Genomic DNA, 57,671 nt, shown 5'->3' on the forward strand with positions numbered 1-57,671 from the left:
GTGCTGGCGGGGCTGAGTGGAGATGTTAAGGGCAGTCAGAAACGCAGAAGTGGTGGGAGTGTTTTCCGGTAGGTCTGCGGTGGTAAGCGGGCCATCGAGCACCGTCTGCCCGGATTGGCCCTGCGACCATCGCAAGTGAGCCAGAGAGAGCGTCAAACCAGCGGCCTGAGAAACAATGAGAAAGAGTGGGTACGGGATGGAGCGATGGATCAATTCGGAAAGTCGGGCAGCTTTGGCCCCCTCGCGAAGGGTAAGCGAGAGCACGGCGATCTCCAGATATTCGCGGGTATCATCACGGTAGGTGGGCACGCCGATGGTGGCTGGCTTGAGTGCGGCGATCCAGAGCAGCTCTTCAATGCCTTCATTGATCTGGCGCTTGTCCGCAGCCGTGGGCGCTCCGTTTTCCACGAGATGCTTTTTGGGCACACGCTGATGCACGAGGGCATCGGCGGGAAGCTGCAGGGCGGCTATGACGGTGTCTTGGGGCATGGATTACGAATTTCCCTCAATCGCCTGAACGCAGGCTTCACGAAAACCGCAATCGCGGCAGCGTCTCGTCCGTCGGTCAAGCATCTCCCGGTTTCCGAAGCAGCCAGGACGGGGCAGGTCCTGTCCGGATTGTGGCGTGAGTCGACACGCTGACCATTTGAGCCACCCTCCTGCGGTTTGCATAAGTCTCGCCAAATGTTGAGTGGCCGTGCCGGCTGATTCGATACCCAACCCCAAGACATGCAATGCGGGGCCTAACGCTCCCAGGAATCCGACTGCGCCAACAACAAAAACCGCAAATTCAGCCCAGAAGCACCCATCACCATCACCCGAGTGAACTACGTCGATCTGTACTCCGTCAGGTTTCTTGACGGACCCCAGGATTTGACTGAGAGCATTGATTGTTTCCTGAATCGCATCTTGTTTATCCTTTTGTGAAAATGAGGCCTTGTCCGGCTTCTCAAACTTGAATGTGAAATTCGCCAGTTCCAGACGGGTGTTGTTGTGAGCGGAGCCAGATGTTGCGGGAAGGATCACGAGGGAGGCGACGACTTCGAAGTCGTTGATGCCGGCGAACTCTCCTTTGATGGCATGGGTGCCGCCAGGTGTGAAAAGGCTGGCGATGGCGCGTTCCTCCTTTTTCCCGATGACAGAAGTGACTGCCGCAGAGAGGAGCTTGCGGGCCTGGGACATATCCGCGCCGTGCCGGGTGGCTTTATCAAAGCGGGCATTGGCTTCTGCGTCTGGCAGATCGCGCCCGACTGATATTCGTTTAAGCCGATCAAGCACCGTTTTGGCCTGGGTGAAGGGCAGCAGCACTGTGCCATCATCTCCCACGTGGACGAGGTAATGAGGGGCGAGCGGATAACCCGGTTCAAATGATTTCGTGGCCGCTTCACCTTCTGCGCGAAGGCAGAATACAATGCCTGGCGGGATTCCAGTTTCCGGCGAGGTGGTGACGGAAAAAGTGCCCAAAGGAAGGGTCTCGAGTTTGCCGGGGTGAGTTTTGAGATAATGTGCGAGATCAATCCGAAAATCGGTCAGCGTGAGGTCAGCTATCGAGACACCGCTAGACAGATCTTCCAGATCGATTACGGCGTCCTGGAGTTTGAGGAGCTGGGTGCGGCGGTATTCCAGATCGTTCATCTGGTTGCCTGAATGTTGCTCAATCAGGTTTTCCTCGCCGGTGGCAGAAATATCGAGGAGGACCATTCGACCGGAAACGCGCTGTTCCAGATTGATATACTCTTCCAGCTCAATATTTGGCCAGAAATTGACCAGCTGGATGCTCTTGTTCGGAGAGCCGATACGGTCGATACGGCCAAAGCGTTGGATGATCCGGACGGGATTCCAATGAATGTCGTAGTTGATGAGGAAATCGCAGTCTTGGAGATTTTGGCCTTCGCTGATGCAATCGGTAGCGATAAGGAGGTCAACATCCCCCTCGGCAGTGACATCATCAGGGCGTTCCTTGGAACGGGGAGAAAAAGCCGTGAGAATGCTTGCCAAATCCTTCCGCAGGTTTGGAAGTGTGGTCTGGTTTCGACCCGCGCCAGTGACTAACGCTGAGTGCAAGCCGAGTTCTGACTTCGCCCAGCCGGCCAGTTCCTCATAGAGGTATTGGGCGGTATCGGCAAAGGCGGTGAAAACGATCACCTTGCGATTACCGGGATTTAACGGCTGGCGGACTTTTTGGGTTATAACGCCACGCAAGGTTTCAAGTTTCGCATCGCGAGCAGCACCAACTTGATGTGCAGCAGAATACAGAGTGGCGAGGCGGTTGCGGTCCTCGATGAGGTCCTGCCTCCAGCGGACCAGATCGATATCCTGCACCAATACTTTGACTTTTCGGCCGACCAGCAGGCTTTCGAAAGCAGGGTCATCGATTTCGAGGTCTTCGATGTCAATCTCCTCCACCGCTTCCTCATGCGCTTCGATTTTTTCCAGTGTGGCCTCAACATCTGCCAGCTGGCGCCTTACCGTGAGGGCGAACGATGGCACCGCACTTTCCATGCGTTTGAGCACATTGACTCGGATGAGGTGGATGAGGCTCTCTTCACGGTCAACTTGACGGAAGAAGCTCTCACCGCCACGGATTTGGGTGCTGTATTTCGCATCGTAAGCAGCCTGTTTGTGGGGCAAGACGTAGCGAAGGGGCGCATAAGCAGCCAAGGTGAGTCGCCGAATCTCGTTGTTGATCTCACGGATGGAGCGAAATTCCCCCGCGCGGTCCACATCCGGCTTGTAGTTGATCGGTTTGAGACGCTCTGGGAATGTGCCGGTTTCAGTCGTCCCGTAGTATTTTTCGATATGTTTGCGGGAGCGGGCTATCGTAAGCAAATCAAGCAATTTGAAGTAATCGAACCCAAGCATTTCAATAAGCCTGGATGGTGTGCGTTCATTTTCCCCAGAAGCCAGCCAGCGGTTGAATTGAAGTTGGGCCTTCCGGACAGTGGACTCGATGCTGCTGATACCTTGATCAAACAGGGCCGTGTCGTCGCCCTCAGTAACGAACGCAATCTGGTTCTTTAGGTCGGCGAGGCGGTTGTTAACCGGAGTGGCCGAGAGCATGAGGACACGGGTCTTCACCCCTTCCTTGATAATACGACGCATGAGGCGGTCGTAGCGTGTCTCGCGGTCTTTTAAGGAGGCTTTATTGCGGAAGTTGTGCGACTCATCTATGACGACAAGGTCGTAGTTGCCCCAGTTTACGTGTGAGAGTTCGATATCACCGGATTTACCGCCGTCCCTGGAAAGATCGGTATGGTTGAGAACATCATAATTGAATCGATCGGACGCTAGGATGTTTCGGCGATCATTCGCCTTGTAGAGCGTCCAGTTATCCCGCAGACGCTTTGGCACCAAGACGAGCACTCGGTCATTCCTCAGTTCGTAGTATTTGATGATGGCAAGTGCTTCAAACGTCTTACCCAGACCAACGCTGTCAGCAATGATGCAACCGCCAAGTCGCTCAAGTTTGTCTATTGCCCCAATGACGCCGTCACGCTGAAACTTGAAGAGTTTCTTCCATACTACCGTGTTACGGATGCCGGTCGCCGATTTGACTATCTTGTCTTCATCAAGTTCGTTCCCCCGATCTTTGAAGATATGGAACAGAATCAGAGCATAAACTTGGGAAGGCTCGCGTTTCGCGCTTATCTCGTCGAGGAGACTCAATAAGGCTGTTTTTCCTTCCGGAGTGGCCTTGATGGAGTTCCACATTTTGGAAAACCAACCGGCAAGTAATTGGGATTCTTGAGCAGACTCTGTAGCCTGGATGAGGCTAAACTCGTTACTGGGAGTGACGCCGAGGCCTTCGGTAGTGATCGAGCAGTTTCCGCTGATGACTTTCACAGGCATGCCCTGCGAGTCGTTTGCCACCAGAATAGCTTGTGGTAACGGAGCCGGAGCAACTTTTATGTCAGCACGTGCGCGCAACCACTCGGCGAATTCGCGGGCAAGTTTATGGGCGTTAAGTTGATTGCGAAAGCCACGGTCAGCTTCAGCGCCGAGTAATGGTTGGTGCTCAGATAGTGACGGCGAAATTATAATGCGTGCGCGGGAAAGTTGGTCCAGAAGATCGCGCATCTCACCAAAACCAAAAAGAGACAGATCAGGCGATGCAACATCGAGATTTCCACCTTTCTCGAAACTGGAACGTAGTTCTGTGATGACACGGTCAGTGCCTTGGTTTTTAACGATTTTCATTGTGTTAAATTGGAATAAAGAGCGGAATGTCAGGAGTCTGCTTGCAAACCTCTAATAGCAGCAATGCATAATACATCTCAGGCGGATTCCTCAATCCGAGTGCTTGCTGGAAACACTGGATGCTTTCGGACTTCGAGTGTCATTCCTGCAGTAGCCTGTTGGCTAGGTTTGGCCCTGAATCCGTTTTCTGCTGTAACGCTTTCCATGGCGATAATCCTTTCCTGATTCTGATAGCATCCTCCTTGGGTACAACAAGCCTAGATTCTATTGATGCGCAGGGGGGGGCGCGTTGGCTCAAATTAAAAGACACCGCAGGTGGAAAGTGAGGTTGAGAGAAGCAGGCGTTGAGTCAAAGTGGTTGTTACCCGCGAGGGACAACGAAATGAGTGAACAAATCCGGAAGAAAGTGATGAGACGCCAATGACCTGACGTTCACGCTTTGAAAACTCAAGTTTCACCGCAAATCACTACTGTCCCGATCTTAACTGGACAGCATTGAAAATAGAGAATAATTGTAATGGTTGTTTTTTCTATTTCATTTACCGCCCATGCGATCAGTTTGTTTCACCTTTTGAACAGAATCTGAAACTACTGTGATTTGAGCGACGGATATCGGGAGTTTCAGTGACTCAATGGGTTTCAGGAGCAGTCAGGAACTTTTCTCGATTGCGCTCATACTCGCTCAATGGCGGCACTTTGACTTTCGCCCGTTTGGCGTAAGCGCGGTTCATGGCTTTGCTGTTGTGGCCCAAAACTTCCTGTGCGAACCGTTCTGGAATCCCGGCGAAACAGGCGCGTTCGGCCCAGGCGTAACGGTATCAATGAAGCGTGACCCCTTTGATGATTCATCCAGGAAGATCAGCCTGGCCGGATCCCAGCCCGTCTGTTGCTGGCGCCACTGGCGGCGCGCCCGGACGACGTCAGGCCGGTCTGGCTCGCTGGCGCGGAGCGTCTTTTTTTATATGTCAGCCCCATTTTCGCCAGCGTCACGTTGATGGCCTGCAAGGAAAACCTGAGCCCGGTGGCGGTCCGCAGTTCCTGCAGTGTCAAATCGTTCTTTTTGGCCAGCAAGGCGCGCAGGTGGCTGCGGTGACTGGCGACAATGGTCGGCTTGCGCCCGGAAAACCGATGCCGCGGAGCGATATCCCCCGTCTGCCGCCGCTGCCGGAGGAGTTTTTTGACCAGCCCCAGCGACACCCGGAAGCGGTGCGCTATCTCAGGCCGGGTGCCTTCCTCATCGTCATAGGCGGCCAGAATGCGCTCACGCAGATCAACAGATGTCGTTCGCATGAACCATGCTTACCACAACCTTCCAGTATTGGTTACAGTTTTAATTGAAATGCTCTAAACCTCTACAAATGGGGCGCATGGTTTCACGAGGAATCAAGTGGTATCTGAGCTGATCCGGCTTAATCTCGGTTAATCAATTTGGTGCACCTTTTGGTGCGCGCGACCTTATTCAGGATTTTCACCAATATCATGCCTAATCCAAGCAGAGACTTGTATGATTGCTGTTGAGGCTTGGCTGCACAGTGGGAATAGCAGGTTTAGCGCAGGAGTCGATTGGGTAATCATGAGGGATTGAATGGCACTTCGGGAAGGTCAGCTTAAATTCTGCTCCACCTCCTAGAGCATTTGTCACTGAGATACTGCCTTGATGCTCATCCATCGCCAGTTTGCAAAAAGCTAGGCCGATGCCATATCCGTGTTTTCCCTTGCGCTGGCCTGCTCCCATACTAAACAGATTGAATATCTGTTGTTGGTATTCGGGTGAGATTCCTGGCCCGTGATCTCGGACGGTGATTTGGATATGGTCAGGATTTTGTTCCAAGGAGATATCAATGGAAGATGGTCCTTGGGAATGCTTGATTGCATTGAGGATGAGGTTTTCCAGACAGCGTTCCAAAATCATCTGATCGCATTCGGCTAAAATATTGGAGTCGGATGGGGCGAAGATGAGATTGATCCCGGAGGCAGTCGCTATCGACCGGTGTGAAGAAATCAAGCGGTTCACCAAAGGCACCAAGTTCTGCTGTTTGATCTCGAGTTGTAAGCCTTCCCGGTCGTTTAGAGCGATCATGAGCATGTCGTTCACCATGCTGGCGATCCGGTCACACTCAAAATTTAAAGTCTTGGTGTAACGTGCAATGTCTCCGGCTTCGAGAAGGTTTTCCTGAAGGAGGGCTGTGAAACCGCGGAAGATGGTCAATGGACCGCGGATGTCATGCACGACCATGCTGATGAGTTCTTGCCGTTTCTGCATTTCGTGATGCTTGCTGAGAAAGGCCAGTCTCAGTCTGGCGGCACCCTGAACTCTGGCCCGTAGCTCGTGCAGGCGAAAAGGCTTGGTCACGAAATCGGTAGCCCCGGCTGCCAGACCATCTACGATGACATCTTCCGAATTCAAGGCAGACATCAAGATCACTGGTACGGGCACTATGGGTTTTTGTGCGCAGATTTTTTTACAAGCTTCCAATCCGGTCATACCCGGCATCATGACGTCCAATAGAACGAGGTCGATATTCCCTTCGGCGTAGATTTTCAGTGCTGCTTGAGCATTGTCTGCGTGAACCAATCTGTATGGGCCATAGCCCAAGATGGCCTCGATACTTACATGGACGGTAGGTTCATCATCGACGACCAGAATTTGTGTCGTTGCTTGGGTTTGGCCGGGTGTGCTCATGTCATTCATCGCAGTTCAGAATTTCTTTTTCCGCCTATAATTTCGTCGCAATCGGCCGAATGAACAAGCGATGAACCGTCTGCGAGTGTCACAGAGGTGTAAAAAGGATGCCGTATCGACTGCAGCCAAGTAATGGTACAATAGCTCCAAAGTATTTGGAGATTCAAACCGGCTAAGCGACCTCAGGCCTTGCGACTTTCTGACTGGGCGCAAATCTTTCCGATGAGTTCGGAGAGCGCTTTCAGTTTTACCGGTTTCGACAAGTAATCATCACAACCGGCACGCAAGCAGCGTTCTTTGTCGCCGGGCATGGCCAAGGCGGTAAGCGCTATGATATGGACATGATTTACCGCAGGATCCTGGTGTTGGCGGATGATCTCCGTTGCTTCCAGACCGTCCATCTTGGGCATCTGTATATCCATCAAGACGACATCAGGATAATATTTTTCCACGCTCGTCACCGCTTCCTCACCGTTGACGGCTACACGGATGTCATAGCCACGAGCTTCGAGGTAACATTTCACTGCTTCGACATTTACCGGGTTGTCGTCGGCAATAAGCACCAAAGGTTTCTTTGCTGAGGTGGCGGCTTTGCTGGCAAGCGCATGGGGAGTCGAAAGCGGAAGGGCTTTCGGTGATGCTTTCTTGGCGGCGTTGGGTTCCTTCCATGGTATTTCGACAAAGAACTTACTGCCGACACCAACCTCACTGGTGACTCCTACACATCCACCATGCAGCTCGGCGAGCTGTCTCACAAGGGCGAGACCAAGGCCTGTGCCGTTGTATTGACGTGAAAGCTTCGAGTCGAGCTGGACAAAGGGCTGGAAGAGTTTGCTGAGCTGCGAGGGACTGATGCCGATGCCTGAATCCTCCACTTCGATCCGTAGAATTTCATTTTCTGCATCGCCCTGGATACGCAGCCATACACGACCGTCGTTCGGCGTGAATTTGACCGCGTTGCTTAGCAAGTTCACCAGCATCTGTTTGATCCGGCGGGCATCCACGCGCACGATTATGTCTTGCGGGTCTTGTACGAAAGTGAGGGTCTGGTTTTTCTTGGCCATCATCTCTTTGACCAGCCGCGTGCTGGCCGAGCAAAGATCGGAGATGGGGTAGTTTGCCAGTTGCAGCGTCAATTGGCCGGATTCAATTTTGGCCAGATCAAGGATGTCATTGATGAGTTCCAGCAGATGGCGACCGCTTTCTTCGATTGATTTGAGATACTTGGACTGACGTTCCGAGAGTTGTCCGTAAACTCCTTCCAGCAAGACTTCTGACAGGCTGAGAATGCCGGTCAAGGGGGTGCGCAGTTCATGGCTCATGCTGGCGAGAAATTCATCCTTCATCCGGCCAGCTTTTTCGAGTTGGGCAATGGCCAGTGCGAGTTCTTCACTGCGCTCACGCAAATTGCGTTCATTCGTTTTGGTCAGTGTGATGTCCTGCGCTGTTCCAGCAACACGGATCACTTTGCCGCCATCCTCTTCCACACATTCCGCGCGCAGAATTACCCAGCAACTGCCGCCATCAGGGCGCAATATTTCCGCCTCGAAAGAGAACTGCTCGCCGATGCCGGGAAGATTGGTCATGGCCATCTGGAATCTCACCCAGCTCTGCGCAGTGAATAGCGGACGCTGTTTCGAGGGTGGAGGAACTGTCCACGAAAGTTCGCGCCCTGCCATCTCATACAGTTCGGGACTCCACGTGACGCAGTCCTCAATGATGTTCCATTCCCATGAAGCCAGCTTGGCTATCCGTTGAGCGGAGCGGAGGCGGCGTTCGTTTTCAGACAGAGCGGTAAGGATCTGGATCTGATGCGAAATGTCTGCCCGGGTGCCCACGATGCGCAGGGCATGGCCTTGCTCGTTTCGTTGCATGACCTTGCCTTTGTCTCGGATCCATAGATAGGTGCCATCTTTTCGCAAGACCCGATGCTCTGCTTCATATACGCACGTTTCCCCACGCAGATGCTTTTCCAATTTGAGTTTGGCTTCTTGCCGGTCATCAGGATGAATTGTGTCAATCAGCAAGTCAGGAGTCTTCGGGTGCTCTCCGTTTTCAAATCCGGTGATCTGCTCGAATCGAGGGCTTAAGTAGAACTGATTTGTCGGGAGATCCCAGTCCCACACGCCTTTATCGCTACCATCGAGAGCGAACTTCCAGCGCTGCTCGGCGGCTTGCAGCATTTGCTCGGTTTCTACCAACTGCGAGATGTCTCGTCCTTCAACAACCAGATACTGGATGCTTCCATTTACACCCTTCAGGGGTTTGGCGGAGAAATCGATATCCACCAAGATGCCTTCCAAGTTCTTGATGCGTAATTTTTCACGAACCATTTCTCCACCTGCTGCACGGGTTATGCCGGCTCTGACCTTGGCAGATTCCAAGGGGGCGTCAGCCAGCCAATCGGTTTCCCAAAACGGTTTACCAAGTTCATCCTCTGCTTTTCGCGCAATGAAATCGAGCGCTGGCTGATTGGCTTCAAGAACCAAACCGGAAGGATCCAGCAGGCTCATCAGCTGGAAGGTGCCATTGAAGACGGCCTGATAACGCTGCTCCCGTTCCTCTTTGGCCTTGCGCTCTGTCTGAACGAGCGAGAGCAGGTCCGTATGCGCTTCATGCGCGCAGATGTAATGCCCAAGCATTTCTGCCGCTAATTGCAGAAGCTCCAGATCAGCCGCCACCCATTCGCGGTGTTCTGATATCGAATCATAGCCGATAAATCCTTTGAGCCCGGCAGACGAACAGATCGGGACCACCGCCAGAGCCTTGATCTTTTGGGGTTCCAAGATGGCCCGCTCGGCATCAGCTTCTGGCGGCAGATCATCGAGTGTACGCAACAGGATATGGCGGCCTTGGTGCATTTGGGCCATCCACCAGGGAAATATATCGGTGGGTAGTTCTTGGAGATTTTTTATCTGCGGTTTGACCCCCGGCTGACACCACTCGGCGGTATTACTCATGTGGAAAGAGTCCTTGGTCAACTCGAACAGATAAACGCGGTCAGCATTGGTCGCTTCACCAAGCTGTGAAAGAAAGGGTTCTACCAGTTCCCGCGGTGATCGCTGATGCTCTCGCAAACATTGGCGCATCAGATTGGTTAGGATGTGCTCAAGCTGTATCCGGCGACGCAATTGTATGCTATCAACCGGTTCCACCCTTTGGGCGACATGATCGGGTGTGAGTTGTACGATGGCGTAGGCTCCGAACCGCAACGCGTCTTTGTCTGCTTCACTCCATGTCCTTGGCCGGGTCTGACCGGTCAGGATGGCGCCGACTGTTTCACCTGTTCCATTCACTACAGGTGAGGCCAGGTAAGAATTTCTGGTAGGCACCTCGATAGAGTTGTCTGCTTCGTTAACGTTCTGGCAGTTGACGTCGTGGTACTCGACGGGGCGACTTTCTAAGATGGAATCCCGAGCCATCGCAGCTTCAAAGCTCAACCGTTCGGCCAGTCTCCAGACGATCGTGCGCCCGGATGCCGTGATCTCGACCAGTCTGTCGATATCGGAGATGAAGTAAGACAAGTAGTCGGCATGCACCAACCTCCTCAATTGATCGCAGAGTCCGCCCAGATCATCACGGCCCATGGTTCGTGATGGAGTTTGATTGACGCCGTTTGTTGGCTGATCGAGCGTTTTCGCGGTCATAGGGCTACTGGTCAAGAATAGGTGCGCAGAGCTTTGATTTCGGCGGACTTGGTTCTCCCGTCCACCGTGTCCTTGGCCGGACGTTTTTGCAATGGAATGTAAACGGTGAATTTGCTGCCCTTGCCCGGCTCGCTATCCACCAGGATCCTTCCACCGTGCTGCTCAACCAGACCGCGCACCAAGGCAAGCCCCAGACCGGTGCCGTCGTATTGGCGTGAAAGTCCGCTATCAAGCTGGACGAACGGCTTGAAGAGTCGCGAACGTTTGCTGACATCAATTCCAATCCCGTTGTCACTGACTTCGAAGACCACCGAGTCATGGATGCGATGGCTGCTAAGCTGAACCTGTCCCTTTATATGGGTGAACTTGACGGCATTGCCCAGCAGATTTACCAACACCTGCTTGATGCGGCGAGGATCGGCCCAGATCTTCATTTCACCGATGTCTGAAACAAATTGCAGGTCCTGCTGTTTCTTGACGGCCGATGGGCGGATGAGACGCAGACTGGATTCGCAGAGCGATTCGACATCGCACCATTCGCAATCCAGTGCGTTTCCGCCGGATTCAATCTTGGCCAGATCAAGGATGTCATTGATCAATTCGAGCAAGTGATCGCCGCTCTCGAACACTTGGTTCATATATTTGAGCTGTTGTTCGTTGAGCGGACCGAAATCCTGTTCGGTCAGGATCTCGGTAAGCGTCAGCATGTTGTTGAGCGGTGTGCGCAGCTCATGACTCATTGCAGCGAGGAACTCGTCGCGCGATTGCAGTGCTTTTTGAAGATTGCTGTTCAACCCGGCCAGTTCTTCGCGCTGACGCACCAGCTCCATGCTGGCTTGCAGTCGTTCGGTTACATCCGTCTGAATTGAGACGAAATTGATGACTTTGCCATTAATGTCTTTCACCGGGGATATATCGACCTCCGCCCAATACTTCTCACCGAGTTTGGAGTAGTTGAGGATCTCGACGCGGATCTGTTCCTGGGCAGCGATGGCTTTTCGCATCTGCGCGACGGTTCCGAGATCTGTTTCCGGACCTTGTAGGAACTGCCCGGGCTTTTTGCCTTTCACTTCATCCAAGGTCCAACCGGTGCGGCGTTCGAATGCCTGGTTGACCCATTCGATTGCTCCCTCTGGGGAGCAGATGATGACAAAGTTGCTGGTTTGAGAAGCGACGTATGAAAGCCGTTGGAGTGCAAGGCCGGCAGCTTCGAGTTGAAGGGTGCGCTCGGTGACGCGTCGTTCCAGTTCTTGGTTGAACATGGCAGCTTGTTTGGCGGCTACTTCTCGGGCAGTGACATCCCGGAGGCAACAGACCCGGCCGTAACTACGGCCATCAACGTACTGCGGCTTGGAGTAACGCTCCAGGCATCTCCCATCCTTTAAATGAATCACTTCGAAGCGTTCGGTCTCCGGTTGCTCGTACAGGCAGTTGACGCTGCTTTTGAACGCATCGGGGTTCTCAGTCTGGCTGGCAATATGTGCGAAAATCTTTTCGCTATCCCCGCTGACCATCAAACCGTCACCCAGATTCCAGATGGTCAGGAAATTGCGGTTGTAGTTTAGGATTCCCCCTTTGGGATCGGTCACAAGAATGCCGTCAGCGGTGGATTCCAGCGTGGCATTCAGGGTGGATAGTGATTGCTTAAAGCGCAGACGCAGACGCCGTTCAAAGACATAAGCCATGGACAGCAGGGTGATCACCACGATGGCCGGGATGGCTACTTTCAGGATATGCATCAGACTGGGAGTTCGTGGCTCCAGAATTCCGAACCATTTTTCGTATAAGGAATCGTAAATGCCTTTGGCTTTCACCAAGGCGAGACCTTCATTGATCTTGGCGAGGAGCTCGGTATTTCCCGGGGTGTCCTTTTTTACTGCGAACGCGAATTTTTGGAAAAATTCAAGCTGTTGATCCAGCGCATGCACATTGGAGATTTTGTGTTCCCGAAGTTCATTGAGGCCCACCAGTTTTCCCACCAGCATCGCATCTCCGGTGTCCTTGGAGAGCAATTGCAGGCCGCTTTCCACGTCATCCACGGTGATGAGATTCGTCCAGCCGCGAGCCAAGGCGTAGTCATGAGCCAGATCACGGTTCAGGACGATGAGTTTTTTGCCAGGGAAATCGGCCTCGCTTTTGATCCGGCTGTCCTTGCGGACGAAGATGCCGCCATGCATCGTGACGTGTGGAACGGCAAAGCTGCTGAACTCTTTACGGGCATCAGATTCAGCCAGGTTGATCATCACATCGATGTTTCCCTCTTGGAAGCCAACCAACACCTCGTGGAAAGGAGCCACCTTGATCTCGTAAGGCAGCCCCGCTTCTTTGGCGACAGCTTTCCAAAGCTCAACCGTGAAGCCGTCCGCGGTATGATCCGATTTGGTGAGCGAGAAGGGCGGGTAGGAGAGCTCGCAGCCGACAACCAATTTACGCGGTGACAGGCTATTCGTGATTACAGCGGCTTGTACATGAGCCACGGCAAATAGGGTCAAAAGCAGACTGATAACGCTCAGCCAGCCTTGCTGACGAAGTGTTGGGCGCAGGGATATATTTCGCATAACGCTTAGTGTTTGCATCGGTCAAATGCCGAATATTCTTTAAAACAGAATACGGCCGTATCTTGACCGAGCGTAGCCCGGAAGTGTCATGAGAAGGTAAAAACTGGCAGGGAGAATTTGCGCCAGCAGGGTGAATCGGCAGGAGCTATATCTCAGGAGAAAGTTCGGCCACCGAGGGGACGCGTACGATGAGGTAGCCCAGGTTGCGTTTGGTTTCTATCGTAACCTCCTTTCCGGCAATGGATTCCAGCTTTTTCCTCAGAGAGACGACGTAATTGTCCACCGTGCGTGAATTGGGCAGGTTGTTGAAGCCCCAAACCGAGGCCAGCATGCGGTCACGGTTTACTGGCACCCCTTCGTTGAGGAGTAGTAACTTCAGAATTCCCGCTTCTTTGGGATTCAACTCGACCTCATGTCCTTCGCTGGACAAGCGAGCATTGGCGGGGTCAAAGGTAGCTTTGCCCAATTGATAGTTCGCGGTGCTTTGTTGCTCTTTTTGGCGCCTTCTAAGGAGGGCTTCCAGTTTGGCTTGCAGTAAACGTAGCGGAAGCGGCTTGGTCCAATAGTCATCTGCCCCGACCTGCAAGCCGCCTACTTGGCTGTCTAAATCATTTTTTGCTGTTAGCAGTACAATCGGCGTTTGGTTGCCCAGGTCGCGCAGTTGTTTGCAGATGTCAGCACCGCTGCGACGCGGCAATATCCAATCCACCAAGATCATGTCCGGCAAATTGTTCAACGCGCTCTGCAGGCCGGATTCGCCATCGGATGCTTCCAATACGAGGTAACCGAGATTGGTCAGATAATCCCGGACGGCCATCATCTGGACCGGGTCATCCTCAATCAGCAAGATGCGCTTCTTGGTTAAGGGCTGCATGTACGCCATAAATTTCTATTTCCTTATATCGGCAGCCGTAAAGGGAAACTTTTGACAAATCTGTGACCATTCTGAGGTTTCCTAATCGGCCTAATCATCCGTTAGTAGAGTTGAGGCGGGGAATCCGCCAAGATGACATGAATACTTACGCTGAAAGCCCGTTGACAGAGAGAACTGAAGGACGCTCGATTTGTGATGGAGCCAGTTTGTGCGATGGCGTCAACCAACATTCCGAGATCGGGAATGATACATCCATTCTGTTCATCCCGAAGATACTGTTGATCGACGATGAACCGGTGATACATGAGGTCATCGAATCAATCTTATACCGGGAGGGGTATGAATTGCATCTGGCCAGTGATGGCATCACCGGTGCGGAAAAAGCCAAGAGCCTTCAGCCCGATGTCATTTTGCTGGATGTGATGCTGCCCGGCATGGACGGGTATGAGGTGTGTCGAAACTTGCGACGCTCACCGGAACTGGCCGCCATCCCGGTGGTGATGATGAGCGCACTCTGTGACCGTAAATCCCGGTTGGCCGGGCTGGAGGCGGGAGCTGATGAATTCCTCGAAAAACCGATCGACAGTCTGGAATTGAAGATACGGCTGCGAACCTTGACGCGTCTAAACCGTTTCCGGGTGCTCAAAGATCAGCGTGAACTCATGAACTGGATGGTTGAGGGCATGGCTGATGGCGTGGTGATCCAGTTCGCTGATGGGCACCTGCACTATGCCAATGAAGCAGCCCGGCATTGGCTGTTTCTAGATGCAGAGGAAGAACTAGGGGAGGAGCGGTTGCCTGAATTGCGGGACCGTCACTACCGGTGCAAAGGCATGCTGGAAGAACAGCAAGCCAGTTATGAAGAGCAATGGGTGTGTCCGGAGTCACCTACGGCACCGGAGTATGTTCTCGAGGTGCGCTGGCGATACGCCGAGATGAATGGTCAGCGCATCAAAGTAGGGCTGATGCGTGATGTGACAGAAATGATTGCCTTTGGCCGGATGAGCATGGTTTTTCAAAACCTGGTCTCTCACAAATTGCGGACTCCGTTGAACATCCTTAATGGGGCCTTTCAAGTGATGCAGATGGAGATCCCCGAAGTCGCCCAATGTGAATGGGGACGCATGGCTGGGGGAGCCATCGAGAGTCTGATTGATTTGAACGACTCATTGCTGAGGTTCGTAGATCCCAACTTGCGGCAAAATTTCACCGGACTTTATGAGGTTTCCAAAATTGAAAGTTGTCTGCAGCGGATAACTACGCAACTACGTCTGCTCCAAACACCCGAACTTCGGGTGGATTCTACCGCTATGTCTCAGGCGCTGCCGCTTAATGAAACAGGAGTGGAATTGCTGCTCCTGATCCTTATTTCCAATGCGATGAAGTTTCATCCCAAAGGCGATCCCAGAATCACGCTGAGCATTAGCCAATCCGAAGCTTCAGATCTGATGATCAGAGTGTGTGATGACGGAATGCACCTGAGCGCAAAGCAGCTCAAATCGGTTGCCCGTCCATTCTTTCAGGCGGAGAAATATTTTACTGGAAACGTAAATGGCTGGGGGCTGGGTCTCTCTTTGGTGAAGGAGTTGATGGATGCTTTCTCCGGGTCGTTTACGCTCGCAAACCGTAAGGATCAGCATGGTATCGAAGCTACCATAACACTGCCCGGGAGTCCTCAGGTTCAAATTCCGTCGCGAAATTGTTCTTTGCCTGTTGCCAACTTGGTTCATGCCCAAGAGTTGTTGATCAAGTGGTAGTATGCTTCAAACAACCCACTATAAAAACGACTATGATTAAAACCAACGCTTTGGATTTAGCGAGTAAAGACCAGTAGCTCGAAGCAGTAACGGACCAATAAAATTGGTGTCCGTTTTGGTGTCTGTCGAGGCTCTTGGGGCAGCTAACCCTTGCTGCGCAAGCTATTGGATTTGGAGGCGAGGCCGGAATCGGCTGCCTTTAAGACAGATCAACGCGAATCCGGACGTATCTATCCGAATCCGATCGTAGATACTTGGTATGGGTGTTGGTATTCGTAAGATGCCTGCTGTCTATATTCTAATCCGATCAGACCTGTTTTGACATTTAATCAGGCAATCAGTTCTGGAATTGGCCGACCATGGTCCACGATCGGCGTTGGCCGCCCGTTGAAATCATTGATGGCGACTTTCGAGGAATCGATGCCGAGATGATGGTAGATGGTTGCGAGGAAGTCGCCGGGACCGCAAGGACGTTCAGTGACGTCTTCTGCGCGCTTATCGGTTGCTCCGATGACGCGCCCCGTCTTGATTCCGCCACCCGCCCAGATATTGGAGAATGCGCGCGGCCAGTGGTCGCGGCCAGGTTGCAGAATGCCAGCAGCGGCGCTGGCGTCTCCAGCACCGGTACTGCGATCGAAATTGATTTTTGGCGTGCGGCCAAACTCACCCGTGACGACCACCAATACACGTTTGTCCAACCCTCGAGCATAGATATCCTCAATGAGGGCTGAGACAGCTTGATCGTAGTTGCCCATGCGGAAACGCAAGGCTTCAAAGACGTGATGATTTACGGCGTGATCGTCCCAATTCTGCACCCGGCCGCAGAGAGGCCCGCTCAGGCTGCTGGTCACGATGTCCACACCGGCTTCCACCAAACGGCGGGCGAGCAGCAACTGCTGGCCCCAGCGATTCCGTCCGTAGCGATCACGGGTGCGGGTATCTTCCTTGCTGAGATCAAAAGCATCGCGGGCTTTTGGGTTGGTGAGCATCGTCGCAGCTTGGGCTTCAAATTCATCCAAGGCTCCCAATTCACCTTCACGGTCAAAGGCGCGTTCCATGCGGTCCAAACTCTTGCGCAAGGCCACGCGGTCACTAAGCCGTTTTGCTTCGGCGGTGTCTGATAGACCAATGTTCGGTACCTGGAAGTTGGGGCGACTCGGGTCATCTTGCACCGCGAACGGAGAGAAGGCATCGCCCAGATAGGCTGGACCATTGTATTCCAGTGGAGGATTTACGCCAACGTAGTTGGGTAGGGGATTGGTGCGTTTCGCGCCCTTGCTGCGGAGGTAATTGGCCACTGACATCCAATCAGGCAGCCGGGGCTTCGGTTTATCACGCTCATCCGAATCGCCGGAGAGCATCTGCATGGAGCCAGCCGGATGTCCGCCCGCCTTCTGATTCATCGAGCGCAAGACCGTGAACTTGTCCGCAATCTTTGCCTGCAAGGGCATCAGCTCAGTGAAGTGCGTTCCGGGAATTTTCGTCGGTATGGTCTTGAACGGCCCCCGATACTCGCTGCCGATATCCGGCTTCGGATCATATGAGTCGATATGCGACAGACCACCTGGTAACCAAACCATGATCACGGCCGTTTTCTTGTGGTCGGCCAGCTTGGCGCTCTCTGCCTGAAGACGCAGCACGGCGGGCAAACTCAACGTCGCGAAACCGGCCAAGCCGACGCGCATGAAGCTGCGGCGGCTCAGTGGGCCCGGGCAAGGTATGATCGATGATGGCATAAGCTGTAAGTTTTTAGATGGCGGCGATCAATTCGATAGTCGGTGATAAACAGTTTTCATTTTTGTTGGGCGCCGAACACGGCGAGTTCTTTGCCGTTTGTCCCATCCCAGACGCGTAACACACTGTCTTCGCCGCCCCCGATGATGACACTGGCATCGGCGGTGCTGGCGGCGGCTTGCATGAAATCAGGCAGTTTCGTGATGGCGTGAATTTCGCGGCCATCATCATTGATGATGCGGACTCGGTTATCACCCGCAGAAGTGATCAATTGGTTGGACGCACCGATGAACTGGAGCGAGGTCACTTCCTTGCTCCAGCCTTCGATCTTCTTCTTCCGCTCGCCGGTGGTCATATCCCAAGCGATCACCACGCCATCAGCCCCGGCGCTGGCTAGTACCCGGCCATCTGCCCGGAAGGTGACACCCATGACATGGTGGGTGTGACCCTCGAAAAGGTTCACTTGCTCGCCAGTAGTGATATCGGTGACTCGAGCGATCTTATCTGCCCCGCCTGAGGCCAGCAGGGTGCCGTCCGGGGAGAAGTCCAAGCTTAACACGCTATCTGCGTGGCGTTCTTTCCAAGTCTTGATGACTTTGCCCTTGGCGACATCGAATAGAATAACATCCCCGGCGCGAGAAGGGTCGCCACCACCAGTAGCCAAGGTTTTACCATCCGGACTGAACCTCACTGCATTCACGCGATCGGCGAATAACGCGTGGTCCCTGCCTTGGCCGAGAACACGCTCGAGTGACCAGTGTGGCTTGGTGCCAGTCGTCAGAATGGCGCCATCAGCCAGAGTGGCGATGAATGATCCGTTGCTGCCTCTAGCCAATGAGGCAGCGCTGCTGATAGGACCGGTAATTTCTTCGATTGGGATTCCGGAAGCTACCGCCCAGACTTCCACTTTACCATCGTCGAAAGCCACTGCGACTCGTTGATTATCCTCAGAAAATGCCAGGGAAAGCGGTTTTGCAGTTGGTTTGCTCAAGGACTGCTTGGCGGCAGCAAGGTCAGCGGTTGCTTTGTCCAATACTTGCTTGGAGGCTTCGACTGCCGCTTTGGCGGTTTCTAAAACTATCTGGTTTTTGGCTTTGGTATCTGTGATGCGAGCGACATCGTTCTCAGCGTCTTTCAAGTTGCTCTCGGCGGCTGAGACGCCCGCGATAGCAGAGTTCTCCGCCATGATCACCGGTGCGAGTTTTTCCTGGGCGTCTTTAAGCTGTTTTTCCAAGGCGGCATCGGCTTTACCTTCAGGAGCTTTGGCGATGAGGGCCAAGACTTCATCCACTACTTTTTGCGCGGCGGCTTTTGCTTCTTCAGCAGGCTTAACAGCCTTGGCTTTTTCAGGCACCACTTTCTTCATCGTTTCGATGGTCGCATTGGCTTTCTTGAGAAGTTCATCCAGTGCTTTATTCTGCGCCTCGATGCGGGCGATTTCTCCCTTATGGAAAGTTTGCTCCAGAGTTTGCGCGGCAACTGTCCAATCTAGTGACGAAATCTGCTGTTCAGCGCTTAGACGCTCTTTTAATTCGATCAGTTGTTTGCCCGTCTCGATATCCCAGATGCGTATTAACCCGTCAGCACTACTGGTGGCCAGCTGTTTGCCATCGTAAGACAGGGCGATATTCAATACCCCCGGTGCGGAAAGCTCTTTCCCCACCGCGCCTTTGCTGATGCTCCAGAATCGCACTTTGCCATCCTCGCTGGCAGTGGCGAATTGGTCGGAAGTCGGTCCACTGATCACGGTAGTAACTTTGCTGACGGCATCTTTAAATTCTTTGTCCAACACGAGCTCTGCATCACGTGATGTGGGGACGGACCATAGCCGAATGGTTTTATCATCGCCGCCGGTTATCAATGACAGGCTGTCGGTAGACCATTCCAAGACTTTAAGACCAGCTACGTCGGTCTTGGAGGTGAGCATTTTGCCGGACTTCAAAGTCCAGACACTTAGCACGGCGTCGTTGCCCCAGACTGCGGCCTTGGTGCCATCCGGGGAGATGCTCAACAGCTTGATGCCGGATTTGTTGACGTTGCTGATGCGCTTGATGGACTTGCCTTTGATGGCATCCAAAACAACAAGGCCACCTTTTTCATTGGCCCCGATAATTTTTGTGCCGTCGCGGCTGATGATGGTTGATTGCAGGCCGAGCTTGGCATTCGCCGGTCTTAGAGACCCAACCACCTTTTCTTCCCGCCAGATTTTCACTTCGCGGAAACTTCCAGAGGCGAGTCGCGTGCCATCGGGGCTGAAGGCAAGCGACTGCACTTGGGCTTGATGCGCGGTGCCGGATTTCAGCGACTCGTCCAGTATCTGTGATACGAATTGCCGCGTAGCCAGATCGTATAGGAAAAGATTGTTGGAGCGGCCACAGACAGCGTAGCGACCGTCTTTCGTCATCGCAGCGCTGTAAATGGGATAGTTGCCACCCGTCAGTGCCTGAAAGACGACCTGTCGCTCTTGCTGGACAGAACTTTTCGCTCCCTGATCGATCCATGACTTCAGCAAGGAAATCTCGGCAGAAGTCAGTTTTACTGCACCTGACTTGTTGTTTGCCGGGGGCATCTCCATGTCTTTCTGATGGAGAGAGGCTTGAACGATGAGGCTTTCCCGACTTTTGCCTGGAACGATGGCGGGGCCGGAATCGCCGCCTTTGCGCATGGATTCCGGTGACTCCATATCCAAACCTGCTTTGGTCGTCGTCTTGTTATGGCAGGCCAGACAGTTGGCTTTCAGGAAGGGAAAAACGTCCCGGTAATAATCGACATTTGCAGCGGAGACCGAAAGAGCAGGCAGCAGACAAAGACCGACAGTAAGCACGGAATGCTTCAGCCAGCGGAGTCCTTTGCTATGTTCGGCTTTGGTCGTCATTTTTTCGGAGTCACGGCTGCCGTCGTAGTGGGAGTGCCTTTGATAGAAATACGGATCGGCTCGGAGACGATGATATCCACAGTGTCCTGAGGTGTCGCCGCATTGGTGACGGTCTTCATCCGTTTGGCAGCCTCAGCCTTGGCGGCCTCAGCTTGCTTTTGCTTTTCTGCGGCGATCTTTGCTGCATTGGCAGCTTCCGATTTCTTGTCGGTCGGTGCATTGGCGGCTTCTTCGGCCAGTTTCTTGGCCATCTCAGCCAAGGTTGTGGCCTCTTGTGCTGTTTTCTTCTGGGCGAGTTCAGCTTCTGCCACTGCGCCAGGATTATAGCGATAGCGACTCACCGCACTGCCATAGAAGGCGATGGTATATTCGCCAGCTGGGATTTTTAGCGCGCCCAAATCGAGTGATGCCTCGTGAGTGCCGGCTTTGAGAGGGATATCGAACTCCTTCACCTTTTCAAAACCTGAGCCATAGGCGCGCAGCCCAATGCCAGTCCCGGTGAACTCATCGCGCCATGTCAGCTTCAAGGGGATCTTCAGCACATCATTCGGGTTGGCTTCATAGACTTTGTTCGCACTGGCAGTGATGGTCACGGGCGCACCCTCAGAATCGCTGACGGAGACGGGCAGATCTGCCATAAGCCGGGGGCTGGGTATCTCCTGCTTCGCATCACGGACCGGCCATTCCATCGAGGCGACCCGGCAAGGGTGAGTGACTGTGTTGCCATTGATGATGGCACGACCAAATATCTTAGCCACGGAGTGAGCTGCCTTGGCATCGCTGGCAGCACTGATGATCATGTGGCCATAGGATTTGCCTTTCGCGATCTTAAGACCACTGGCACTGACGCCGGAGGGAAGACCTTCCATCGACAGTTCGATTTCGCCATCGAAACCATCTCGGCGGATCACCACAACTTCCATGGCCATGCTAGCCCCCGCCCGCAGAGCGACCGGCTTGGAGAGCGCGGCGCGATCACCATTACGCAAAGTCATATGCACAGCCCAAGCTGCCAGCGTGAAATCTGGCGCAGCCTGCCGGACGATCAAACGGTAAACATTGTCAGGCTCATTACGGGTGCCACCAAACAAGTCGCGAACTTGCAGACGGTAGGTGCCGTCTTCCTTGATTTCGAATTTACCGAGTACATCGGGCGATCCTGCATCGTAAGGCGGACCATCATAGGAATAGCCGTTGCTGGAAACCTTCATCGGGCTGGCGATGTCATTCAGTTCGGCGATGTCTGTAAGCGTTTCTTTTTCACCTTCCTTAGTGACCCGCTGGACCAGCACAAACGCATCTGTGTTCAACCCCAGTCGTTCAGAGGCCACTTCCACCCACCAAGTCTCGCCTTTTTTGGCGGTGAACTCATAGGTGTCCACATCGGCAGCAGGGTAAAAACTGCCCGCGATATCGCAGGGGAGGGTGATCCTCTGCGCTTGGATTTGTTGGTTGTTAGGTTCTGTTTCTTTCGTTTGCGCAGAGGCTGCCAGATTTGTCGGAGGCCATGACATGGAACTCACCATGGGGGTGGTCGGTTGACGCGCAATCGGTTCATCCCCGGGGGCCGTCACCAAGGCGAGCCGATAGAAATGCTCTGGTCCGCCAGAAAAAGTGAGTCCGTGGACTTTTACCAAGTAAGTGCCATCGGCGGTGGGGGTGAAATACAGCACTCCGCCTGTGCGGTTCAGCACGATGTCGCGGCCTTGCGCGTCAGCGATGATGACTACCGGCGTGAGCTTGGAGTCGATCCCCACAGCGGCACAATCCACTGCGATGCGCTGGCCCTTCACGCCTGAGAAAGAATAATAATCCACCGCGCGCTTGGTCATGGTGGCGTTGCAAATTGAGTTAACCGGCAACTTCATGGCGGTCTCTACCGAAGTGTTCGCTTTCTCGCGGGTCTGTTCTGGGAGATGGCTCGTCGAGAAGGCTCGGGCTGATGAGATGCCGAGCCGGGAAATCACGCGCGCATCGTAGACCCCGACGGGCGCATCGGGTGCGATGGTCACCAGAAACTTGTTCTCCACCGGCTTGCCATCGGGGCCGATCACCGGCTTGGCCATTATCTTGGGAGTGGAGAATTGCAACTCGCTGATATTCTCGATGCTTTCGCCCGTGATCTGGACTTCCACGCTTGAACCGATCTGGCCGCCCATGGGCATCACCGTCAGCAGTCGTGGAGCAGGCAGGCAAACTTGTTGGGCGACCACGGCAGTAGACGGCATTAGGGCTAGCAACCCTAGCGCAAGCTTTATGGCGGATTTAGCGGTCATGGTCAGTGGTTGTAGAGGAATTCCTTTGTATTGATGATCGCCCAGAGCAAGTCTTCGTAGCCTTGACGTATGGCCCGCTGTGAGTCTAGAGGTTTGCCTTGGGCATCGGTGCGAGGTTGGTTTAGATAGTTTTCTGCGATGTGGACTTCTTCGGGGGCAGGCTCGCGTGAGAAAGCGGCCAGATAGATTTCCCGGATGCGTTGCGATTCTGGTTTATCTTCCTTCACCAATCGCTCGGCGCGGCCATTGCTGGCGGTAAGCTTGGCTTTCACATCGGACGCATTCATGAGATGCAGACTTTGGGCAAGGCTGGAGGTCTGAACGCGTTCACACTCACAAACACTCTCACCCTCGGGACGCCCAAAGACTTTCAGGAAGGGGGATGCGCGGTTGTAGCTATTGTCCGGTAAGGAGATGGCGCGTGTGCCGGGGGGCAGGTCGGCAAAGTCGGACTTTGCTCCGGTAAGCTGATCGATGGCATCCAGCAAAACTTCCGCCTGCATCCGCTTCGGATAGTAGTGGGAAAAATTTTGGTTATCGATGGCGTTGTGCTCGTTAGGGAAGGCGCTGAGTTGGTAAGTCTGGCTTTGCGTGATGGCTCGAATGACGGCTTTTAGGTCAAAACCACTCTCTATGAAATGCTGAGCCAAAGCGTCGAGCAATTCGGGATTGGTCGGGGGATTGGTGTCGCGGATATCATCCTCCGGTTCGATAAGCCCGCGTTTGAAGAAATGTTTCCAGTAACGGTTCACCAAGGATTTGGCGAAGAAAGGGTTGGATTTTTCGCTCATCCAATCCGCCAGTTTCAGGCGCGGATCTTCGTCGGGTGGTATATCAAGTGTGGGTTGACCCAAACCAGCAGGCTTAACGGGCAGATGGGTTTTCTTGTTCTCAGTTTGGGCGATGCCGCGCTTGTGATAGATGAGATCTTCGTCGGCAATGGCTGTCGGTTTGCGACCCACCTGACTGAAGAAAGCTGAAAGACTGTAGTAGTCCTGCTGGCTCCATCGCTCGAAGGGGTGATGGTGGCATTGGGCGCATTGCATGCGAACACCCAAGAAAAGTTGAGCGACATCCTCCAGCTGCTGGGTGGGTTCTTTCACGCGCTTATACCAGGCCACCGCCGGATTCGCGACGATGGTGCCAGTGGCCCCGAGAATCTGGCGCACAATCTCATCGTAGCGTTTGTTCGCCAGCAGGCTGTCGCGCATCCAGGCATGGAAGGCAAAGTTTGCCGTGATGTCCGCTTTGTCATCCCGCTTGTTCTTAAGCAGCGCGGTCCATTTGTTGGCGAAGTAATCGGCGTAATCAGGACTGTTGAGCAATGCCTCGATGGCGAGATCGCGCTTATTCGATTCCTTGCTGGCCAGGAAGGATTGGGTTTCCTCAGTGGTAGGCAGTCGCCCGGCGATGTCCAAAGAGACACGACGTAGAAAGGTGGCATCATCGCAAACCGGGGAAGGGGGGATGCCGATTTGCTTCAGGTTGGCGAAGACATATTGATCAATAAAGTTCTTGGCTGTCGGTAAGCGGTCTACCGGTGCGCCGAGCGGGATGGAAACGCTGGCCACTGACACTTTACCCGCATAACGCACCATCACGGCGACATAGCCTGGAATATCGGATGTCTTGATCAAGCCCTCCTCACTGGTCTCTGCCATGCTCTTGTCGTTTGGCTCATAAAGTGCCAAGTGGGTGACATTGCGATCACTGCCATCTGAGTAACGAGCAATTACCTTGAGCTGCTGCTCAGTCTTCGCCTTCATCGAGAGCCGGTTGGGGGAGACTTCTATGCTGACTAACTGAGGATCATTGGTGGAGCCGTAGGGCAGGCCCTGAGCGATCCAGTTGACGATAGTGCGGTAGCCTTCGGAATCCGGATCGAGCTTCTTGCCGCCACCGTGGGGGACGATATTTGCCGCCTTCAGCAGAAAAAGGCTTTGCTCCGGAGCTGGCCGAAATATGCGCCTGCCTTTGCCTTCCTTGACGATGTGCTCGTAATCCTCCTCAGGTTCGAACCCCAACAATGAAAGCCTGAAACCGCGCTGGCCGGTCACAGCCTTGGCGTGACACCCACCGGAATTACAGCTGGATTTGGTCAGGATCGGAACGACATCGTTCACGAAATTTAGCGGACGAGAGGCTTCGGAGGCGAATCCGACCACTGCAGAGCCGAACATTGCCATCAAGGCAATACAGGCCGTTCGCAATAGTGGCGGCTTGGGGTCCATGCTTTGATGCATTGACGCTGAAAACGGCGTTTTCCTCAAATTATTTTTCGGATGCCCACGAACGGTTTTAAGGGGATAATTGGTTCTTATATACTGCAACGATACGACAGAGAAATTGAGGCTAGGAACAGTCTGCCTGAATCAATTTACCAAAAAGCACAGACTGCTTCCGGGGATAAGAAAATTACAAAGAAGAGGGGGATTGGCTGAGCGCGAAGCAAGGTTAAAGCTTAGTCTGACGTCGTGTTGGGGCATAAAGACGGATGTCCATCTTGGTGTCCTTTGGAAGGCTCTTGCCTCCTAAACCGTTGCTGCACACGCAGTTGGAATTGGGGGCGAGGGTCGGAATCGCTCGAAAACCCAAGTTTTCAAACGAAAAGTCGCACTTTTCTCCAAGGAATCAAGCTGCATCTGATCTAATCCGACTTAATCCGGCTTAAGCATTTTGGTGCACGTTTTGGTGCACATACAAAGTTTGCGTGCTTTATACCAATTCTAGTTTGGAATTGCACTATTTGGCAGCTTGGTAAAGTTAGGGTTCATGCCGAAAAGATATCGTCTGAACCGGCCGGATTTGGCGGCGGCGGTGAAGACGGCCTTGGTTGGGTGCCCGGACGCGGTCGCGCAGCGGCGCTTGTTGACGATGCGTTTAGCCGCCAGCGGCCAGTTCAGCGCGGCGGAGCTCGCGGAGCAGGTGGGCATCAGCCGCCGTCAGTTTTTCCACTGGGTCAAAGCGTTCAAGGCCGGTGGTGTGGCCGGTTTGCTCGCGCGCAGACATAGCGGTGGGGCTCCGCCGCAGATCACGGGCAAAGCCCTGGCCGAACTTAAGGAAGGCTTGCAGACGGGTGGCTGGAAGCGGGCCAAGGAGATCCAACACTGGCTCCAAAAGCAGCACCGCAAGAAGCTCACGCTCAAAGGGGTATACTACTGGCTGGGAAAATTGGGCGGAGTCTTGAAGGTGCCGCGCAAGACTCACGCGCTCAAAGACGCGGCCGTCAGCGTACACTTCCAGCAGACGCTGTGCGACAGGCTCAGGAACCTGAACGTGGCTGGTGGCAGGCCGGTCCGCCTGTGGGTGGCCGATGAACACCGCTATGGCCTGATCCCCGTGGTGCGCAAATGCTGGACTTTGCGCGGCCCACGGCTCCGTATCAGACCAAATACGAGTGGGGCTATCTTTACAGTGCGCTGGAGGTTGACGGCGAGAACGCCGCCGAGTTTGCCTGCCTGCCCGGAGTAAGCCTGACATTGAGCCATTTGTTTCTGGAACGCGTGGCTGCCCGCGACCCCCAAGCCGAGCACGTGGTGATCTGGGATCAGGCGGGCTTTCACCCGCAGCCACACCTCCATAGCCTGCCGGGGCGGGTCCACCTGCTGCCCCTGCCACCCTACAGTCCGGAGTTGAACCCGGTGGAAATCATCGGCGATGTGATCAAGGACCGGATCGCCAACACCTTATGGCCCACCCTGGAAACCCTGGAAGCCGCCTTGGGCGAAGAACTCCTGCCCATCTATCAAAACCCCGAACGCGTCCGGAGCCTCGTTTCACACCCTTGGCTCATCGATCAGGTAAACGCTTCCGAACGGTGAATAGTGCAGTTTCATGCTAGAACTGGTATAACTCTTCCTCTGGCCCGAAAAAGCGAAGTCACGTCACATACAAACAGCCATTATGATTAAGCACGCATTAGGAACTGCGTTTGCTAGTCCATATTATCGGAAATCTTGAAGGTGAATGTGATCAAGATGAATAGGTAGCGGATCAAAGCCCCGCCGGCCTAAAAGTCAGCAGGGCTCTGAAATTAGTTTTCCGATATTTAGCGATTACCAGACGCTACGGTTGGGTGATGGTCACATGGAAGAACGCCTTGGGAGTCGCAGCGACTGACGTGTTGATACGCACCGTCACCTGCTCCAGATTACCCCCCAGATCTACCGGTGGCATGACGGTCTTGGACAGTGTGTTCTGCATGGTCACATCGGAGGCGGCGGTGACTACAATCGTGATACCCGTCGCGAGTTTGTTGCGCTGATAGCGAACGGCGGGATAGTCCGTGCCGTCATCATTCACGATGACCAAGACAGGCCAACTGAAGGATGCATCGTTGTCCGGCACCGTGCCGAAAGCAAACTCTCCGATGTTGCTCAATCCATCCTCATCGCCGTCATCAGCCGGACCATTTTGCCCAGCTGTCAGTGAGGACCCGGCGATGAAAGTGGCGAAATCAAGGCCTGCCGGAGCAGCCACCTCATCACCGTTCAGATAAAGCAGGTAGTTGACCGTCTCTCCGTTGAAGCTGGCTCCGCTGGCTCCGACGAGGATCTTACCATCGATACCGATGTGGAAAGATTGAGCCCCACCAGAATTGAACCCGGTGCCCAGAGTGAACGTGGCATCTACAGAACCATTCCCATTGAGACGCACGAATCCACGCGCTGAGGAGGAACCAAAGGTGCTGAAGGAACCACCCACCAAAATACGGCCATTGGCCTGGACGGCGATCCCATAGACACCATCCGTTACCACGCCCACGGAGGCGGCAAAACTCGCGTTCACCGTGCCCGTGTACGAAAGCTTCACCAAGTTACCATAACCGATACCGTTCAGATTGGACAGGAATTGGCCAGCAACCAGCAATTCGTTGTCATGCGTTACCGCCAGATGCTCCACGCTGCCGCTGAAGTTGGCGGTAAATCCAGCATCGCGCACGCCAGACGAGGAGATGATGGCCAATCCTTGTGAGGTACCAAGCGTGAATGAACCCGCGATGGCATAACGGCCATCGGGCAGAACCTTCACATCATAGACAAACGGGGAACCACTATTGAAAGGCGCAAAGGATGTATCCACGGTGCCGTTAGCATTGATGCGAGCCAGACCGCGGATGTTGTTCCCATTCACCGTGTCAAATGCCCCGGCCACCAGATACTGTCCATTGGATAGTCGCTGGACATCATAGATGTTCGGGGAGCCACCGAAATACTTGAAACCACCGCCCAGATTCGCAGCGAAGGTAGCATCGATGGTGCCGTCCAGATTCAGACGGGCAAGACCGTATGCGGTTTGCCCGGCGATGAAGTTGAAATTGCCGCCCACCACGATAGTGCTGGAAGAGCCGCCGGAAACGATTGCACTTACCCCAGCGGATGGAGCCGGATTGAAGGAGGCATCAACGGTGCCGTCCAGATTCAGCAAGGCCATCCGGGAGCGAGAGGTATTGTTTCCAGTAGCACCAGCGGAAGTGAAACTGTTACCACTGATGATCACACGTCCGTCTTCCAGGCCAAAGACAGTATTGAGCGTGCTGTTCGCACCCGCTGTAATCGGGAAACCGGATACGGAACCGGCTGGCGGCACGATCACGTTCACAGCGACAGGATCACTCTCCACAAAGCCCTCATCATTGGTGATGACCACAGTGTAACTACCGGAGTTATCCGGACTGCTGGGAGAGATAGTGAGGGTGGCGCCGTTCTCTGAAGGCAAGTCATCCCCGTTCTTTTTCCACTGATAAGTAAGCGTGGGCAAACCGACAGCATCCACTTTCAGGGTGATGCTATTGGGGGCGAAATACAGACCACCCACCGGCTGTTTCAGGATGACGGGCGCATCCAACACGATCAACCGCGTTTCGTTGCTGGTTTTGTTGCCAGAATCGTTGGATATCACCACCGTGTAGTTGCCGTCATTCGCCGCACTGACGTTGTTCAGGGTGAGAGTGGCGGTGTTGACACCACTGATATTCGCATCATAGGCAAGGTCATCCCCATTTTTCTGCCATTGGTAGGAGATTGCCGAGGTACCAGTCGCATAGGCGGTGAACTGGACTGTGGTAGCCGGATCAACGATCACCAGTGACGGCTGTGACACCACAAAAGCCAACCCAACCGGGGTGCCATGCAATATGGCGAAGTTGGATACATCAACTCCGCCGAACTTTTGGAAGGAACCACCAAGATAGATAGTGCCATCGGCAGCTAGCCGGACAATTTCCGAACGGCGGCCATTTCCCTCGATGCCGGGGCCTTGATTAAACGTGGTGTCGATCACACCATTGGCCAGCACCTTGACCAGACCGGCCCCTGCGCCACCAAAGAATATGAAATCACCTGCGGCCAAGATGGAACCGTCCTCCTGGATGGCGATGGATGAAACACGCTGACTGCTTGTGGAGCCAAACACCGTCGCATTGGGGGCAAATGCCGTATCAAGTGTGCCGTCCAGATTGAAGCGGCACAATGAGGACTGCGGTGTGCTGTTGACGGCGGTAAAGCTGCCGCCAACCAGCAATCTTCCATCGGCCTGAAACTCTACTGCACCGACGCTGTTATCCAGGTTCGGCAGGGCAAAACCGTTGACGCGGGTGCCGTCTTGGTTCAACAGGAACAATTGTCCGTTACTCCCGGCATATTGTGTGGTTCCACCAATCGCGATTTTACCTGTCGGGCTGATGGCACAAGTGGTGACACTTGCGAATTGCGGGGCGAGAGAAACAAATGAGGTGTCCACTGAGCCATCGGGATTCAAGATGGCAATGGCCCGTGTGCCAGTCACTCCACCGATGGAGGTGAAACCGCCCGCCACAAGGATGCGTCCATCCGGGAACAGATCCACATCATTGACCGTATTATCCACCGTACCCAAGTTGGCGATGAAAGCCGTATCCAAGGTAAGATTGGCGTTATAGCGCACCAAGCGTGTCACCGTAGTGCTGCTGATCGAGGTGAACTGACCGGCTACCAGAATCTTGCCATCAGGCTGACGCACCATGTCATAGATGACATTGTTGGCAGCGGCGTTGAAGGGATCCAAAGACCCGTCCGCGTTGAAGATACCCATGTAGGCACGAGAACTGGTGGAATTGTTTTTGTCCCGCAGGCTGGTAAAGCCACCGGCAATAATGATCCGACCATCCGGCATGAAATCGACGGCCCGTATGTCTTGATTGCCTGCTCCAGCCGCGAGCGGGAATCCCGCCGGATCATTCCCAGATGGTAGCTCCACAACGGAAATGGTCGCTGTCGCACTGGTTACATCATCACCACCACTCGATGCCACGACGTAGTAATCACCTGCGTCAGTCAGTGTCGGATTACTGATAGTAAGAAAAGGCTGGTTCCCACCGACCGGGCTTTCATTGTGATACCATTGATACGAGAAGGGCGACGGACCGGTAAAAGCTGCCTTGAGGGTGAAAGGAACACCCACGAAACGGACACCGGATTGAGGAGATTCCACCAGCGTCAGGTCTGCGTAAACGGACAAGCTTGCTGCACGGCTTTCCAAGCTGGCCCCTCCAACGGACACAGTCACTGAGTAGACATCACTGTCAGCCGGTTCGGCATTGGCGATGGAGAGCGTGGCAGTGTTTGCTCCGGAGATGTCGCCGCCGTTCGACAGCGGCGAGCCGTTCTTCTTCCACTGGTAGGTGATCGTGCCAATAGTGGATTCCGCAATCACATTGAATTGCGCGGTCGCTCCGGCATTAGCCTTGGTGGCATAAGGATGACGACGGATGGCCAAGGGGACATCGTCTCCGTAAAGACGCACCAAACGGTTGGCAGTGCTGCCTTTATATTGGGTGAAGTTACCGCCCACCCAAAGGCGTCCGTTGGGTTCCACGACGATGCGGTTGACATCCGCATTGAAACCGGTGCCGAGATTTATCGTTGTATCCAGGGTGCCATCGGGGTTGAGCCGGGCGAAGCGACTATGCGCACTGCTGAAAGTGGTGAAAGCACCACCGGCTACCTGTTTGCCATTCGGTTGCACGGCCACCGTATTCACGTTGCCATTCACCGTAGAGCCAGGGAAGAAGGCACTTTTCAACTTGCGAGATGAATCCAGCAAAGCAATACGCTGACGCGTCGAGGGTGAAGTGAAGGAACCGCCAGCTAAGATATCACCATTGGCAAGGATGTTGATCGCATACACCGCACTACCCGTATCTGCGGAAGCGAACGAGTCCTTGGCACCGTTGCTGAGCAAGCGGGCCAGATAGCTGGCTCCCCCATCATAGGAGGTAAATGTGCCCGCAATCAGGATGGTTCCATCCGTCTGGGCTTCCACTTGATAGATCGCCCCACCGCGGCTGCGGGATATGAAAGTCGGATCGATGGCTCCATCCGGATTTAGGCGTACAATGCCTTGGGTGCCCGGCTGACCAGAGATGTAAGTGAAGTCACCACTCAACAGAATGCGGCCGGAAACATCCAAGGATACATCGCGCACGAGATCGTTTGCTCCCGATCCCAAGCTGGCCGCAAAGGCCAGATCTACCGAGTAATCTGTATTGAGGCGGACGATATTGGAAACATTGACGCCACCAAACTGGTTAAATTTGCCGACAATCAGGATTTTCCCGTCTGGTTGAATCAAGATGTCATGCACGGTGGTTCCAGCAGTTGTTCCGGTCTGCTGCGTAAAGGAGCCATCCAAGCTGCCATTTGCACTTACCAAGGCGATCCGGGAACTGGGCGAAGTGAAATCGCCGCCCACCAGGGCTCGGCCATCTCCGAGCGGAGCGATCGCCCGGATCTGGTTGTTAAAGGAGGCAGCTAAAAAACTGCCATCCAATGCTGTCGGAGAGGGCACTACATCCAATACCGCCGGGTTGGAAGGAGTCGTGCCTTTAGTGTTGGTCACCTCGACCGTATAAGAATCCTCGTTGGCAAAGGTGACTGAACTGATGGTGTATGTGGCAGCAGTAGCCGTAGGGATTGTGAAGCCGTTTTTCTTCCACTGGTAAGTCATCGCCAAGGGACTCTTGGCCACCACACTGAAGGTCACCGGCACAAACTCAGGGATAGTCTGCGAAGCCGGATGAACCAGAATGCGTGGTTTGGAATCCGTGTCCAAAATGGTAATCGTCACTACATCTGGCGTACCTAACTGGGCAAGGTTGGTAGGGTTGGACAAGGTGACTTGGATGGTTTCATCCGACTCGGTGATCGTGTCATCGTTAATAGTCAGGCTGAAGGTCTTGGGGCCAATCTCGCCATCAACCCAGTTCAAAACCCCACTGCTCAATGTGTAATCACTGCCAGCGGCGGCGGAACCGCCCGTGACTGCATACGTCGCCGATACCGCCCCACGGCTGCCTGCCAGCCTGTTGACAGTAACATTTACAGTCCCATCGGCTTCGCTGAATTCTATCTGTGCAGAATCAAACTGGATGCTGCCTGCCCCTCCCAAGAGGCGGGCGATTCCATTTCGGACATTCCCGTTGAATTGCGAAAAATCACCCAATACATAGGTCAATCCATGTTCATTCTGGGTGATGACCCGGATGGAATTATTGGCTCCTGAGCCAACATAAAAACTTGGATCGGCAGTACCGTCCGGTTTTAGGCCGATGATACGGCTGGCACTGGCTCCGTTGAAAAAGGTGAAGAATCCACCGACAATCAAACGTCCGTCCGGCTGCACATGGATGGAGCTGACTGCATTGTCGAATCCGGTGCCGGTGTTGAATGTGGAATCGAGAGTCCCGTCTGGTAAGAAGCGGGCGATACGGGAAACGCTCTCACCATTGTAGGAGGTAAATGAACCACCGACGATAATACCGCCGTCTCTGGCCAAGACCATCGTGCCGATCGAGTTGCTCAGCTTCTCGACGATATTGAAAGAGGTATCAAAAGTGCCATCTGCATTGAAGCGGTAGATATAGCCACCACCACTGCCGCCGGAAACATAGCGGGAGGCGAGAAACTTGCCGCCGTCCAGCGGAATAAGATGCTGGAGTGTCCCCCCGAGATTGATCGCGAAACTGCTGTCCAAAGTTCCATCTGGGAGACGGCGTTGGATGCTGCCATTGGAAAATGAAACGATGATGCTGTCATCACTTCGGATGAATGCGCTATACGCGATATCATTGCTGCTGGTCGGAGTCGTGCTATTGAAGGTCGTATCCAAGCTGCCATCGGCGTTTAGTCGGGCGAGTTTGCGTGCGTTCGTGCCATTGATGGAATTGAACTGACCGACGATGAGGAACTTGCCTGCATGCGTCGAAGTGCTCGGATAAGGGATGATCTTAAACACCGTCCGACTGTCTGTGCCCGTGGTGATATTAGGCCATCCAGTGTCCAAGCTGCCATCTGCAGCCAACCGCGCCAAACCGAAAGGCACAGAACTGCCTCCCAGTGAATTGAAACCGCCCGCGAGATACAGTTTCCCATCGGGTGCCAGGTAGGTTCCGCTGATAAAGCTGGAACCCGCAAAAGTGGTCGGATTGGGATAGACGGTATCCAATGTGCCCGGAGGGATCACGACCTCCAGTTCGGCGATGGAGCTGATTTGGAAACCGTTGTCATTGGTCACTTTTACGCGGTATTCGCCGGAATGCTGAGTAGTGGCCGCACTGCGCGTGTAAGTGGGACCGGTCGCTCCGGGAATATCCTCACCAGCGAACTGCCATTGATAAGTGACCGGCAGCACGCTGCTGACATTGACACGGAAAGTATAAGAGAGCGTTTGATACACCTGACCTCCAATAGGCTGTCCCGTGATCACTGGGGCCGAATCATCATCCAGAATGGTGACCGTAGCAGTTGCTGGATTGCCCAAGCTGGCACCGCCACCCGGACTGGAAAGCGCCACCGTGAAATTCTCCCCCCCCTCATTGCTGGAGTCATTGTTCAAGCTGATAGTGATCGTCTTGGGGGTGCTGTCATTGGCCGACCAGTTCAAGGTCCCGGAGTTGGCTGAGTAATCCGAGGCGGCGGTGGCTGAACCATTGGCGGTGGCAAAATTCACAGATACCGGGCTGGAGATATCCCCCAAGCGAACAACATTCAGCGTGATAGTTCCGCCATTTTCCGCAGCTGAGTAAGTGGCCGTCTGAAAACGGATAGTAGCCGGTCCGGTAAAGACATCGTTTTGCAGTCGCACCAGATTGCTGTGGGCAAGGTAATTGATGTTCGTAAACCAGCCACCGGCCATCAGCTTGCCATCCGGAGTGGGGGCAAGGGCATACACATGAGTGAGGTAGCCATCCCCACGGGGAGCATAAGGAGCCGTGACGAAATTTTCATCCAATGTGCCATCCAGATTTAGCCGGGCCAAGGAACCACGGGAAATGCCGTTGACCTCCGTGAAGATGCCAGCAATGAGCAGTTTGCCATCAACCTGCTGGATGATCTCACCACCCACCCAGCCATCGGTGTTGGCGTTGAAGGATGAATCGAGTGATCCGTCAGAATTAAGACGGGCGAGATACCGGTCTGGAGTTTCCGCATTTGCATCATGGTCAATAAAACCGCCAAGCAAAATCTTGCCATCATGCTGGACGGTCACCTGATTGATACGGCCGGCTGCTTTGATCGGCGGCAGGAAGGTGGTATCCACCGTGCCGTCCGGGTTCAGGCGCACAATATTTGGCACTGAGTAACTGCCCCAGCTGATAAATGAGCCAGTAACGACTATCTTACCATCCGGTTGCACAGCAACGGCATCCACCGAACTGTTGACCTCTGGTCGGGCAAAAGTCGAAAACGTGTTGTCAAAATTGCCATTCCCGTCCAAGCGGCCAAAATTGCGGGACCCTGTGCCGTTGATCGAACCAAATCCACCGCCGATAAGTATCTTGCCATCAGCCTGCACTGCGATGTCATTCACGTAACGCAAACCACTGGAAAAGCCGATACCACTACCCACGGTGCCAAAGCTTTGATCCAAAATACCGTTTGCATTAACCCGTGCGATTCCGATGACAGCGGTACCATTGTATTCCGTAAAATCGCCCGCAATGAGAATCTTACCGTCGGGCAACAGTACAATTGAGTTCAATTCGCTATTAGGGCCGGCACCCACATTTGTCATAAAGTCCGTATCTAGCGTGCCGTCAGTATTTACGCGGGCGAAGCGAGGAGCCGCTATTCCGTCATAGGTAAGAAAAACACCCCCAATGAGGGTTTTGCCATCTGGTTGGACCGCTAGATCATTGATCGCCCCTGTGCTATTGCCCTGGCTACCCGCACCAATGTCGAACGTCACATCCACATCCCCTGGAGCGGCCATCAAATCGAACCTAAAAAGCATCAACCCAAGTAGCAATCCCAAGCAAACTTTCACGCCGAATTTCCGGCCCAAGTCGCTGTTATTGTGGTTTGAACGTTTCGTTTTCGGCGAAGTGCAGCTTAAGACGTACAGCATGACGATGTCCGGTAATATTAGTTAATCTATCTTTTGACTGTCCAAATTAATGGCATTCTAAGCACAAAGGAGGCCATCCTTACAATTCCTTAACATATTTTCAAACACCCTATCTATCATTACCGAAGCATGCCAATTTTTAAGGCATTGAACATCTGAAAGCTTCTCAGAACTGAGAAAATGCACGGCATTCATAATCTAAACTCATCCTTTGTAGAAAAATTACTTACCACCGTCAGGGAAGGCTGAAGCAAAGAGATATCCGTATATCCGGCACTTCTTCAGCAAGCCTCAATAAGGAATTCCATGACAAGCTCATGGCAAACCGCACCCAAGTTACGGACGATTATTCCTAAAGTAGTGGATGTGCCAACGAGCCAATCCATTCATTTTTATTGAGGCATCTCTTAGAAGTTGGCCAACAATCTGGGTAGTTGCGTGCATCAGTAAGCTCGCAGATGGTAAGTAGCCTTGCTTGCGAATGAGCCGACGATGCTCAGTGATGGTTGCTGAAGCCTTGAGAACAAATTGATCGCAGGCCTCCGGAAAAACTCGCGGAAGCCCCGTTTCCTCTTGGCACCTTTCGACAAATTCAACGATTTACCACTGTCGCCCGGTCAATACTTCAGAAAAGCGTATATTCAGACGCTTTTCTTCCAGTCGCAGACAACAAATGGAAGTTTTTAGAACTCAAAATGCAATGAGACGCCAGATCAACACATCGACAACCAAGGTCGTCCGCTATGAGTACAATCCTAATCATGGATACGCCTTCATCCAACTTTTGCCTTGATTAACCAGCCACGACGATGACGTACGGAACGACAATGAAAGTCTTAGGAAGATTGCGTTGTTTAGGGTGGCCCAAAAACAAAGGGTGAATAAATTTCAAAAGCCCCAGTTTTGTTGTTACTTCTTGGGAGAAATTGAGCCAACTGTTGAAGTTGAAGGAATGAAGCAGGTCAAGGGGATAGAACCAGCAATTGCTCTTCGTGAAATTTCTCAACCATTTGTTGCTAAGAATTTTATGAAATATTAATTTTTATGCTGTTCGAATGTTCACGCATAATCACGAAATAACTTTGTCTCTAATTGCCACAAAAACTGGCGGGCTCTTCTTTACCCAAAATCAGCCTGTTTGCCGTTTGAAAATCGGGATGCGTTTAGAATTGGTGTTGCTGGACGAACGCATGAACTTTTAACTACCAGCAGAGTTGAGTGACTCAACCAGAGGCCGGTGTTCGGGTCATGGCGGTAACAGAAGTGATCGATAGAAGAGACCATTGAAGTTGGTGGCTTGTGGATCCACAACTTGGAATGTGCCGGTTGCATTGAATACGTTCGTAATGACACTCCAGTCGATAAAATCGGTGGAAACTTCTATAGCGTACGTCCGTCCCGGCGTTGCCTGCATCATGAACTGGAATCCATTATCACTGGCGTAGTGAATTTGGCCGGGAATTGCAGTAGGTATTTGCCCCGATACGATGATGGTGAATGTCTGGGTGGCAGTGAGGGATGGCAAACCATCATCTTTGACTTCGATTGTGACCTGGTTGGTGGTGAACCCTTCGTAAATTTCTGGAGTCCACGAAAACTCTCCACTGTAAGAACCTAATATAGAGTTCGCCGGCCCAGTCAGCAGGCGGTATTGCAGTATTTGGGGAGGACTGTCGGCGTCAGTGGCCGTAATGGTCAATTGTAACGGCAGGTTTACTGCAATGACTTGATCGGCGATAGCTGTGAATTGTGGCGAGCGGTTGGATTGAACAGTCAAAGCTACGCTTACGCTCTCCAGTTCACCTGCTGGATTGCTAATCATCACTTTATAGGTGCCCTGATCGATTGGTTTGGCGATGTCAATCAGATGAGATGCACCGCGGGCTCCTGCAATCGGGACACCGTCGTGATACCACTGGTATCGTAGTTCCTCACCATTGGCTGTCACAGAAAGCTCGACAGGTCGTCCAGCCAATACATTGGTTGCCTTAGGTTGATCAATGATTACTGGGGGCACGCCGACACTGACGGTAGCGACGGAGCTGGTGACAGAGTTAAATGGAGAGGTGACAATCACGGAGTAACCACCAGCATAGTTGGCCGCGTAGACAGATTGATTGGCTCCAGGAATGACAATACTGTTGCTTAACCACTGATAAGTGAGACCGGCCTCTTCAGGAGTAGGTTGCAGATTTGCGTCTTGAATCTGAGCAGATGCGATCACTTTTAGTTGGGCGGCTCCGGTTATTGGCAGGAGCTGGTCTACGGGGTGTTCAATGATCTGCAATGTTCCGTTCAGCAAGGCTATCTTGTTGGTGTATTGCACTGGGGTCACATCAGTCGTGCAAAGATTGATGTTATAAGTGACTCCGTTTGTGATGGGTACCACCAGCCGGCACTGGCCTGGAACAGAATTGGTGATCGCTTTAAGGATGGTAAAGCTGGCCAAGCTTCCTGCTGTCGGAGCTGAGACCACCAAGGCGTATGCTGAAGAATTGGCTGTGCTATCGATTAACAAATAGCCATTTTGCTGTGGCTTGAGGAAGATGTTATCGGTTGCATTCCAGATGATTCCGCCCTGCACCTCACCGGGATCCGAGCCGGAGCGTGAGTTATTGTAGATCAAATTGATAGGCGACCCAAAACTCAGGTTCACTACAGGGACTGTCATCAGTCCGACCGGTTTTTTGGCAGGCAAACTGGCCAAAGCAAACCGTCCGTCTGAAGGAACTGTCAAGGAGGCGCCATTGAACGCAGTTCCGAACACCTGATTGATGATGTCATTGGTGGTGACAAGCAAATCTTTGATCTTATCCTTGGCCACGATGTCGGGATGGTTGCTGATCTGGATGCTTGCGGGCTCGCTCCAATTGGTACGGGTGCCAATCCATACGGCGACATTATAAACGCCGACATCCTCCAATCCGATATTCTCCAGAACCAGTTCATCGCGGTTTGCATTTGCCACGGCTATTCCGTTTTTGAACCACTGATAATTTGGCGTGACCCGGCTGACTGCTTGCACTTGCAAAGGTACGCGCGCACCTTCGGCCACAGTGCGACTGGCTGGCTGAGCGGTGATACGGGGTAATTCGTCATCAGAAGGCTCCAATTGCCAGCTTAGAATGATATGCCCTTGGGCACCTACGAGACCGTCCACAGCGAAGTAGTAATCTTCCCCGGCAGCAGCGGAAAAGGCCAACGCACTGGTGTAATAGCCGCCGCTGTCCTCGTCACTGGCGATACGCGTCAGAGCGGCTACCGAAGAGCCCGTGTAAACGGCGAGCAATGTATCAAACCCACTGCCCAAGGTGCTGAGAGTGACGATACCTGACACCGGTGCCCGCCAGTGCAGCCAGACGGAGTTAGTGCCTGGTTTGTCCGCATGGAATGGTTCACCTGGCTGGCGGGTTGCACCCTCGTTCCAAGCCAACCCCGTGCGGCTGGCATCCGTATAGAGAGGGCCAGGGAAATCGTCAGCCATAGGCAGGATGAAGCCGGCTGTGTTGTTCGTCGCGATCACTGGAACGAGGATGCTGGTGTTCGCGCCGTAGGGGGAGCGGATGGCCACTGAGTAGGACCCGCTGTTTGTGGGATAAGCGTTGGTGAGTGTCAGAGTGGCATTCGTGGCTCCAGTGATATTCACCCCATTCAACCGCCATTGATACGTGATGGCTCCAATTCCATGTCCTTCAGCAGTAAGCGTGATGTCAGTGCCTGAGAGGTTTGTCGAGCCAGCAGGTTGTAAGGCAAAATCAGGCGGTTGGGGGATAAAAAAAAGCGTCTCGCTACGACGGCGGGAGATGCCGCCTTCGAGGAGTTCATTGCGGGCTTGGGGAGAATAGCCCCGAAATATCTCGGTCTGGATGTCGAGGCCATCGCCATCCACATCGTTAGTCAGAGCAAACCCATTGGTATTGAAATTATACCACTCATAGGCATCTAGCATGCCGTCCGCATCGAGGTCCTGGGTGGCGAGGAGGAACTTGCCGGTGAAGGTGGTATCATTGGTGATGGTCAGGGAAAGATTGCCGATGGAGAAGCCTCTGGGACTGTCCACGCGGTTGGTGCCATTGAACCAGCCGATGAAGCCGTAATCGGTGAAAGCAAGCTGGGCAGGCAGGCTGATACTGGTGGTGTTGGAGACGACGGTGAAGCTGTTGGTGATACCGATCGGATCGGTTTCTACTGTCACCCGCGAGGAATTCGTGGTGGTGATGACGACCAAGGTTTCACTGCGGCGGCGGGAGATGCCGCCTTCGACCAGATCATTGTGGGCTTGCGGGGAATAGCCACGGAAAATCTCGGTCTGGATGTCGAGTCCGTCGCCATCGACATCATTGGTCAAAGCAAAACCATTGGTGTTGAAATGATACCACTCATAGGCGTCCAGGATGCCATCGGTATCGAGGTCCTGGGTGGCGAGGAGGAACTTGCCAGTGAAGGTGGTATCATTGGTGATGGTCAGGGAAAGATTGCCGATGGAGAAGCCTTGGGGGCTGTCCACGCGGTTGGTGCCATTGAACCAGCCGATGAAGCCGTAACCGGTGAACGCAAGCTGGGAGGGCAGGCTGATGCTGGTGGTGTTGGAGACGACGCTGAAGCTGTTCGTGATGCCCGCTGGATCGGTTTGCACCGTCACCCGGGAGTAATTCGTGGAGGTGATGACGACCAACGTCTCACTGCGGCGGCGGGAGATGCCGCCCTCCACCAGTTCATTATGGACGCGTGGGTGGTAGCCGCGGAAATACTCAGTCGCAAGGTTTAAGGTGTCTTTATCGGAATCCAATGCGGCAGTGACGTCCGTGGTGCCGAAATACTCCAAACGGAACCAATCCGGAATCCCAAGGCCACCAGTATCCTGACTAGCCGGTATATAATGAGCGATGGCGGTGACGTTGGCGTTGGAAATCACAATGTCAACAGGGTTGGCCGAACGTCCAGAAATGTCATTCACCCGCAGTCCATCAACGGTCCAATGTGTAAACTGATGAACGCCGTTAGAGGCGGGCGCATTGGTGGAAAGGAACGTCACGGGGAAACTCGAGTTGGTAACGTTAGTCACGACGTTGAAGGCGACAAACGCATTTATGGGGGCAGCACTTTGAAAATTGGTGTAAACAGTAGATGTGGTTTGTGCGTGCAAGCCGACGATCAAGACTATGCCGAGGGACCAAGTGAGAAGAAAACCGAGCAATCTAAATTTCAGATTGCCCCCCCGCGAAAGTGCAACCGCCCCCACAGCCAGTTTGACTGGATGCTTAGTCAGCTCGCGGCTATTTGGGAAAGGCTTCATTACTCAATGGCCAGCGAACTTTTAATCTTCAGGCAGTTTGACGACATGATCGCTGGTGACGGCAGAAGGAAAACCGTAGCGGCCGGAATTGGCATGGGATATTTCGCCAGCCGTGATGGCACGGACATCCATAAGCTGCCAAAGAAAGCTTTTACCGGTTGCAGTAGTATTAGTGCCAGAAGCGAGAGCCTCACCGCCGTATGGCGGATCCACCCCGAATACAGTTCCATTGGTGAACGATATGGCTGGATTATTTTCGGCAATCAGCCAGAACCAAACACTTAGGAGATCGTTCTGAGTGACTGCCCGATCGCTGATTTGAACTGCGGAATTGGTGCCACTGGTCGGCACGGTGATGAAATGGAAGGGAAGATGCTTGCGGTTATCCCGGGCCAGCACTTCAAATTGGATGTTTCCGAAACCGACATTCCAGTCAGTGGCAGCGTCCCAGGTGATACGGTTTGTAGTGTTCGCCGGAACCTCATTACCGAGATTGGCTCCGCTGCCTTCCACGAAATTCGTCATTCGAATCAGACCGGTTAGTGTGTTGATCCCATTTGTGAATCCGAGCAAATAAACGTCCACATTGGGGTTGTTAGCATCCTTCACGGTGTAATCAATATCCACAAATGACTTTCCGGAACGCTGCGCTGCTGATATAATTATGGGCTGTGGAATTTCGGAAGATGTCACCGAGAATCCAGTGCTCGTATAGACGCGCTTAAGCTTAACCAAACCTCGTTGCGTGCCCATTGTGAGGAGGCTGTGCGAGGTAAGCAGGGCATACATATCGCCATTCTGCGTAAAACCCTGGCCGTCAGAGCGTAGTTCAGGGAATTGAAAATCAACATGGTTGATTCGATCTTTGAGTAGATTCGAGGAAAAAGTATCTGTGGAGAATCGGAGGCTGCCAGCAGAATCAAAAAACAATAATTTTGTGAATCCGCTTGAACCGCCATTGTGCGTGCCTATTGAGAGCAGTCCGTCCGGCGTTGCAACAATTTGCCTCCCCCCGCTTATCGCGCTTTGGGTGGTAAATAAGAATGAACTAACAAATTCACCGCTCGGTTTGAAAAATTGAATTTTGGTTTGAAATGTGTCAGTGTCAGAAATGTGGGCCACAGCAACATTGCCATTATGCGCCAAACCTATTACCAATGGATATCCAAATATGCTTTGACCTGGAGCAGTAGGCCCCCATTTCCGAAGAAAAGTTCCATTTGTGCTAAGAACTAATACTTGAGTTCCATTTGCTATATAAACCTGGTTACTACGATCAATTGCGAGTGCCGATGTTTGTGGCGACCCGAATACCCCTTGGTTGGGGCCCACGTAATCGGGCACTGAAAATCCTGCATCACCGCTTCCAGAGCCAACCCATTCTCTAAGTTTAGAACCATCAACGGGGCTGAATACTTGGATTTTTGATGTTTCGAGCACATATATATTGGTTTGCGAATCCGAAGCTATGCCTTTAACTGTTCCCACCGTCCCGAATTCCATAATGAAGTTAAGATTTGTGTCCAATACAGCAATTTTATTGGTGGATCCGATGTAAATGCGATTATCTTGAGCGATGTGTAAGCAGCGAAAATTTCCAGGTACGTATTCTCCCTCAAAAACCCAATTATCCTGCGGCATCTGTTGTGCCTGTCCGCAATGGATGGCTACCAACAGTCCGGCGAGCACAAGAAGTAGGCGTAAAGTTTTCATGGCATTTGAAATGATTAAGTCGTGGCCTGAGGAAACGACATCAACTCCCCTAGCAAAACTGTTATCAGCATGGCTAAAACGCCATTTACGACAAGTGTTTGTTTGTGACATTCCAGGGAAATGAGTCGTCATTTTTTGCCTCGGGTTGTGGTTAGAAATTAAGCTTCAAGTGCATTGCCAGCGTCCGCTCTCTGGGCAGGCTGGCGTAGAAATTAAGTGGGTTAAGCCGGTAATCTTGGCCAGCCAGATTGAGCAGGCTCACTTGCAGTTCTGCCTGACGGCGGGCAAAGCGCCAGCCAGTGTGGAGGTTTATCTGCCAGAATTCGTCGCCCGGCATGGTGGCAGCGCTGGAGCCGCGATTGCTCTGGCAATACCAGTCTCCTTCCGCCCGGGCAAAGAAACCGATGCGATGCTGGTAGCCGAGGTGGAGGTTAAGCTTTTGCAGTGTGGCTTCGCGGACGGTGTGGGCCAGCGTGGTGACGGTGGCGGGGATTTCCGGGAAGTCGTCCTGAAGGCGGGCATCCGAGAGGGTGTAGCGCAGGCTGGTGTGCCAGTCATCCCCCAGCAGTTGATTGAGAGAGGCCGTAAGGGTGTGCTCACGATAACGCAATTCCTCCCGGGTGGAAGAGGGTGTGGCGGGCGGCAGCGCGATATCATAAGAGCCGACTTGCCGGGAGGTTTCCGAAGTGATGCGGGTGAGCGCGAGTGTCAGGTGCGTGCGGGTTGGGAAAGAACGGTGCAGGCTCAGGCCATAGGTCTCAAAGTCCGCATTCTGCGTGGTTCCCGCTACGGAGTCCGGTATGACACTGCGGTAGGATTGATTAAACCCCGCAACTTCAGACGGTTCGAGACGGAAGCTTTGATCAAAGCTGGCGCCGCTGATGGCCCGTGCAAAACCGAACTGAACCGTGGTGCGGGCGTCTGGGGTCCACACCAATCCCGCCTTGGGAGAGACTTTATCCCGGCGGCTGGTGGTAGATTGGAGCGGAGGGAAGAGATGGTTGTCCGGGTATCCCACCTGGTCATAGCTGAGACCGCCGATGAGCCTGAGCGGCTCCCAAACCTGCCAATGGTGGTAGTAGTAGGCGCTGAAACGGTCGAAGGGGACTGATTGCGACTGGGCGGAGGCGGGGGTGGAAAAAGTGATCGGAGGAAAGGGCGGGAAGAAAGTCGTGGTATTTCCCAACCTGACGGCCGTGGAGGCGGAGAGGGCACTGCTGGCATCAAAGGTTCCCTGTTGATAACGCAGTCCAAGGATGTCGGTATGTTTCTCCCGTTGGAAGAGCTGGAGCAGTTCGCCGGTATAGAGGGTAAAGCGGCCATCATAAGCCAAGGCGGCCGTGGGAAAGGCGGGCTGACCTACTGCGAAGACGGGTCCTCCTGGAGCCGTGCGGGCGAGGAGCAATTGAGAGGTGGTGGGATTGGAGTAGGTCAATTCATCCTCTACCCGACCTGCCAAGAGCAAGGTGTGTATGCCGGGAGACCATTCGCGGTGCAGCCCAGAGATGACCGTGGGCTGAAGAATCTCCCGTTGTCGGACGCCCGGATTGGCAGAGGCAGGGTTATAGTAACTGGTCAGATCGCCCGCCCGGCTGCGTGTGTGGATGACTTGAGCAAAAATACTGTCCTTGGAGGAGAGCTGTTGTTTGATCTGGGCGGAGAATGAATCGCGCTCTAATCGGCCATTGGGTTGCTCGCCATTGATGAAAGTGTGGCCGTAATCCAAGGCGTAACTCATGCGACCATATCGCCCATAGTGAGAGGCGGTCTGGGACCAGTCGCCACTGCTGCGGTATTCGGATTGCGAGAAAAAGCCGGGACCATCCTGCTCGAAGAGGCTGGAGTATTCTTGCTGGGAAATCGTGCTGGAGAGAACCGGAGCACCCGGAGGAGCAAGCAGATTGGCCAGGAGCAGTTCATTAAGAGCCGGAGTTTCGTAACGGAGATCCGAACGACGGGCTTCTTGAAGGGCGATGAAGCTGTTGGCCAAGAACAGATGCGCTGAATGATTGGCGAAATCAGCGGATACCGCTTTGCCCGCTTCGGAGACGGCGACATCCATCATGTTCACATCGCGATAGACTTTTGCCAGATTCGCGCTGCGTACTGCCTGATCTTGATCCAGCAATAAGCGGCTGCGGAAGAGGGCGCGGTTGGCATTCAGCTGGCTGGAGTGTTCCAGATCGTCCACGCTTTGGTTCAAGCGGTTACGTTCCCGGGCTAGTAGGGACGAATAAAGCCAGGGGGTAGGATCTTGCGGATCAAATTCCCGCGCCAGCTTAAGTTCGCTCAAGGCATGGGCGATGTCTCCTTCGACATGAAAGGCTTTGCCCAGATAGCTGCGCAGCAGGGAGCGGTTGGGCTCCAGGCTCGCGGCGATTTGCAGATCAGCGCGGCCTCCAGACAGGTCGCCTTGCCTGATCTTTATCAGCCCTCGTCCTAGCCAGGCATTTCCTGATGCGCCGTTCAGAGCGATGGCGCGGTCGAAATCCAGAGCCGCCTCTTTCAACCGGCCGTTGGCTGCCTGAAGAAACCCACGCACGGCTACGCTTTGAGCGTTTCGCGGAGAAAGGTTATGAGCGGTTTCAATGGATTGGCGAGCTTTGGTGATACGGCCAAAGCTGAACTCCAACTCGGCTACCCGGCCATGAGCGAGGCCAAAGTCCAGAGACATTTTGGCTGACTGCTGTGCAGCTTCCAATGCGGCAGGCAGGTTGCCAGCAGATTGCCGCCAGTAAGACATGGCCAACCATTCGCTGGCTGTGGCGGGCGTATAGGGCAGGCCAATTGCTTCAAAACGCACGGCGGCGATGAGTGTCTTCTGTGCCCAAGCCAGTTTGACAATCATCTCGTCGGATGATGCCGAGGCTTCAGACAGCAAAGTCTCTGCGTTTTCGATCTGCCCCACCGTTAACAGCAATGCGGCCAGATATACTTTTTCAGCATCTCCTTTGGGTCGGCGATCAGCTGGCCATGCCTGTAATGCGCCGGCGAGATCTCCAGCTTTCCAAGCCGCCATGGACAAAGACAAGGTCTGACGTTGGGTGGAATCCAAGGGCAGTTCGGCGAGGTCTAAGACGCCCGGATAGTAGAGGCACCATTGGACCATGCCTTGGGTGAAGAGTCCCGGCAGTTTTTGAGGCGGAGCACCGGGTTTGGCGAGGGCGATCTCATGGGCGGCAAGCGATAACTCACCCGAAGGGTTTTCCAGATCAACCAAACCATCGATCAACGCGAGTTTGGTGGTGCCATCTTCAGCGATCTCGATCTGAAACTCCGTGCCCCGAATGGTGGCGGAGACGGTCCTGGTGCGGATTTGAATCCGACCGGCCGGTTCTGCACTCTTGAAGAAGCCCTTTCCTGATTCCATTTGATAGGCGGCGGCAGAGTTGGTTCCCGGCGAATCAAGGCGGAAGATGGAAGACTCGAACAGCCGTTTGACGCTCCGATCTGTGAACTGGATGGCGGCCCGGCTGCGGACACCCGTCCGGACACGGTCGCCAACATTCAGTGCCAAATTTGTCTGCGCAGGTTGCCAAACGGTGCTGCCATCGCGTTGCCACGAAACGCTGCCTTCAACGGAGACAAGTCTGGCGGACTGGGCTTGGCCAGACAGCACGAGCACCCAGCTGGAGACTGCGGCTAAAAGCCAGATCACCGAACTGCTCAGTTGATTTGGGAAAGACGATTTCATCGTGTGGCCAGCTCGATCTCACCGAACCAGTTTTGAGGCGGCGGGTTTTGTTGAAGCGCTTTAATTTGTTGGAGATAGAAGAGAGAAGGACCGTCACCGGGGCGGATTGTAAGCACCCGTTGGAAGCCGCTCTCTGCGTAGTCGAACTGGTGTTCCCGGAACCAACCCAACGAGTCCTCAAAGGTCTTGCTCCACTCGCGCGCTACCGGATCCGTTCGCAGTCCGAGCACTTCGTAGACCTCGATGGCTCGCTGCTGGCCGGGCAACCGGAACCAACCCAGAATGCGAAACGCGATCACTTTGCCAGTTGCGGAAGCCACATTTTCAGTGGCGATGATCTGTGTTCCTAATTCCTTGTTCAAGCTGGCGAGGCTGGAAGCCAGGTGGACATTAAGTCCTACGGCCATGTAGTCCATGCGATCTTCATTGCCCAAGTTGCCCACGGCGACTGCTCCGAAGTGAATTCCGATCTGCGTGCGGAAAGGAAAATCGATGCGCGTGTTGGTGACAGTCTGGAGCCGTTTCAAGATATCCAAGGCGGCCCGGCAGGCCAGTTCCTGATGGCGGGCTTGTTCTTCCGGGGCATTCCAAACGGCAAAAACACCGTCTCCCGTAAGTCGCATCACGGCCCCACCTGTTTCATGAACCCCGGAGACCAGATCGGTGAAATAAGTGCTGATGCGCTGGTGTAGTTTTTCCGGCACCATGCGATCGGCGATCAGGTGAAAGTCCGCGATATTTGAATAAAGGAGGGTGACTTCTCGTTTTTCTGTGCCGGGAGTGAGATGCTTTCCTTCGCGCAGGATCTGGCGCAGACGGCGGGTTGGCAGATGAACAGACAGGGCCCGCTCAAGGACTCGTGATTCCATCTGGCTGCGTAAAGCATATAGCGCCATACCAGCGGCAGCGGCAAATACCGCCTGCCCCAGAAGCAAAGTGAAGGGAAACCATAGGTTACCCACCAGCAAACAGCTCCAGACGATCAGAAGAATCAAGGCCGAAGCGACTACAAGCAAAAGCAGGCTAGCCAGAGGCCTGACCAGAGCGAAGAAATATCCAAAGATTCCGCCCAGCAGCATAATGACCACGAGTTCAACCGAGACCGGCAACCGGACAAGCCAATCGTGGCGGAGCAGATTCAGCAGGGCAGTCGCCTGCACCTCAACACCTGATACCAAAGCTGGTTCTCCATAAGCGGTCGGATGACGATAAGTGTCCTTGCCGGCACCGGAGAACCCAATGGTTTGGCGCGCGCCCACAATGACAATCTTGTCCCGGAAAGTATCGTCCGTCGTCTCTTGGGAGGAGAGGGCTTTATAGTAGCTCACATTCGGCAGCGAACCTTCGCTGCCATAGTAGCGGAGCCATCTGGTGTGGGAAGGCGTGACCGGCTTTTCACCGAGTGTTTCGGCGGCGGCCCAAGATAATGGCGGATAGCTTTCGACCGGCAAGGGATGGGTACGAATGGTGAGGTCGGCGTCCATTTGCATGTCAGCCAAACCCCAAGCACGGGCTTGATCGGCAAACCGTTGAAGCGGCAGATCGAAAAGTTGCGACGTACCTTTGCCATCATCTGCCACCGTGCTATGGGCTCCACAAAGCACGACATTATCAGCGACGGAGATGGCTTTTTCCAACGCTGCATCAGCAGTGGGATTGGGGCCGGGCTGATCAAAAACGATGTCGAACACGATTGATTTGGCTCCTGCACGGTTCAGGCGATCAATCAGTCTGGCGTGGAGGTTGCGATCCCAAGGAGCATTGGGTGGTTGTGCCAAGGCCTTGTGGGACTCCTCATCCATGTAAACAAGTACAACGCCGTTTTCTGCCGGATGGGAGAGCAGTGCGGTGGTCCAATCATAACTCCAACGCACGGGGGCGCTGTTTTGTGGCGGCCACCAAAACATGAGCCCCAACAGAGCGGTGATTCCACCCAAGACAGTTGCCGGTAGCCACCTTTTCTTATGATGTGCCAGACTGATCAGAGGTTGGTACGCGTTTTGCAGCCAGAGCGATATCCGGTTTGGTGCAGTTACCGGTTCGGTTGGAGGTTCACTGGCTTTAGGCTTGCCCTTGGTCGTATCTGTGGCGGATTGCACTCCAAGCAACTTAGCCAGCTCGCGGACAGAAGCGGGACGGTCTTCCCGATGTTTGGCCATGCACTGCGCCAAAGCGGCTTCGGCTTCGCGAGGAACGGGATTCTCAACATTGAGTTCTCGAAGACGTTCGCTGACCAGTGGCGGTATGCTTTGCTTGACCTGGGAGTAGACGTCTTCACCGAAGAAGGGAGGACGTCCGGTCAGCAGTTGGTAAAGCGTGGCGCCAAGCGAGTAAATGTCGTCACTGGGATGCGGCAACAATCCATCCATTTGTTGCGGCCCCATGTAATTCAGCGTACCCGCATGAGGCATGTGCCGGGTAGCATGGTTCATGGTCTCGCTGAGGGTGGCAGCGATACCGAAGTCAGCCAGTTTGATGCGCCCTTTACGGTCCACCATGATATTGGCCGGCTTGAGGTCACGGTGGATCACATTCTCCCCGTGAGCGTAAGCCAGTACTTCACATAGCTGGGCGGCCCATGGTGCCAGAACCTCCCACGGGACCACCTGTTGAGTCTGGTTATGCTGATAATCCCAAAGGTTAATTCCGTCGATGTATTCCATGGTCAGGAACGTGACACCGGCGTCTTCGTGCAGATCGTGAACCCGCACGATATTTGGATGTGCGAGCAACTGACCTCGTGCGGTTTCCCGATGCAGGTTTTCCATCGCCACCTGATCCCGGCGCATGCTCGCTGGAAGCAGTTTGATGGCGATCTTCCGTTGCAAGAGAGCGTCGTCGGCCAGCCAGACTTCGCCCATACCGCCTTTGCCGAGGCACTTAATGAGCCGATACCGGCTGTTGTGCAGCCAGTCTCCCTCATGCGGGACGAAGCCCAGATCAGAATAGATAACGTTATGTCGAGTGCCTGGTAGGGGAGGAACTGGTGTGGAGGTCTGACCTTGGGTGACGGTGACACCGGGGTCATGGCCTGGTGCATCCATCAATGAGTAAGTCCGCATGCAAGACGAGCATTCCACCTTGCCCATGTTGATGTTCAGACGCCCGGAACAGTGCGGACAAACGGCCGTTTGCATCACTGGATTTCTCCTGTAGCGACCGCAAACTCTTTTTCGATCATGAAAAAAGCGGGTCTGTGACTGAATGTTGAGAATGATCTCATGATGCCGCTGGCTGGGAGGATTGATTGCTGGTTTTCCACTGTGGCCATGCCCGTTCTACGTATTTGTGAAAGCCCAACGCGATGCACTCTTCCTCGATCATGTCGATGTCCGGATCGGCGCATTCGAAACTGGAACGGATTTCATCCAGCAAGAGGCGGGCAAACTCTATCGAGCCGCGAGATTTGCGCTGACGAAAGCTGGCGTAGCTTAGCGGCGGATTCAAGGCCAGCACTTCGTTCACCTTCTGGCACAAGGCTTCCCCTTTGAGCGGAGTGCCAGCCTGATGAGCTGCCGCTTCGCTTTCCGAGATGGTCCAGAGGAACTGATAAAGCGTCAGGCTAGGATAGGTCAGGTCCGGCTTCTGACGGCGTGAGTAGTCAGCGAGTGCATTCCAAGTCTGGCGGAGAATTGCCGGGGCGAGTGATTCACGGATGCGGCGGTCCAGCTCTTCATCGGCCGGCAAATCAGGCAAGGGAGATTCGCTTGGGGTTAGTGCCTCGATCGAAGCCTCGCGGTCTTCTTCCATCAAGCTGTCCAGGCTGGTATGGCGCTTCTGGTTCCGTTGCTGTTTCTCCATCCGGTCCCGGAAGAGATTCTTTACCGAGGTCTTCAAATAGTAACGAAACCGGCCGTTTGCGCCGGTGGCATTGGCAAAGCGGCCTTCCAAAAATGCCCGGGCAAAGTCTTGGGCGATTTCTTCGGCGGTATCCAGATTACCATGGGTGAGGCTTAGCGCATAACGCAGCACGGCGGTGCGGTATTTGAGGAAAAAGGCTTCACGGGCCCTCATAGCCTCGGCTTCATCCTGGGAATGGGCTTGCCGCAGCATTTCCGAACGGGTGGCGCTCAATTCATCGAAATCCTTGTTATATTGGTCACTCATATAGATTGATCTAGATTTCTGGATGGGCACGGGCCTGCCTTGGCAAATGCCCATTTATCGTCGCCGGTGAGGTGTTTTCGGCCATGATTTGTCTTTGCTTGGGCATTGGTCTACGCATTCCAGTCTATCTATCAATACTGGCCTGACTCTGACTTGTGACGAGGGTTGTGTCTCCCGTTGCCTTTTCAGGCTATATGCCATTGGCCGTCCCAAGGCAATACTTCCCGCTGTCACAGGATGTATGCCAGCCCGTTTTGTCCGTGGATGGCCTCTGTCGCCAATGATGGAGGTTGATAAATCTAAAGGAAAAACGTCGTGAAAATATCTATTCAGTCTCTGTCTTGTTATGGTCGCACTCTGCTGGTCATGGGATTGGGGTCGCTCCTATTGGTTGGTTGCGGGAATCAAGAAAAAAGCCCCTCAGAACAGACGGAGAATTCTGTGTGGGCTTCACCATCTGCAACCTCAGCCTTTGAATCGGATCCGCAAAAAGGGGAAGTGCTGGATGCTCAGATTGCCGTTCTGAAAGCGCGTATCCAGACGTTACAGGGAGAGATAATTGAGCATGGAAAACTATCCCAGCAGTTCCTCGGGTTGGTGGAAATGGAGATTTATCAAAACGCTTTTGATCGGCTGGAATCCGATGGGCGAAATTTTATTCCAAGAACCTCGGCTCATGACTTGGCTGATGAAACCAGTCGTAACCTGGACCGCTTACTGGCCGAAAGGTCGGCAGTCAGCTTCAGGCTGAAGATGCTTCAAGCAGAACGCGCGGCCCTTCGCTGACTTCTGGATGCCTAATTCTCCTGGCTCAAATCTCCTTGTCACAAACAGTCTGCTTCACCGTTCTGAGCATTGAAGGCGCAAACAAAGAAATGCCGGAAAACCGAAAAACAAGCATGATTATGAAAACGAACATCAGCAAAAACAAATCCACCACTTCTGTCCAAAAGTTTGGGAAATGGCTCGCTCTATGGTTGATGGTCTTGGGTATCCAACTGGAAGCCAAGGCTCAAGGGATGTATCTGGGTGTACAGGTTGTACCGCATCCGCAAGGAGTGATGGTGCAACAGGTGTATGCCAATAGCCCGGCTATGCGTATGCATCTGCCCGGCAGCAGAGAGCTGTTCAACTTGGAGCCGGGAGATGGGATACTACGTGTAAATGGCGTGCAAGTGCTTGGTCCGGAGCATTTTGTTGCGCTGATAAGGAATGCGCCTCCACAGGCGGAACTGCTGGTGGGTGACGCCCGCACGGGGCAGATCCGCCCCTACTATGTCATCTTAGCACCTATCGTGAGTCCCCAGCCATATCTGTCGCAGATTCCACCGCAGGCGCAAATCATGCCGCGCCTTGCAGAAACTGAGGCTGAGCGGCAAACCCGCATGATGATCCGGTCACGTGAACGCGGAGCCAGAATGAACCTGGAGATGATTGAGCATATGGTAAACGATCCCTCCTACCTAAACCTTTCCAAGTCGGCGCCTTGAGAGTTGGGTTGGTCATGTGGGGAAGCGGCTCCGGCGGGTATGCCGGAGCCGCTTTCTTTTTGCCAGTAGGACCGAAAGCATGGATGACCAATCGGCTTTCCAAACGGCTCGTAAAATTGTCTGTCACAGCTTCCGTTTCAGCCCGTGTTGTTCGGTGAAGGGGAACATAAACAAAGATTCCCTAAAATAACCAAGAACCGCACACAGACATGAAAACAACCCGTTCCACTCTCCTGAAAATCACCCAATCCACATTGCTCGGTGTCACGCTGGCCACTTTGTTCACCGCCTGCGCCGGTCCGCGGTATGCGGTTCAGCCGGTCTTAAACTCAGAACTTAAAAGCCATCATCAACAGGGGATGGTGGTTCTGGAATCGGACAAAAAGCATGTGGTGACCGTCCGTCCTTTGCAAAACCAGGTTCGCGCCAAGGAACGGTTGAAGTTTCTGGTGGCGGTGGGCAACCAAGGCCAGGAACCGTTCGAGTTTTCCCTGGATGATGTGCAGGTCAGCGACAACGACCAACCGTTGAAACTCTATTCCTATGAAGAACAGAAACGGGAAATCGAAAATGCGGCGGCCCTGATGGCCCTCGCTGCGGGGATCAATGCAGCGAGTGCCTCCATCAATGCGGCCATGCCGCAGACGACATACGCTAACCTTTCTGTGCCTGGTGGCGGCAGCATGAACTACCAGTTGACCACCTTCAATCCCGCCAATGCGGCCGCTCAGCAGGCCGCTATCCAGGCAAATTTGTCTTCCGAGATGCAGGCTATTTCTGCCGGTTCGGCTGCGCAGTTGAACAGCTTGAGCGCAGTTTTGCGGCAGAACACGGTCAAACCCGGACTGGCTGCCGGCGGGGTAGTCATGGTCCAGGCTGTCAAGACGCTAGGGAGCCATGAGATCAAACTGCACGTCCAAGCGGAGCAGGAAGACCACGAGTTCACTTTTACCATGGAAAAGCTCCCCAAGTGATGCCCCAGAAAATTGTCTGTCACAAGCCGCAAACACAGCCGTGTTGTCCGGTGAAGGCAATACTCACATGAATCTTAACTGCTGAAAACCGATGAAAGACATCAATACAGTCCATAAACAGATGATCCAGAATCCGAGTTTGAGACTTAGCGTCTTCCGTGCGGGCATCCTGATTGTGTCGCTGCTTTGCGCATTGCTTGCTAGGGCGGCCGCACCTGCTGGTCAAGTGGTTGCATGGGGAAACAATACAAGCGGCCAAACAACGGTCCCTTCTGCTGCTCAAGCCGGGGTTGTGAAGGTCGCTGGCGGAGAATGGCTTACATTGGCCTTAAATAACGATGGCTCAGTATTGGCTTGGGGATACGACGGCACAGTCCACAAAAGGCAAGTGCCAGCGGCAGCGCAGAGCGGGGTTGTGGCCATCGCCGCCGGTCGGGAGCATTCGGTGGCTTTGAAAGATAATGGCGAGGTGGTTATTTGGGGGCAGTCACCGACCATACCGAGTGTTCCAGCAGAAGCCCAAAGTGGAGTGATAGCAATTGGTGCCGGGGTCAATCACACGGTGGCCTTGAAGAGTGACGGTTCGGTAATTGTTTGGGGATCCAACACGTATGGACAATCGGATGTGCCGCTGGCTGCTCGCACTGGCGTTGTCGCAATAGCTTCTGGAGCTTATCATATCTTGGCACTGAAAGATGATGGCTCAGTGGTGGCTTGGGGCCAAAATCTTTTTGGCGGAGTCAGCGTGCCTGCTTCAGCAGGTAGCAGAGTGGTTAAAATCGCGGCAGGACTTTATCATAGTTTGGCTCTGAGAAGCGATGGCTCTGTGATTGCCTGGGGATCAAATATCCATGGCGAGACAACAGTGCCAACCTCAGCTCAAAGCGGGATTACAGATATCAGTGCAGGGCAATACTTCAGCATGGCCCTAAAGAGCAACGGGGGAGTGATTGCTTGGGGCGACAATCGAAAGGGGCAGACAAGCGTTCCTATCGCAGCCCAGAGCGGAGTAACAGCCATCTCAGCTGGCAGTGATCACTCTTTGGCAATTCTAGGTACTGCGGTATCTGCTGGCCCCTCAATAGCCATTACGTCTCCAACCACAAACCCCTCATATTCCACCAGTGGCAGTTTCCTTAACCTAGGGGGGGCCGCGAGTGATGACGTGGCCGTCACGGAAGTTGCGTGGGTGAATGACCGGGGCGGGAGCGGCCTGGCCAATGGTGTTTCCACATGGAGCATCAGCGGCATTCCGCTCCAGGCCGGCGTTAACGTCATCACAGTCACAGCCAAGGACGGAGCCAATAACAGAGCTTCGGACATCATCACGGTAACTTACACGCCAAACGTGGAGCGGTTTTGGTTTGACAGTAATTTCAATCCGCCAGCCGTGGATGAGTTCATTTGGAAGACCGCCTTGCAACCGGACGGAAAAATTCTTGTGGGAGGTGGTTTTTCCGAGGTGAACGGGATGACGCGCTCCGGCCTTGCCCGCATCAACCATGATGGTTCTCTTGACGCTGCTTTTAATCCAAGCGCTAACGATGGAGTTTGGAGCATCGCTGTGCAAGCGGATGGCAAAATTCTCATTGGCGGAGATTTCACGACGATAAACGGTACCGTTCGCAATCATCTGGCCCGACTCAATGCCAACGGCACATTAGATACCGCCTTCAGTCCCAGCCTCAATGGTACCGTTGAATCGATTGCCGTGCAACCGGACGGGAAAATTCTGCTGGGTGGATCCTTTACTGTGGCAGGTGCAAGCACGACGCGGAATCGCATCGTCCGACTCAACGCGGATGGAACTTTGGATGCGAGTTTCAATCCCAACGTGAACGATACGGTTCTCCGTATGGTGATCCAGCCTGATGGAAAAATTCTGCTGGGCGGCACATTTTCATCAGTAGGCGGGGTAACCCGTAACGGTATTGCACGAATTAATGCAAACGGCACTCTGGACACGGATTTCAATCCTAATGCCGACAGTGCTGTTCTTGGGCTCGCGCTTCAGTCGAACGGGAAGGTTGTAATTGGTGGAGCTTTCACTTCAGTAGGTGGAGCAGCCTGTAACTATATCGCCAGACTCAACTCGAATGGCTCCATGGATGCCAGCTTCAATGCTAATGTTGATGATTGGGTCTTTGACGTATTGGTTCAACCAGATGGAAAAATTCTCGCAGGCGGAGACTTTACCTGGGCTGGCGAAATGGAACGCATCGGATTTGCGAGGTTCAATACGGATGGCACATTAGATGCCGATACAGACATCGGCGCTGATGGTACGATTATCAGTATCACACTACAGCCAAACGATAAAATTGTCATTGGTGGGGTTTTTACTGAGGTTGATGGGGTAATCTGCAACGGTCTAGCCCGTCTCAACGGAAACGGAGTGCCTGATTCCATCAACACTCCGGTCATCTCCAGCACAAGCACGGCTTCGGCTATTCAAGGCCAGTCCTTCACCTACCAGATCGTTGCAAATAACAACCCGACCAGTTTTGGTGCGTCCGGTTTGCCTGCTGGGCTTACGGTAAACACATCCAGCGGGTTGATCAGCGGGACACCCACAGTCACTGGGGTATTTACGGTCAATCTCTCCGCCAGCAATGCGGGTGGAACTGGTACGAAGAACCTGGTTCTGACGGTGAATACGGCCAATGTCAGCCCTTCATTCAGCCAGCATCCTGCCAATATGACAGTCACGTCTGGCAATACAGTTACTTTTACCGCTTCCGCCACGGGCACTCCCGCGCCCATAGTAGTCTGGCAGCGTTCTGTGGATGGAGGTTCCTCCTGGAGTAATATGGCTGATGGAAATGGCTTCTCTGGCTCGACCTCAAGCACTTTGCAATTGACCGGAGTCACGATGGCGATGAGTGGACAGAAGTTCCGCCTCACAGCCTCGAATACTTCAGGCAGTGCCAACAGCCAGGCGGCTACATTGATGGTTAATCCGCTGGTTGTCAGCGCAACCGCTGGTGCCAATGGCTCAATCAGCCCAAGTGGAGCCATCAACAAGGATGCTGGTGCCAGCCAAACGTTCACGGCCACACCCAGCGCGGGCTATCAAGTGGATCAGTGGCTGGTGAACGGTAGTGTGGCTCAGACTGGAGGAGCGACTTACACGTTGAACAGCATCCAGGCGAATCAAACGGTGTCGGTCAGCTTCAAAGCGGTGACTTACACCGTTTCAGCGAGTGCTGGTGCCAATGGCAGCATCAGTCCTGTTGGTGCCATTTCCAAGAACGCGGGTGCCAGCCAAACGTTTACGGCCACACCCAACGCCGGCTATCAGGTGAATCAGTGGCTGGTGAACGGCAGCGCGGTGCAGAGCGGCGGGTCAAGCTACACGCTGAATAACATTCAGGCTAACCAAACTGTGGGAGTGACTTTTAACGTCGTGACTACAAGCTACACCATCACAACAGCTGCCGGGGCAAATGGTTCGGTCAGTCCTAGTGGTTCGGTCAGCAAGGATAGCGGCACCAGCCAGACGTTCACTGCGACACCGAATACGGGGTATCAAATCGATCAATGGCTGGTAAACGGTGCTGTGGTGCAAACGGGAGGAACAACCTTCGCGCTCAATAACATCCAGGCGAACCAGGCGGTCTCAGTGTCCTTTAAGGCACTGAATTATATGATTACGGCGAGCGCCGGTGCCAATGGTGGAATCAGTCCTGCCGGTTCCTTCTCCAAGAACGCGGGCAGCAGCCAGACCTTTACCGCCACGGCGCAGACTGGTTATGCGGTTGATCAGTGGTTCTTGAATGGAAGCCCAGTTCAGTCTGCTGGTACAAGTTACACATTGAACAACATTCAGGCCAATCAGACGGTATCGGTCAGCTTCAAGGTGGTGACGAGCAGTGGCCGTTCACTTAAGGTTGTTTCCACTGCCACCACGGCAGGCTCATCGGTAGTGGTGCCAGTGCAATTGGTAGCATTGGGTGACGAGAATGCCATTGGCTTCAGCCTCACTTTTGATCCGGCTAAATTGAGCAATCCGCGGATCAGTCTGGGCAATGGCTTGCCTGCTGGAGTGACGCTGAATGCGAACACGCTGCAGGCCAGCAATGGCAAGCTCGGGGTTGCTCTCGCTCTGGGTACCGGTCTCAGCTTCGGCAATGCGACCTATACGCTGGTTAACATCACTTTCGATACAGCGACCGGCTTGAATGGGGTGGAATCCGCCCTGACGTTCGGCAATCAACCGATTGCGCGAGAAGTGGCCGACGCGGCGGCAAATTCTCTGCCTGCAGATTATATCGGCGGCACGGTGACGTTCACCTCCGGATATGAAGCAGATGTGGCACCCCGGCCCAACGGTACGGGTGACGGCAGCCTAAGCATCACAGACTGGGTTCAAATCGGCAAATTTGTGGCCGGGCTGGAGGTTCCTGCGTCTGGCAGTGAGTTTCAGCGCGCAGATGTTGCCCCGATTGAAACCCGTGGCGATGGCATCTTGAAAATTGGCGATTGGGTGCTGGCGGGACGCTATGTCGCCGGATTGGAGCCAGTCGCTCCGGCTGCTGGACCGACCCAGGCGTCTCCAGAGCTGGCTTCGTTCAATCTGGCTAGCGTCAGTAGTGAACGGCAGATTCATATGGGAAATCTGCAAGTGATGGGGGGGCAGGTTTTCGAAGTGCCGGTCATGCTTGAGGCGTTGGGTGGTGAGAATGCGGTGGGCTTCAGTATTCAGTTTGATCCAGCGCTGGTGACGTTACTCGCGGTGGAGGCAGGCAGTGCCACGACTGGTGCTCCTTTGATCCTGAATGACCAGCAAAAGGCCGCTGGAAAATTCGGTGTGCTTACCGGTGCGGCTGCCGGGCAGGGGCTTGCCGCCGGCCAGCATGAAATCGCCCGGATCCGTTTCCAAGCCAGCAACTCGGTATTCGCTAAGAGTGCGCTGAGTTTCACGGGTTCCCCGGTACGCTTGGATGTTTCCGATGCGAACGGCAACTCGCTCCCCACCGCTTATACGGACTCGCAGATCGAGGTAGTAAGCAGCCGCCTGAGTGCAGCTGCCGGACAATCCGCCCAGAGCGTAAAAACTGAAGGCTACCGCCTGGCCGTTCAAACGATGGCTGGCAAATCCTACCGCCTTGAATGGTCCCAAGACCTGAAGACTTGGAACTTGCTGGGCACATTCACTGGCACGGGCGAGGTCATCGAACAGCTTGATGTCGCGGCCAAGACTGCTCCGCAACGTTTCTACCGGGTAGTGGAGAACTGATGCCCGTCAAAAAATTTCCGTCATATGTGTGGCGGAATTCGGCAGGTCTGGGTGTAAAACTGTGTGCCACCCAGGCCTGCCTTGTGTTTTTTGGGATTCCGTTCCGCCAACCAGCATCCAACCTCTCGGGCATTGATTTCGCCCAGAACAACCTATAGCGTAGTCAAAGTGCG

24 protein-coding genes and 1 pseudogene (1 of these 25 cut by a window edge) are annotated in these 57,671 nt (G+C 53.8%); 8 read left to right on the plus strand and 17 right to left on the minus strand.

Annotated features, from left to right (window positions below; translation table 11 throughout):
• The 7 genes and pseudogenes from VGH19_18380 to VGH19_18410 form a co-directional block, all read right to left on the minus strand.
• Window positions 1-489, minus strand: partial view of a DUF4391 domain-containing protein gene (locus VGH19_18380; protein HEY1173343.1) — the 5' portion only. 264 nt of this gene lie to the left of the window's left edge; the window shows 489 of its 753 coding nt (coding positions 1-489); its start codon is at window positions 487-489; the stop codon falls past the left edge of the window.
• A 525-nt stretch (window positions 490-1,014) separates the two neighbouring features.
• Window positions 1,015-4,197, minus strand: a pseudogene (locus VGH19_18385) (helicase-related protein).
• Window positions 4,198-5,055: 858 nt separating this feature from the next.
• Window positions 5,056-5,487, minus strand: coding sequence for a hypothetical protein (locus VGH19_18390; protein HEY1173344.1), 432 nt, complete (start codon window positions 5,485-5,487; stop codon window positions 5,056-5,058).
• Window positions 5,488-5,680: 193 nt separating this feature from the next.
• Window positions 5,681-6,880 carry a response regulator gene (locus VGH19_18395; protein ID HEY1173345.1) on the minus strand — a complete coding sequence of 400 codons (1,200 nt, stop codon included), beginning with the start codon at window positions 6,878-6,880 and terminating at the stop codon, window positions 5,681-5,683.
• A 182-nt stretch (window positions 6,881-7,062) separates the two neighbouring features.
• A complete protein-coding gene (locus VGH19_18400; GenBank protein ID HEY1173346.1) occupies window positions 7,063-10,527 on the minus strand; it encodes a PAS domain-containing protein in 3,465 nt (1,154 codons plus the stop codon).
• An 11-nt stretch (window positions 10,528-10,538) separates the two neighbouring features.
• A complete protein-coding gene (locus tag VGH19_18405) occupies window positions 10,539-13,103 on the minus strand; it encodes a transporter substrate-binding domain-containing protein (protein ID HEY1173347.1) in 2,565 nt (854 codons plus the stop codon).
• A gap of 127 nt (window positions 13,104-13,230) precedes the next feature.
• Window positions 13,231-13,968, minus strand: coding sequence for a response regulator transcription factor (locus VGH19_18410; GenBank protein ID HEY1173348.1), 738 nt, complete (start codon window positions 13,966-13,968; stop codon window positions 13,231-13,233).
• 128 nt (window positions 13,969-14,096) lie between these two features.
• Between VGH19_18410 and VGH19_18415 the strand changes: the two genes are divergently transcribed.
• The gene (locus tag VGH19_18415; GenBank protein ID HEY1173349.1) at window positions 14,097-15,716 is read left to right on the plus strand and encodes a response regulator; all 1,620 of its coding nucleotides are present in this window, start codon (window positions 14,097-14,099) and stop codon (window positions 15,714-15,716) included.
• A 329-nt stretch (window positions 15,717-16,045) separates the two neighbouring features.
• On the opposite strand, the gene VGH19_18420 is transcribed toward VGH19_18415, so the two are convergent.
• Genes VGH19_18420 through VGH19_18435 form a run of 4 tightly spaced genes read right to left on the minus strand, consistent with a single transcriptional unit; the run spans window position 16,046 to window position 24,832 of the window.
• Entirely contained in the window at window positions 16,046-17,452 is a 1,407-nt protein-coding gene (locus VGH19_18420; protein ID HEY1173350.1) for a DUF1501 domain-containing protein, read from the minus strand.
• A 56-nt stretch (window positions 17,453-17,508) separates the two neighbouring features.
• Window positions 17,509-20,325: a c-type cytochrome domain-containing protein gene (locus VGH19_18425; GenBank protein ID HEY1173351.1), complete on the minus strand. Its 2,817-nt coding sequence runs from the start codon at window positions 20,323-20,325 to the stop codon at window positions 17,509-17,511.
• On the minus strand, window positions 20,322-22,553 hold the full coding sequence (locus VGH19_18430; protein ID HEY1173352.1) for a PPC domain-containing protein: 2,232 nt from the start codon (window positions 22,551-22,553) through the stop codon (window positions 20,322-20,324). The genes VGH19_18425 and VGH19_18430 overlap by 4 nt, the downstream gene beginning before the upstream one ends.
• A gap of 50 nt (window positions 22,554-22,603) precedes the next feature.
• On the minus strand, window positions 22,604-24,832 hold the full coding sequence (locus tag VGH19_18435; protein ID HEY1173353.1) for a DUF1553 domain-containing protein: 2,229 nt from the start codon (window positions 24,830-24,832) through the stop codon (window positions 22,604-22,606).
• 541 nt (window positions 24,833-25,373) lie between these two features.
• Between VGH19_18435 and VGH19_18440 the strand changes: the two genes are divergently transcribed.
• Together VGH19_18440 and VGH19_18445 are read left to right on the plus strand one after the other, a co-directional pair.
• Window positions 25,374-26,072, plus strand: a complete 699-nt coding sequence (locus VGH19_18440) for a helix-turn-helix domain-containing protein (GenBank protein HEY1173354.1) — start codon at window positions 25,374-25,376, stop codon at window positions 26,070-26,072.
• Window positions 26,060-26,422: a transposase gene (locus VGH19_18445; GenBank protein ID HEY1173355.1), complete on the plus strand. Its 363-nt coding sequence runs from the start codon at window positions 26,060-26,062 to the stop codon at window positions 26,420-26,422. The genes VGH19_18440 and VGH19_18445 overlap by 13 nt, the downstream gene beginning before the upstream one ends.
• A 244-nt stretch (window positions 26,423-26,666) precedes the next feature.
• On the opposite strand, the gene VGH19_18450 is transcribed toward VGH19_18445, so the two are convergent.
• Window positions 26,667-34,985, minus strand: coding sequence for an immunoglobulin domain-containing protein (locus tag VGH19_18450; GenBank protein ID HEY1173356.1), 8,319 nt, complete (start codon window positions 34,983-34,985; stop codon window positions 26,667-26,669).
• An 877-nt stretch (window positions 34,986-35,862) separates the two neighbouring features.
• Between VGH19_18450 and VGH19_18455 the strand changes: the two genes are divergently transcribed.
• Window positions 35,863-36,024: a hypothetical protein gene (locus tag VGH19_18455; protein HEY1173357.1), complete on the plus strand. Its 162-nt coding sequence runs from the start codon at window positions 35,863-35,865 to the stop codon at window positions 36,022-36,024.
• Between the two features lie 207 nt (window positions 36,025-36,231).
• On the opposite strand, the gene VGH19_18460 is transcribed toward VGH19_18455, so the two are convergent.
• The 5 genes from VGH19_18460 to VGH19_18480 all read right to left on the minus strand — a co-directional run bounded on the left by VGH19_18460 (window position 36,232) and on the right by VGH19_18480 (window position 49,795).
• Complete coding sequence (locus VGH19_18460; protein ID HEY1173358.1) at window positions 36,232-39,900, minus strand: hypothetical protein; 3,669 nt, start codon at window positions 39,898-39,900, stop codon at window positions 36,232-36,234.
• A 402-nt stretch (window positions 39,901-40,302) separates the two neighbouring features.
• Window positions 40,303-41,994 carry a hypothetical protein gene (locus VGH19_18465; protein HEY1173359.1) on the minus strand — a complete coding sequence of 564 codons (1,692 nt, stop codon included), beginning with the start codon at window positions 41,992-41,994 and terminating at the stop codon, window positions 40,303-40,305.
• Window positions 41,995-42,145: 151 nt separating this feature from the next.
• Window positions 42,146-45,688, minus strand: coding sequence for a FecR domain-containing protein (locus VGH19_18470; protein HEY1173360.1), 3,543 nt, complete (start codon window positions 45,686-45,688; stop codon window positions 42,146-42,148).
• Window positions 45,685-48,777 (minus strand): CHASE2 domain-containing protein, encoded by a 3,093-nt coding sequence (locus VGH19_18475; protein ID HEY1173361.1) that lies wholly within the window; start codon window positions 48,775-48,777, stop codon window positions 45,685-45,687. The genes VGH19_18470 and VGH19_18475 overlap by 4 nt, the downstream gene beginning before the upstream one ends.
• 130 nt (window positions 48,778-48,907) lie before the next feature.
• Window positions 48,908-49,795, minus strand: a complete 888-nt coding sequence (locus VGH19_18480) for a hypothetical protein (GenBank protein HEY1173362.1) — start codon at window positions 49,793-49,795, stop codon at window positions 48,908-48,910.
• Window positions 49,796-50,110: 315 nt separating this feature from the next.
• Here VGH19_18480 and VGH19_18485 point away from each other — a divergent pair, with 315 nt between their 5' ends.
• The 4 genes from VGH19_18485 to VGH19_18500 all read left to right on the plus strand — a co-directional run bounded on the left by VGH19_18485 (window position 50,111) and on the right by VGH19_18500 (window position 57,498).
• Window positions 50,111-50,581, plus strand: coding sequence for a hypothetical protein (locus tag VGH19_18485; GenBank protein ID HEY1173363.1), 471 nt, complete (start codon window positions 50,111-50,113; stop codon window positions 50,579-50,581).
• A gap of 119 nt (window positions 50,582-50,700) precedes the next feature.
• Window positions 50,701-51,285, plus strand: coding sequence for a PDZ domain-containing protein (locus tag VGH19_18490; GenBank protein HEY1173364.1), 585 nt, complete (start codon window positions 50,701-50,703; stop codon window positions 51,283-51,285).
• Window positions 51,286-51,494: 209 nt separating this feature from the next.
• A complete protein-coding gene (locus tag VGH19_18495) occupies window positions 51,495-52,259 on the plus strand; it encodes a hypothetical protein (protein ID HEY1173365.1) in 765 nt (254 codons plus the stop codon).
• Window positions 52,260-52,350: 91 nt separating this feature from the next.
• Window positions 52,351-57,498 (plus strand): putative Ig domain-containing protein, encoded by a 5,148-nt coding sequence (locus VGH19_18500; protein ID HEY1173366.1) that lies wholly within the window; start codon window positions 52,351-52,353, stop codon window positions 57,496-57,498.
• The last annotated feature ends 173 nt before the right edge of the window (window positions 57,499-57,671 follow it).

It is taken from the genome of Verrucomicrobiia bacterium, assembly GCA_036405135.1.
In the GTDB taxonomy this organism is placed as follows: Bacteria; Verrucomicrobiota; Verrucomicrobiia; order Limisphaerales; family JAEYXS01; genus JAEYXS01.

What these genes read in the sequence shown, in the direction of transcription:
- VGH19_18390 (HEY1173344.1), bottom strand. Translation starts at nt 5,487, where the DNA reads ATGCGAACGACATCTGTTGATCTGCGTGAGCGCATTCTGGCCGCCTAT.
- VGH19_18395 (HEY1173345.1), bottom strand. Translation starts at nt 6,880, where the DNA reads ATGAGCACACCCGGCCAAACCCAAGCAACGACACAAATTCTGGTCGTC.
- VGH19_18400 (HEY1173346.1), bottom strand. Translation starts at nt 10,527, where the DNA reads ATGACCGCGAAAACGCTCGATCAGCCAACAAACGGCGTCAATCAAACT.
- VGH19_18405 (HEY1173347.1), bottom strand. Translation starts at nt 13,103, where the DNA reads ATGCAAACACTAAGCGTTATGCGAAATATATCCCTGCGCCCAACACTT.
- VGH19_18410 (HEY1173348.1), bottom strand. Translation starts at nt 13,968, where the DNA reads ATGGCGTACATGCAGCCCTTAACCAAGAAGCGCATCTTGCTGATTGAG.
- VGH19_18415 (HEY1173349.1), top strand. Translation starts at nt 14,097, where the DNA reads ATGAATACTTACGCTGAAAGCCCGTTGACAGAGAGAACTGAAGGACGC.
- VGH19_18420 (HEY1173350.1), bottom strand. Translation starts at nt 17,452, where the DNA reads ATGCCATCATCGATCATACCTTGCCCGGGCCCACTGAGCCGCCGCAGC.
- VGH19_18425 (HEY1173351.1), bottom strand. Translation starts at nt 20,325, where the DNA reads ATGACGACCAAAGCCGAACATAGCAAAGGACTCCGCTGGCTGAAGCAT.
- VGH19_18430 (HEY1173352.1), bottom strand. Translation starts at nt 22,553, where the DNA reads ATGCCGTCTACTGCCGTGGTCGCCCAACAAGTTTGCCTGCCTGCTCCA.
- VGH19_18435 (HEY1173353.1), bottom strand. Translation starts at nt 24,832, where the DNA reads ATGGACCCCAAGCCGCCACTATTGCGAACGGCCTGTATTGCCTTGATG.
- VGH19_18440 (HEY1173354.1), top strand. Translation starts at nt 25,374, where the DNA reads ATGCCGAAAAGATATCGTCTGAACCGGCCGGATTTGGCGGCGGCGGTG.
- VGH19_18450 (HEY1173356.1), bottom strand. Translation starts at nt 34,985, where the DNA reads ATGCTGTACGTCTTAAGCTGCACTTCGCCGAAAACGAAACGTTCAAAC.
- VGH19_18465 (HEY1173359.1), bottom strand. Translation starts at nt 41,994, where the DNA reads ATGAAAACTTTACGCCTACTTCTTGTGCTCGCCGGACTGTTGGTAGCC.
- VGH19_18470 (HEY1173360.1), bottom strand. Translation starts at nt 45,688, where the DNA reads ATGAAATCGTCTTTCCCAAATCAACTGAGCAGTTCGGTGATCTGGCTT.
- VGH19_18475 (HEY1173361.1), bottom strand. Translation starts at nt 48,777, where the DNA reads ATGGGCAAGGTGGAATGCTCGTCTTGCATGCGGACTTACTCATTGATG.
- VGH19_18480 (HEY1173362.1), bottom strand. Translation starts at nt 49,795, where the DNA reads ATGAGTGACCAATATAACAAGGATTTCGATGAATTGAGCGCCACCCGT.
- VGH19_18490 (HEY1173364.1), top strand. Translation starts at nt 50,701, where the DNA reads ATGAAAACGAACATCAGCAAAAACAAATCCACCACTTCTGTCCAAAAG.
- VGH19_18495 (HEY1173365.1), top strand. Translation starts at nt 51,495, where the DNA reads ATGAAAACAACCCGTTCCACTCTCCTGAAAATCACCCAATCCACATTG.
- VGH19_18500 (HEY1173366.1), top strand. Translation starts at nt 52,351, where the DNA reads ATGAAAGACATCAATACAGTCCATAAACAGATGATCCAGAATCCGAGT.